The 57671-nt window shown below is 47.3% G+C and carries 57 protein-coding genes (1 of these 57 running past the window's edge); 44 read left to right on the forward strand and 13 right to left on the reverse strand.

Annotation, left to right across the window (positions count from 1 at the left end):
- Positions 1–256: 256 nt before the first annotated feature.
- From KNO75_RS10445 to dnaA, 7 genes are all read right to left on the reverse strand, one after another.
- A complete protein-coding gene (locus KNO75_RS10445; RefSeq protein ID WP_214821831.1) occupies positions 257–1246 on the reverse strand; it encodes an HD-GYP domain-containing protein in 990 nt (329 codons plus the stop codon).
- Between the two features lie 57 nt (positions 1247–1303).
- Positions 1304–3874 carry a DNA gyrase subunit A gene (gene gyrA / locus KNO75_RS10450; RefSeq protein ID WP_214795769.1) on the reverse strand — a complete coding sequence of 857 codons (2571 nt, stop codon included), beginning with the start codon at positions 3872–3874 and terminating at the stop codon, positions 1304–1306.
- Positions 3875–3896: 22 nt separating this feature from the next.
- Positions 3897–5825, reverse strand: a complete 1929-nt coding sequence (gyrB, locus tag KNO75_RS10455) for a DNA topoisomerase (ATP-hydrolyzing) subunit B (RefSeq protein ID WP_214789921.1) — start codon at positions 5823–5825, stop codon at positions 3897–3899.
- A 49-nt stretch (positions 5826–5874) separates the two neighbouring features.
- Positions 5875–6993, reverse strand: coding sequence for a DNA replication/repair protein RecF (gene recF / locus KNO75_RS10460; protein ID WP_074034078.1), 1119 nt, complete (start codon positions 6991–6993; stop codon positions 5875–5877).
- 1 nt (position 6994) lies between these two features.
- Complete coding sequence (gene yaaA, locus KNO75_RS10465; RefSeq protein ID WP_015880213.1) at positions 6995–7210, reverse strand: S4 domain-containing protein YaaA; 216 nt, start codon at positions 7208–7210, stop codon at positions 6995–6997.
- A 125-nt stretch (positions 7211–7335) separates the two neighbouring features.
- The gene (gene dnaN / locus KNO75_RS10470) at positions 7336–8475 is read right to left on the reverse strand and encodes a DNA polymerase III subunit beta (protein ID WP_026824743.1); all 1140 of its coding nucleotides are present in this window, start codon (positions 8473–8475) and stop codon (positions 7336–7338) included.
- Between the two features lie 197 nt (positions 8476–8672).
- Entirely contained in the window at positions 8673–10052 is a 1380-nt protein-coding gene (gene dnaA / locus KNO75_RS10475; RefSeq protein ID WP_214789923.1) for a chromosomal replication initiator protein DnaA, read from the reverse strand.
- A gap of 763 nt (positions 10053–10815) precedes the next feature.
- On the opposite strand from dnaA, the gene rpmH reads away from it, so the two are divergent.
- The 4 genes from rpmH to KNO75_RS10495 all read left to right on the forward strand — a co-directional run bounded on the left by rpmH (position 10816) and on the right by KNO75_RS10495 (position 13062).
- Positions 10816–10950 (forward strand): 50S ribosomal protein L34, encoded by a 135-nt coding sequence (gene rpmH / locus KNO75_RS10480; RefSeq protein ID WP_015880216.1) that lies wholly within the window; start codon positions 10816–10818, stop codon positions 10948–10950.
- Between the two features lie 154 nt (positions 10951–11104).
- The gene (rnpA, locus tag KNO75_RS10485) at positions 11105–11449 is read left to right on the forward strand and encodes a ribonuclease P protein component (protein WP_214821834.1); all 345 of its coding nucleotides are present in this window, start codon (positions 11105–11107) and stop codon (positions 11447–11449) included.
- Between the two features lie 105 nt (positions 11450–11554).
- Complete coding sequence (gene yidC, locus KNO75_RS10490; protein WP_214749506.1) at positions 11555–12415, forward strand: membrane protein insertase YidC; 861 nt, start codon at positions 11555–11557, stop codon at positions 12413–12415.
- Positions 12416–12516: 101 nt separating this feature from the next.
- On the forward strand, positions 12517–13062 hold the full coding sequence (locus tag KNO75_RS10495; protein ID WP_214821837.1) for an HdeD family acid-resistance protein: 546 nt from the start codon (positions 12517–12519) through the stop codon (positions 13060–13062).
- Between the two features lie 18 nt (positions 13063–13080).
- Here the strand turns inward: KNO75_RS10495 and KNO75_RS10500 are convergent, their stop codons facing one another.
- Positions 13081–13833 (reverse strand): nucleotidyltransferase domain-containing protein, encoded by a 753-nt coding sequence (locus tag KNO75_RS10500; protein ID WP_214821841.1) that lies wholly within the window; start codon positions 13831–13833, stop codon positions 13081–13083.
- A gap of 171 nt (positions 13834–14004) precedes the next feature.
- Between KNO75_RS10500 and mnmE the strand changes: the two genes are divergently transcribed.
- The 5 genes from mnmE to KNO75_RS10525 all read left to right on the forward strand — a co-directional run bounded on the left by mnmE (position 14005) and on the right by KNO75_RS10525 (position 19791).
- The gene (mnmE, locus tag KNO75_RS10505) at positions 14005–15384 is read left to right on the forward strand and encodes a tRNA uridine-5-carboxymethylaminomethyl(34) synthesis GTPase MnmE (protein ID WP_214789931.1); all 1380 of its coding nucleotides are present in this window, start codon (positions 14005–14007) and stop codon (positions 15382–15384) included.
- Between the two features lie 15 nt (positions 15385–15399).
- Positions 15400–17286 (forward strand): tRNA uridine-5-carboxymethylaminomethyl(34) synthesis enzyme MnmG, encoded by a 1887-nt coding sequence (gene mnmG / locus KNO75_RS10510; protein WP_214821843.1) that lies wholly within the window; start codon positions 15400–15402, stop codon positions 17284–17286.
- 4 nt (positions 17287–17290) lie between these two features.
- Positions 17291–18007, forward strand: coding sequence for a 16S rRNA (guanine(527)-N(7))-methyltransferase RsmG (gene rsmG / locus KNO75_RS10515; protein WP_214821845.1), 717 nt, complete (start codon positions 17291–17293; stop codon positions 18005–18007).
- A gap of 80 nt (positions 18008–18087) precedes the next feature.
- Complete coding sequence (noc, locus tag KNO75_RS10520) at positions 18088–18972, forward strand: nucleoid occlusion protein (protein WP_074034050.1); 885 nt, start codon at positions 18088–18090, stop codon at positions 18970–18972.
- Positions 18973–19008: 36 nt separating this feature from the next.
- Positions 19009–19791, forward strand: a complete 783-nt coding sequence (locus KNO75_RS10525) for a ParB/RepB/Spo0J family partition protein (RefSeq protein WP_074034048.1) — start codon at positions 19009–19011, stop codon at positions 19789–19791.
- Here KNO75_RS10525 and yyaC read toward each other — a convergent pair.
- Complete coding sequence (yyaC, locus tag KNO75_RS10530) at positions 19764–20390, reverse strand: spore protease YyaC (protein WP_214795779.1); 627 nt, start codon at positions 20388–20390, stop codon at positions 19764–19766. The genes KNO75_RS10525 and yyaC overlap by 28 nt on opposite strands.
- A gap of 170 nt (positions 20391–20560) precedes the next feature.
- On the opposite strand from yyaC, the gene KNO75_RS10535 reads away from it, so the two are divergent.
- From KNO75_RS10535 to KNO75_RS10665, 27 genes are all read left to right on the forward strand, one after another.
- Entirely contained in the window at positions 20561–21502 is a 942-nt protein-coding gene (locus KNO75_RS10535; RefSeq protein ID WP_214789939.1) for a mechanosensitive ion channel family protein, read from the forward strand.
- Positions 21492–21695 (forward strand): DUF951 domain-containing protein, encoded by a 204-nt coding sequence (locus tag KNO75_RS10540; RefSeq protein WP_214696523.1) that lies wholly within the window; start codon positions 21492–21494, stop codon positions 21693–21695. Before KNO75_RS10535 ends, KNO75_RS10540 begins: the two co-directional genes overlap by 11 nt.
- Before the next feature lie 153 nt (positions 21696–21848).
- A complete protein-coding gene (gene ychF, locus KNO75_RS10545; RefSeq protein WP_214821856.1) occupies positions 21849–22949 on the forward strand; it encodes a redox-regulated ATPase YchF in 1101 nt (366 codons plus the stop codon).
- Positions 22950–23080: 131 nt separating this feature from the next.
- Positions 23081–23368: a 30S ribosomal protein S6 gene (rpsF, locus tag KNO75_RS10550; RefSeq protein ID WP_074034039.1), complete on the forward strand. Its 288-nt coding sequence runs from the start codon at positions 23081–23083 to the stop codon at positions 23366–23368.
- A 37-nt stretch (positions 23369–23405) separates the two neighbouring features.
- Entirely contained in the window at positions 23406–23915 is a 510-nt protein-coding gene (ssb, locus tag KNO75_RS10555; protein ID WP_015880231.1) for a single-stranded DNA-binding protein, read from the forward strand.
- 43 nt (positions 23916–23958) lie between these two features.
- Positions 23959–24189 (forward strand): 30S ribosomal protein S18, encoded by a 231-nt coding sequence (rpsR, locus tag KNO75_RS10560; RefSeq protein WP_015880232.1) that lies wholly within the window; start codon positions 23959–23961, stop codon positions 24187–24189.
- Between the two features lie 151 nt (positions 24190–24340).
- Positions 24341–26332, forward strand: coding sequence for a DHH family phosphoesterase (locus KNO75_RS10565; RefSeq protein WP_214789944.1), 1992 nt, complete (start codon positions 24341–24343; stop codon positions 26330–26332).
- On the forward strand, positions 26329–26772 hold the full coding sequence (gene rplI / locus KNO75_RS10570) for a 50S ribosomal protein L9 (protein WP_214696532.1): 444 nt from the start codon (positions 26329–26331) through the stop codon (positions 26770–26772). Before KNO75_RS10565 ends, rplI begins: the two co-directional genes overlap by 4 nt.
- Positions 26773–26789: 17 nt before the next feature.
- On the forward strand, positions 26790–28142 hold the full coding sequence (gene dnaB, locus KNO75_RS10575) for a replicative DNA helicase (protein WP_015880235.1): 1353 nt from the start codon (positions 26790–26792) through the stop codon (positions 28140–28142).
- 158 nt (positions 28143–28300) lie between these two features.
- Complete coding sequence (locus KNO75_RS10580; RefSeq protein ID WP_214789946.1) at positions 28301–29590, forward strand: adenylosuccinate synthase; 1290 nt, start codon at positions 28301–28303, stop codon at positions 29588–29590.
- Positions 29591–29711: 121 nt separating this feature from the next.
- Positions 29712–30422 (forward strand): response regulator YycF, encoded by a 711-nt coding sequence (gene yycF / locus KNO75_RS10585; protein WP_214696534.1) that lies wholly within the window; start codon positions 29712–29714, stop codon positions 30420–30422.
- 3 nt (positions 30423–30425) lie between these two features.
- Positions 30426–32267, forward strand: coding sequence for a cell wall metabolism sensor histidine kinase WalK (gene walK / locus KNO75_RS10590; RefSeq protein WP_074034022.1), 1842 nt, complete (start codon positions 30426–30428; stop codon positions 32265–32267).
- A complete protein-coding gene (yycH, locus tag KNO75_RS10595) occupies positions 32267–33649 on the forward strand; it encodes a two-component system activity regulator YycH (RefSeq protein WP_214795791.1) in 1383 nt (460 codons plus the stop codon). Before walK ends, yycH begins: the two co-directional genes overlap by 1 nt.
- Positions 33636–34460, forward strand: a complete 825-nt coding sequence (locus tag KNO75_RS10600; RefSeq protein WP_214789956.1) for a two-component system regulatory protein YycI — start codon at positions 33636–33638, stop codon at positions 34458–34460. The genes yycH and KNO75_RS10600 overlap by 14 nt, the downstream gene beginning before the upstream one ends.
- Positions 34461–34473: 13 nt before the next feature.
- Positions 34474–35265, forward strand: a complete 792-nt coding sequence (locus tag KNO75_RS10605) for an MBL fold metallo-hydrolase (protein ID WP_214818155.1) — start codon at positions 34474–34476, stop codon at positions 35263–35265.
- Positions 35266–35316: 51 nt separating this feature from the next.
- On the forward strand, positions 35317–36576 hold the full coding sequence (locus KNO75_RS10610) for a S1C family serine protease (RefSeq protein WP_214821859.1): 1260 nt from the start codon (positions 35317–35319) through the stop codon (positions 36574–36576).
- Between the two features lie 37 nt (positions 36577–36613).
- Positions 36614–36775 (forward strand): CxxH/CxxC protein, encoded by a 162-nt coding sequence (locus KNO75_RS10615; RefSeq protein ID WP_214789962.1) that lies wholly within the window; start codon positions 36614–36616, stop codon positions 36773–36775.
- Positions 36776–36858: 83 nt separating this feature from the next.
- The gene (rlmH, locus tag KNO75_RS10620) at positions 36859–37338 is read left to right on the forward strand and encodes a 23S rRNA (pseudouridine(1915)-N(3))-methyltransferase RlmH (protein ID WP_015880244.1); all 480 of its coding nucleotides are present in this window, start codon (positions 36859–36861) and stop codon (positions 37336–37338) included.
- 72 nt (positions 37339–37410) lie between these two features.
- Positions 37411–38172, forward strand: coding sequence for a hypothetical protein (locus KNO75_RS10625; RefSeq protein WP_214821862.1), 762 nt, complete (start codon positions 37411–37413; stop codon positions 38170–38172).
- An 84-nt stretch (positions 38173–38256) separates the two neighbouring features.
- Positions 38257–38811, forward strand: coding sequence for a GNAT family N-acetyltransferase (locus tag KNO75_RS10630; protein ID WP_214821865.1), 555 nt, complete (start codon positions 38257–38259; stop codon positions 38809–38811).
- A gap of 171 nt (positions 38812–38982) precedes the next feature.
- A complete protein-coding gene (locus KNO75_RS10635; protein WP_214795803.1) occupies positions 38983–39228 on the forward strand; it encodes an acyl carrier protein in 246 nt (81 codons plus the stop codon).
- Positions 39225–40631, forward strand: coding sequence for an AMP-binding protein (locus KNO75_RS10640; RefSeq protein WP_214821868.1), 1407 nt, complete (start codon positions 39225–39227; stop codon positions 40629–40631). The genes KNO75_RS10635 and KNO75_RS10640 overlap by 4 nt, the downstream gene beginning before the upstream one ends.
- A gap of 49 nt (positions 40632–40680) precedes the next feature.
- The gene (locus KNO75_RS10645) at positions 40681–42132 is read left to right on the forward strand and encodes an MBOAT family O-acyltransferase (protein ID WP_214821871.1); all 1452 of its coding nucleotides are present in this window, start codon (positions 40681–40683) and stop codon (positions 42130–42132) included.
- Positions 42133–42153: 21 nt separating this feature from the next.
- Positions 42154–43068, forward strand: a complete 915-nt coding sequence (locus tag KNO75_RS10650; RefSeq protein ID WP_214821874.1) for a hypothetical protein — start codon at positions 42154–42156, stop codon at positions 43066–43068.
- 338 nt (positions 43069–43406) lie between these two features.
- Entirely contained in the window at positions 43407–43883 is a 477-nt protein-coding gene (locus KNO75_RS10655) for a peptide-methionine (S)-S-oxide reductase (protein ID WP_214822028.1), read from the forward strand.
- Positions 43884–44001: 118 nt separating this feature from the next.
- Complete coding sequence (locus KNO75_RS10660; protein ID WP_214821877.1) at positions 44002–44523, forward strand: sigma-70 family RNA polymerase sigma factor; 522 nt, start codon at positions 44002–44004, stop codon at positions 44521–44523.
- Positions 44513–45184 carry a DUF3600 domain-containing protein gene (locus tag KNO75_RS10665; protein ID WP_214821880.1) on the forward strand — a complete coding sequence of 224 codons (672 nt, stop codon included), beginning with the start codon at positions 44513–44515 and terminating at the stop codon, positions 45182–45184. Before KNO75_RS10660 ends, KNO75_RS10665 begins: the two co-directional genes overlap by 11 nt.
- Positions 45185–45412: 228 nt before the next feature.
- On the opposite strand, the gene KNO75_RS10670 is transcribed toward KNO75_RS10665, so the two are convergent.
- Together KNO75_RS10670 and KNO75_RS10675 are read right to left on the reverse strand one after the other, a co-directional pair.
- The gene (locus KNO75_RS10670) at positions 45413–45655 is read right to left on the reverse strand and encodes a hypothetical protein (protein ID WP_214821883.1); all 243 of its coding nucleotides are present in this window, start codon (positions 45653–45655) and stop codon (positions 45413–45415) included.
- Positions 45656–45674: 19 nt separating this feature from the next.
- Positions 45675–46307 (reverse strand): HNH endonuclease family protein, encoded by a 633-nt coding sequence (locus KNO75_RS10675; RefSeq protein WP_214821886.1) that lies wholly within the window; start codon positions 46305–46307, stop codon positions 45675–45677.
- Positions 46308–46588: 281 nt separating this feature from the next.
- Between KNO75_RS10675 and KNO75_RS10680 the strand changes: the two genes are divergently transcribed.
- The 3 genes from KNO75_RS10680 to KNO75_RS10690 all read left to right on the forward strand — a co-directional run bounded on the left by KNO75_RS10680 (position 46589) and on the right by KNO75_RS10690 (position 49489).
- Positions 46589–47782, forward strand: coding sequence for a DUF4317 domain-containing protein (locus KNO75_RS10680; protein ID WP_214795816.1), 1194 nt, complete (start codon positions 46589–46591; stop codon positions 47780–47782).
- A 14-nt stretch (positions 47783–47796) separates the two neighbouring features.
- Complete coding sequence (locus tag KNO75_RS10685) at positions 47797–48225, forward strand: hypothetical protein (protein ID WP_214821889.1); 429 nt, start codon at positions 47797–47799, stop codon at positions 48223–48225.
- A gap of 181 nt (positions 48226–48406) precedes the next feature.
- Positions 48407–49489: a prenyltransferase/squalene oxidase repeat-containing protein gene (locus KNO75_RS10690; RefSeq protein ID WP_214821894.1), complete on the forward strand. Its 1083-nt coding sequence runs from the start codon at positions 48407–48409 to the stop codon at positions 49487–49489.
- Between the two features lie 54 nt (positions 49490–49543).
- Here KNO75_RS10690 and KNO75_RS10695 read toward each other — a convergent pair whose 3' ends face one another.
- On the reverse strand, positions 49544–50989 hold the full coding sequence (locus tag KNO75_RS10695; protein ID WP_214795822.1) for a DEAD/DEAH box helicase: 1446 nt from the start codon (positions 50987–50989) through the stop codon (positions 49544–49546).
- 160 nt (positions 50990–51149) lie between these two features.
- Between KNO75_RS10695 and KNO75_RS10700 the strand changes: the two genes are divergently transcribed.
- The 3 genes from KNO75_RS10700 to KNO75_RS10710 all read left to right on the forward strand — a co-directional run bounded on the left by KNO75_RS10700 (position 51150) and on the right by KNO75_RS10710 (position 56504).
- A complete protein-coding gene (locus KNO75_RS10700) occupies positions 51150–52226 on the forward strand; it encodes an alpha/beta hydrolase (RefSeq protein ID WP_214821897.1) in 1077 nt (358 codons plus the stop codon).
- Positions 52223–54997, forward strand: coding sequence for a glycoside hydrolase family 3 protein (locus KNO75_RS10705; RefSeq protein WP_214821900.1), 2775 nt, complete (start codon positions 52223–52225; stop codon positions 54995–54997). The genes KNO75_RS10700 and KNO75_RS10705 overlap by 4 nt, the downstream gene beginning before the upstream one ends.
- Before the next feature lie 136 nt (positions 54998–55133).
- A complete protein-coding gene (locus tag KNO75_RS10710) occupies positions 55134–56504 on the forward strand; it encodes an alkaline phosphatase (protein ID WP_214821903.1) in 1371 nt (456 codons plus the stop codon).
- 63 nt (positions 56505–56567) lie between these two features.
- Here KNO75_RS10710 and KNO75_RS10715 read toward each other — a convergent pair whose 3' ends face one another.
- Positions 56568–57011 carry a hypothetical protein gene (locus KNO75_RS10715; RefSeq protein ID WP_251126167.1) on the reverse strand — a complete coding sequence of 148 codons (444 nt, stop codon included), beginning with the start codon at positions 57009–57011 and terminating at the stop codon, positions 56568–56570.
- 119 nt (positions 57012–57130) lie between these two features.
- Here KNO75_RS10715 and KNO75_RS10720 point away from each other — a divergent pair, with 119 nt between their 5' ends.
- Both KNO75_RS10720 and KNO75_RS10725 read left to right on the forward strand, forming a co-directional pair.
- Complete coding sequence (locus KNO75_RS10720) at positions 57131–57418, forward strand: HAD hydrolase-like protein (protein WP_251126168.1); 288 nt, start codon at positions 57131–57133, stop codon at positions 57416–57418.
- Positions 57419–57479: 61 nt separating this feature from the next.
- A protein-coding gene (locus tag KNO75_RS10725) for an LURP-one-related/scramblase family protein (protein WP_214790009.1) crosses the window boundary here: on the forward strand, positions 57480–57671 show its 5' end (the start). The gene runs 303 nt beyond the window's last position; only the first 192 of its 495 coding nucleotides appear in the window; its start codon is at positions 57480–57482; its stop codon lies off the right edge, out of view.

Consider the following 57671-nt stretch of genomic DNA (forward strand, 5'->3'; position numbering starts at 1 on the left):
CGTCCTGAGCCAGGATCAAACTCTCCAAAGAATTTGATATAGCTCTTAAATTGACGAAGCTTGCGCTTCATTCAAAAATTGTAAAACTTATTTTTGCCTCATCGTTCAGTTTTCAAAGTTCGTCTGCCGCTCTTAGCGACTCATTTATAATAGCACCTGACTTTATATCCGTCAACTATAAAAATAAAGTTTTTTAAAAAAGAATAAATAAAGACGATTCCTATTATTTTCGATGCAAGGAATCGCCAGTTATCTCTTATTGAAACGATATAATTTTTACTTCGGCCAACCGTGATAAATCATATTCTATCCTGTCTGTATCTTCTATAATGACAGGTCGCTCAATACGATTCGTGTAGGCGTGAATTTTCCCCCGCACTCCACTACTTAATAAAACGGGTCGACCGATTTCATAAAACCCGAGCAATGTAGCGAGAAGCGTCAAAGCTTCTTCATCATAGGCTTTGTTTTGCCACATATAGAAGTACGCCTCTTCTTGTGAAAGTGGTTTCCGAAACGTTCGGGGTGCCGTTAACTGACAAAAACGGTCCGCGACAATAAATAAAGGCGACGCGGGATTCAACTCACGCTCGGTTAGACGGTTTGGGAACCCAGACCCATCTAAACGTTCGTGATGCTCGGTGATCAATTGATAGACACGTCCCCGTAATGTTTGATTACTCGGAAGCATGGCAGCTGAGACGAGTGGATGTTGGTATAGTAGTTCGCGTTCCATTTTCGTGAAATAACGCATATGAGACCATTTTCTAATTTTAGCGTAACTCGCATCTGCAAAATAAGAAGCAATTCCATAATCAAATTGAAGTTGATGTTCATCGCCTCGGTACTTTGATAATGTGCGAGCAACGAGTGCTCGATAGATCGCATGGTAGATGACATGGTTTTTTCGCAATGGTTGATGCGTAAAAAAATGTACGACTGCCGAAAGCGGCAGTTCTTGACGAAATAGTTGATGAACGAACTCTAGACCTTCATATGGGTTCGGGGCGATTCGCTCTTCCCACTGATTATAATGTTTCTCATATTGAAGAACCTGTTCACAAAGACGCCTTTCCTCTATAGAAGTAAAGATTGTTTGTTCAACTGGTGCGACATCAATGGCTTCAATCTTTAAGAAACGGAGTAAACGCAAATGTTCATTTGTTAAATGAATTCCTGCCTCTAAGGAAGAAACGGGTGACAATAACGTCATGCCAACATGTACAGCGGATAAGTTCAAACGCACGCGAATCCCTCCTATATATGAAAAAGGTCGAACGGAAACACCGTTCGACCTTTCGTCTTACTCATTCACATCAGACGATTCGTCGGTTTCAGGTGCTTCATCCTCAAACCCATTCTCCAAATCGACTGCTGATTCCTCTTCTAACTCATCTTTTTTCAATTTTGCGATTGTCGCTAAACGATCGCCATCTTCAATGTTCATCACTTTCACACCACGTGTGCTACGGCCCATCTGAGAGATGGTTTGCGAATCGATACGAATGGCAACGCCATGTTCAGTCATCAACATGATGTCATCATCTTCATCAACGACACGCATTCCCACGACCGTTCCGCGATCTGTTTTAATTCCGATGATTCCGGAACCACCACGACCTTGTGTACGGAACTGCTCCATGGCTGTACGTTTTCCAAATCCTTTTTCCGTGATGATCAAGACGTCTTGCGTCGTACGAACGATTTCCATTGAGACGACCAAATCATCGTCTTTCTTCAAACGAATCGCGCGCACACCACGTGCCGTACGTCCCATCGATCGAACTTCTCCTTCGAGAGGGAAACGGATTGACATTCCTTGGCGTGTGACAATCAACATTTCATCATCGCTCTTCGCCAAGCGGACGGTAACGAGCTCATCTGTTTCATTCAAGCTGATGGCACGAAGACCATTTTTGTTGATTCGGGCGTATGCCGAGAGTGGCGAACGCTTAATCAAACCTTCTTTCGTAATGAAGACGAGAGACAATTGTTCGTCTGCCACTTCTTCTTCCGATTCGTTCTGCGCATCTTCTGCTACCGTTTGGTTTGCCAGGTAACTGTTGAAATCGACAGGAATCATCGTTTCGACTTTTTCACCTTTATCAATTTGAAGCAAGTTGATGATTGGCATTCCTTTTGCGGTACGACTCATCTCAGGAATTTCGTATCCTTTGAGGCGGAAGACACGTCCAAAGTTCGTAAAGAAGAGAATCGTGTCATGTGTTGACGCGGACAGCAAACGAAGTACGAAGTCTTCATCGTTCGTCCCCATCCCTTGTTTTCCACGTCCACCACGACGCTGTGCGCGATATGAATCGGATGGAATTGATTTAATGTATCCTTCACTCGTAAGCGTGATCATCATGTCGCGAACTGGGATCAAATCCTCATCCTCAAGTTCAATGATATCCGTACGAATCACGGTACGACGTGCATCACCATATCGCTCTTTGATTTCAAGCAACTCGTTACGAATGATATCAAGGAGTAATTCCTCATCACCAAGAATCGCACGGAGTTCCTCAATCAATGCTTTCACTTCGCGATACTCGCCTTCGATTTTTTCGCGTTCCAAACCAGTCAATCGTTGAAGACGCATATCTAAAATCGCTTGCGTTTGCTCAGTAGAAAGTCCGAAGCGGGCAATCAACTTCTCACGCGCCTCGTCACCAGTACGTGTACTACGGATGATAGCGATAACTTCATCCAAGTGATCGAGGGCGACACGAAGTCCCTCTAAGATGTGGGCACGTGCTTCCGCTTTATCCAAATCGAATTGCGTACGACGACGGACGACTTCTTTTTGGTGTTCGATGTAGTAATAGATTGCTTGTTTGATGTTCAACGTTTTCGGGCGACCGCCTACAAGGGCAAGCATGTTCACTCCGAACGTCGTCTGCATCGGTGTTTGCTTATACAAGTTGTTTAAAATCACACTCGCATTCGCATCTCGACGAACTTCGATAACGACACGCATTCCGTTACGATCGGATTCATCACGTAAGTCTGTGATTCCTTCGATTTTTTTATCACGTACCAAATCCGCAATTTTCTCAACGAGACGTGCCTTGTTGACTTGATATGGGATTTCATGAACGAGGATTCGTTCACGGCCGTTTTTCAACGTTTCGATTTCGGCTTTCGCACGCATCGTAATCGATCCACGTCCAGTCTCATACGCACGACGAATTCCACTACGTCCCAAAATCTCTCCCGCTGTCGGGAAGTCAGGACCTGGGATGTGCTGCATCAATTCGGCGATGGTGATGTCCGGGTTATGAGAAAGAGCCAACACTCCATCGATGACTTCATTCAAGTTATGTGGAGGCACGTTCGTTGCCATCCCGACTGCAATCCCGCTTGTCCCATTGACAAGGAAGTTCGGGAAGCGAGCCGGAAGAACGACCGGCTCTTTTTCTTCACCATCGAAGTTCGGTTGGTAATCGATTGTGTTTTTGCCGATGTCTCGTACGAGTTCCATTGCAATTTTAGACATACGTGCCTCGGTATAACGCATCGCAGCGGCCGAGTCGCCATCGACTGAACCGAAGTTCCCGTGACCGTCGACTAATTCATAACGATAACTGAAGTCTTGAGCCATACGAACCATCGTTTCGTAAACGGCTGAGTCACCGTGTGGGTGATACTTACCGATAACGTCCCCGACGACACGCGCCGACTTCTTATGTGGCTTGTCCGCGCGAATCCCGAGCTCGTTCATCGCATACAAAATACGACGGTGAACCGGCTTCAAACCATCTCGCACGTCCGGAAGGGCACGTGATACGATGACGCTCATCGCATAGTCCATGAACGACGTTCGCATCTCTTGGCTAATATTTATATCCTTGATATTTTCTTGTTCTGCCATTCGTTATTGCCTACCCTTCTTATTAAATATCGAGGTTCTTCACGTAATGGGCGTGAGATTGAATAAAGTCACGGCGTGGTTCGACGTTGTCACCCATGAGCGTTTCAAAAATCTCATCTGCCTCAATCGCATCTTGAAGATCGACGCGAAGCATCGAACGCGTTTCTGGGTTCATCGTCGTATTCCATAACTGTTCAGGATCCATCTCTCCAAGACCCTTGTAACGTTGAACGCTATAACGTGCATTTTCAGGAAGTTGTGCGAGTGTCGCTTGCAACTCTCGCTCGTTTTGAACATAGATCGTTTCTTTACCGTGCTTCACACCATAGAGCGGTGGTTGAGCGATATAGACGTATCCACTTTCCACAAGTGGACGCATATAGCGATAGAAGAACGTCAACAACAGCGTACGAATGTGCGCTCCGTCGACATCGGCATCGGTCATGATGATCAGTTTATGGTAACGCGCTTTTGATAAATCGAACTCATCTGCAATCCCTGTTCCGAGAGCCGTGATGATTGTCCGAACTTCTTGGTTGGCCAAAATCTTATCAAGACGTGCTTTCTCGACGTTGATGATTTTTCCTCGAATCGGCAAGATTGCTTGGAAGTGACGGTCACGACCAGATTTCGCCGAACCACCCGCTGAGTCACCCTCAACGATGTATAGTTCAGATTTCGAAGCGTCTTTCGATGAACAGTCGGCCAATTTCCCTGGTAATGAACTGACTTCGAGAATACCTTTACGACGTGTCATCTCACGTGCGCGTTTCGCAGCAAGGCGTGCGCGTGCTGCCATCAATCCTTTGTCGACGATAAGACGACCGACTGATGGGTTCTCGAGCAAGAATTGTTCGAACGTGTCACTGAATAACGTATCTGTCGCCGTACGAGCATCGGCATTTCCCAGTTTCGTCTTCGTCTGTCCTTCAAATTGAGGAGACGGGTGTTTGACGGAGACAATCGCCGTCAATCCTTCACGGACATCATCTCCTGAAAGACTGCCGTCGGCCTCTTTCATCAATCCGAACCGCTTCGCATAATCATTGATTGAACGTGTGAGCGCTGTTTTAAATCCAGTCTCGTGCGTTCCACCTTCATGTGTCGGGATGTTGTTCGTGAATGAGTAGATGTTACTTGCGAAACCTTCGTTGTACTGAAGGGCAATCTCTACTTCAATCCCGTCTTTTGTACCATGTACATACACAGGCTCTTCATGAATCGATGCTTTTGAACGGTTCAAATGCTCTACGTAGGACTTGATTCCACCCTCGTAGTGATAATTGCGTTCAATCGTCTCATCGCTACGATCATCTTTTGCGACAATCCGTAGCCCTTTGTTTAAGAAGGCAAGCTCACGAAGACGTGTTGCCAACAAATCGAAGTCATACTCGAGCGTTTCTTGGAAGATATCGCCGTCCGGGAAGAAGCGGACAGTCGTTCCTGTCGTATCTGTCGTCCCGACGATTTCGAGTTCGCCTTGCGGAACGCCACGTTTGAACGATTGATAGTACACGTTTCCGTCGCGACGAACGAACACTTCAAGTTTCGTCGATAGTGCGTTAACAACCGACGCCCCTACACCGTGTAGACCACCTGAAACTTTGTATCCACCGCCGCCGAATTTACCGCCAGCGTGCAATACCGTGAAAATAACTTCAACGGCAGGTCGACCTGTTTTCTTTTGGACGTCGACTGGAATCCCGCGTCCGTTATCTTCAACAACGATTGAGTTTCCTGGCTCGACCGTTACTGTGATTGTGTCACAGTAACCAGCAAGCGCCTCATCAATCGAGTTATCGACAATCTCCCATACCAAATGGTGGAGACCACGAGAGCTTGTGGAACCGATATACATACCTGGACGTTTACGGACAGCCTCTAAGCCTTCAAGAACTTGAATCTGATCGGCGCCGTACGCTTGCAATTCTTTTTCGTTTTCATTACTCATCGGTTATTTTCACCTACTATACATGATTTGGTGTTCCTTCTTACCACGATTACACGGATTCTGTTTCGACTTCGCCTTGTTTCACGTGAAACACTTTGGCCTGTTGAATGGTTTCATGTGCGATTCCATCAATATTTGTTGTCGTCAAAATCGTTTGTACTTTTCGTCCCATCGTATCGAGTAGATGGGTTTGGCGATGATCGTCAAGTTCAGATAACACATCGTCTAATAACAAAAGAGGATATTCGCCCACTTCTTCATGAATCAATTCAATTTCAGCTAGCTTCAATGACAAGGCAGCCGTTCGTTGCTGACCTTGTGAACCGAACGTTTGAACGTTTCGATCGTTTACGTACAATTCAAAATCGTCACGGTGCGGACCAAATAAGGTCACACCTCTTCGTCGTTCGTTCTCTCTTATTTTATCAAACTTTTGACGATACGTTTCAAACATCTGTTCTTTTGAGAAACGTTCTTTTTGGAACGTGTCAGAAACGTATTGAATCGTCAGTGTTTCTAACTCTCGTGTAATCCCTGAATGAATCGGATTGGCCCATTTTTCGAGTTGATCAATGAAATGATAGCGCCTCATCACAATTTTCACGGCGAGTTCAATCAATTGGTCCGTCAACACTTCAAGTAACGTCTCATCCCCACCCTTTGTGGATAACTGCTTTAATAAGGCGTTTCGTTGTTTTAACGTTTTCAAATATTGATTGAGCTCGTGTAAGTACACGGGACTGACCTGACCGATTTCCATATCTAAAAATCGCCGTCTCCCTTGTGGACTGCCTTTGACGATGGCTAAGTCTTCAGGGGCGAACAAGACGACGTTAAATGCGCCGACATAGTCACTGAGACGACGTTGTTCTAAATGATTGAGCTTTGCTTTTTTTCCTTTAGGAGAAAATGAGAGACTCTGCACCGATTCGCCGGTACGCTTATGAATCCGTCCTTCGATACTTGCGGCATCAGCTTCCCAACCGATCAATTCTCGGTCTTGTGTCGTCCGATGCGATTTTGCGAGCGCAAGTACGTAAATCGATTCGAGAAGATTCGTTTTTCCTTGGGCATTCTCACCAATTAGAACATTCGTCTGTTCTGAGAAATCTAGCTCGAGGGTTTCGTAGTTGCGATAATTTTGCAATCGGATCGACTTTAAATGCACGTCAGTTTCCCTCGATTTGATATTCACCGAAGCCTTCGACTTCGATCGTATCTCCATCTCTCAATTTACGACCACGGCGTTGGTCCTGTTCACCGTTCACTTTGATCATGACATCTTCTAAAAAGAACTTTGCTTGTCCCCCACTTGAGATGATATCTGCTAATTTTAAAAATTGTCCGAGTGTCACATACTCGGTTGTAATCGACACTTTTTCCATGTCGTCACTTCCTTTCTCACATGCTGATCTGAAAAAATCGCCATACATATTAGTTTATCGAAAATCGTCGAATAAGGCAAAAAAGGGATGACAAGGTCAGACACCTCATCATCCCTATCCGCTGCTTACGATGTGCGGACTGGCAAAATCAGTTGAAGAACGCTATCTTGTTCAACCGGTCGTAAAATGAACGGTCGCATCGAACCCGTGAATTGGATTTCGATTTCAGATGCATCGAGCGCACGAAGCGCATCCATTACAAATTTAGAGTTGAAGGAGATTTTCAATTCTTCCCCTTCAAGCGATAAAATGCTGACACGCTCAGACACTTTACCGACTTCAGGTGAATGTGAAGATACTTCTACTGCTGTTGTATCTTCCGCGACAAATTTAATGACGTTGTTTCGATCGGCACGTGCCAAGAGTGACGCACGGTCGATGGCTTGCAAGAATTCTTTTGCATTCATGCGGACCGCTGTACGATATTCTTCCGGAATGAGACGTGACGTGTCTGGGTACGCACCATCTAACAAACGAGAGAAGAACGAGATATTTTTCATTCGGAACAAAATCTGCTGATCCGTCAGTACGATTTCAATCGGCAACTCTTCACGGTCGAGTAATTTAGCCAATTCGTTGAGTGAACGACCTGGGACGACGACGTTTTGGAACGTTAAGTCGTTATCTGTCTCAAAGCGGGCACGACGAAGTGCCAAACGGTGGCTGTCTGTTGCCACACATGTGAGGAAGCCTTTCTCAGCAGAGAAGTTGACTCCCGTTAGAACAGGGCGCGTTTCTTGCGATGAAACAGCGAAGCTTGTCTGACGGATGATCGTCTTCAAGAGATCAGCTGGTAGATAGAAACGACGGTCACTCGCAAGTTCTGGGAGACGAGGATATTCGTCCGGGTCGAGACCGTTTAAGTGGAATTCTGCTTGGCCAGACTCAATTCGTGTCATAAAGTTCGGTGACACTTCGAGTGTAACTTCGTTCGTTGGCAACTTTTTCACGATTTCTCCTAAGAAGCGTGCGTTTAACACGACACTCCCAGCGCGTTGAATCTGAATGAGTTCGATTCCACCTTCTTCGATTGGGATCAAACGTTCAATCGAAATTTCGGTATCACTTCCTGTCAGTGTTAAACCATCTGCATGTGCTTCAAGTTTTAACCCTGTCAAAATTGGAATAGTCGTTCGTGAAGCCACAGCTTTTGATACGTCTTGTACGGCTTGCATGAATACATCTCGTTGAATCGTTAAATGCATGTGGATAATTCCTCCTAAGGTGAAATGAGTCATTTTACTAATGATAATAATAGTATTAATTAAGTCATAATAGTAATAAGGGCTGTGGATACTGGGGATAAGTCCCCTTAAGCATACGTACAAAGCCATTTAGCCTGTGAATAACCTGTGGATAACTAAGGTGGTTTATCCACAGGATATCCACAGAGAATCCGTTATTAGTTTGAAAGCGCCTTTTTCAACGTTTGAATCGTCTCTTGCATTTCCACATCATTTTTCAGAAGCGTACTAATTTTCTCATGCGCATGAATAACAGTCGTATGATCACGCCCTCCGAACTCTTCCCCAATTTTCGGTAATGAACTCTCTGTCATTTCTCGAGACAGGTACATTGCGATTTGGCGTGGGAATGCTAACGTTTTTGTGCGTTTCTTCGAGTTCAATTCTTCTACTTGAATGTTGAAATGTTGACCGACAACTTCTTGAATGTCACGAATGACAATCTTTTTCGCTTCTTGGACTGGCATGATATTATGAAGCGCTTCTGCTGCTACGTCTGGGTCGATTGGTCGCCCAACTAGTTTTGCGTAAGCGACAACGCGTGTCAATGCCCCTTCTAGCTCACGGATGTTCGTATCGATTTGATTTGCGATATAAAGCATGACCTCGTTTGAAATATCGAGACCTTCAGCAGTCGCCTTTTTACGGAGAATCGCAATCCGAGTTTCAAGGTCAGGTGGTGTGATGTCCGTAATGAGTCCCCACTCGAAACGTGAACGCAGACGATCTTCTAACGTCGGGATTTCTTTAGGTGGTCGATCACTTGAAATGACGATTTGTTTCTGATCATTGTGTAGCGCATTGAACGTGTGGAAAAACTCTTCCTGCGTTTGTTCTTTCCCGGCTAAGAACTGAATGTCATCAATGAGCAATACATCGATATTCCGATAGCGATTGCGGAATTCCCCAGTTTTGTTGTCTCGAATTGAGTTAATGAATTCATTCGTAAATTTTTCAGACGAGACATATGCAATGCGCGCTCCTGGTTTTTGAGCTTTTACATAATGACCGATTGCATGCATCAAATGCGTTTTGCCGAGTCCGACTCCCCCATAAATGAATAGTGGGTTATATGCACGTGCCGGCGCTTCAGCGACAGCTAGTGATGCGGCGTGGGCAAATCGGTTCCCCGATCCGATGACAAACGTCTCAAAGATATATTTGTCATTCAGCTGTCCGAGATCCCCTTCCTCTTTTGAGGGTAATGGTAAGGGCTGTTCTCTTGTTTCCGTCACGGCAATGGATTCGTGTGACGATCCATCAGCTGGAGCATACTTGTGTGCTTGAGATTCTTCAATAAAATGAATTTCGAGCTTGTTGTTCGTAATTTCTTCGACCGTATCTTGTAAAAGTGACAAGTACTGTCGCTCTAACCATGTAACGATAAAACTGGCAGGTGCCGACACAACGAGTGTCGTTCCCATCAATGATATCCCTTCGGTTGATTTCAACCACATGTCAAAACTAGCTTTTGGAGTTCGTTCCTCTTCTTCAATTACAGATAAGACGTTTCTCCAAATCTCGCGAGCATTCTTCAATGAAAGACCTCCTTTACTCACATGTTTGGTAAAACTTATTCACACGATATACACATACACTATTTTATAGTAGAAACTAGGGTTATCCCCAGAGAATAAAAACTGTGGATAAAGTTATCCACATGGTGTTCATTATGGGGATAACACTTATCCACAGCCTGTGTATATCTTGGAATCACGAATTGTTCATCCACAAGTTTGTGCACATTCAGTTTAGCAAAATAAAATAGACGTGGCAATGCTTTTTGGTATTTATCCACAGATAAAGAAAAGTATCCACACCCACTTATCCACATGCTGTGTGTTTTGTGGATAAACTGTGGATATGTTGTGGATAAAGACATTATGAGAGATAAGAGAGTGAAAAAGTTATACACAAAAGAGGAGGAAGTGAAGGGAAGAAAAGTTTTGTAAAAGAAGAAAATGAAAAAATGAAGAATTCGGATGTGAAAAAAGAAGAGTTATTCACATATAAGTGTGGATAACTTCGTGAATATGTGGATAAAATGGCTCAACATCGCTATTTATAAAGACCGTTTAAGAAATACGTAAAGGTTTCGTATCAATCTGGATTCATATAAGCTGTTCTAGACAAAATTGAACCATCCCGAATGATGCCTCCAGATCACGTAATCTATCTGATTCGAAAACCGTTCGAAAATACATTGACAATTGTTGATTCGATTTATATAATCTTAAAGACTGCCTTAAATGAAACTATAACTTGCTAATAGAGCGTTAATCTTGAGGAGGTGCTGTAACCATGAAACCAACTTTCAACCCTAACAACCGTAAGCGTAAGAAAGTCCACGGATTCCGTGCACGCATGGCGACTAAAAACGGTCGCAACATTCTTGCTGCTCGTCGTCGTAAAGGCCGTAAAGCCTTGACTGTATAATTTCGAATGAAGATTGCCCGGGGATCCTTTCCTCGGGCAATTTTTTAGTTTGTCACAGAAACGTAGCATTTCATGGATTCTCCCTCGTTCAAATGATGTGGATATGATATGATGTTAGTTGACGATTTTTGAAGCGAAGGATGGAGTGAGAATTTTGAAAAAAGAATACCGCCTGCAAAAGAATGAAGAGTTCCAAGCGGTGTTTCGCGAAGGACGCTCCGTGGCCAATCGTCAGTTTGTCGTCTACACGCTCAAAGCGGATCAAGCGCATTTCAGAGTGGGTCTTTCTGTCAGCAAAAAGCTTGGAAATGCTGTAGAACGAAACCGCATGAAACGATTGATGCGTGAGTCGCTTCGCTTGCTTGAACCGAACGTTGCGCCGAATGATTATGTGATCATCGCCCGGAAGCCTGCGACCGCATTGACGCAGTCGGAAGTGACCGAGAGTTTGAAACACGTATTCAAACGAGCGAAGGTTTGGCAAAAACAAAGCCGGTGACCATGACAATCTGAATTTGTTCTCTCATATAATTAGAGTCTTATAAGATTGCCCGATCGACGTGTGCGTTAAAAAAGAATTGATAAAGAAAGCGTAGGAGGAACTATGAGCAAAAAGCTAAAATTAGGATTACTCGCTGCCATGACTGCGGTCATTATGCTGATGGCAGGCTGTGTGGATCCGTCTACCATCCAAGCCGAACCAATTACGGCTGACACAGAAGGTTTCTGGGCGAAGTACTTTGTATGGCCGCTCGCATGGCTTTTGAAGGAAGTTGCTTATTTAGTCGGTGGCCCGTGGCAATATGGGATTTCAATCATTATCGCAACGATTATCGTTCGTTTATTGATTCTCCCGCTCATGATCAAACAGACGAAGAGTATGGGTGCCATGCAAGTCTTGCAACCGGAAATGTTGAAGCTTCGTGAGAAGTACAGCTCAAAAGACCAAGAAACACAGCGTAAACTTCAAGAAGAGATGATGAAACTTTATCAAGAATACCAAATCAACCCGCTCGCAGGGTGTTTGCCAATCTTGATTCAAATGCCGATTCTCTTCGCATTCTATGATGCGATTCGTCGTACACCTGAGATTTTCGAAGCGGACTTCTTATGGTTCGACCTTGGAGCTCCGGACCCGACGTTCATCTTGCCGATTTTGGCGGCAGTCTTGACGTTCGTTCAACAAAAAATCTCAATGGCGGGTCAAGAACAGAACCCACAATTGAAGATGATGCTTTACATCTTCCCAGTCATGATTTTCATCATGTCGATCAACCTTCCAGCCGCCCTTTCATTGTACTGGGTAGTCGGTTATATCATCTCAATCATCGTCACGATGGCAATCATGCTCCCGATGCGTGAGAAGATGAAGGTAGCAGCAGAAGCAAAAATTGCCGCGAAAGAAGCAGAGCGTGCAGCACTTGCTGAAGAAGAAAAGAAAAACAAAAAGAAAAAACGTAAATAATCGTTAAGCTGAGTGTCATCTGACACTCAGCTTTTTTTATAGGATTGTATGTCGAGAAGACGGGAATAATGAAAGAAACGGGTAAATGGAGGTGTGGAAACATGGAGGCATTTATTCATCGTGTAGAACGTTCGACGTTATGGCAAGCAATCATTTACTTTGTGCTCGGTGTTCTTATTCTACTGTACCCTCGATTTTTCTTTGACGTCATGGTGTACGTGATTGCGGGATACTTGGCGATCATGGGCGTATGGATGATGTTTCAAGGGGTTCGTAGACGACAGGGTGGGTTACCACCGGCTTTCTTTATGGGTCTCATCTATTTGATTTTGGCAGCGGTCGTCTTTTTCTTCGCTGAGACGCTAGCTAGTCTTCTCCCGATTTTAATCGGGGCGCTGTTTTTATTTGGAGGGATCATTCGCCTCATTCAGGCGTTCGGTTACCGTCAATCGATGGCAGGACGATGGCTCTGGTTTTTGATTGGCAGTCTATTGTGGATTGGTGTCGGGATTCTTATGCTGACGAATCCGTTCAGTAGTCTGCTTGTCCTATTCCAGCTTTTCGGTGGAATACTCATCGCCATTGCAATTCTAGAATTGTTCCTCTATTTCACGATTCGTTCGACGAAACGACAAGCACGTTACTAAAAAACAAACCGTCCTCTTTCAAGGGCGGTTTGTTTCTCGTTGAAGCAACTGTTCCATAAACGGTCCAAACACATTGTAGCCGGATAAGGATTGGAAGAAAGGGTGTTCTTCTTTAAGTCGCTCGATGTAGAGTCGGGCGGCTTTTTCATGATTCGTTGGAGTCAATTGTTCATAAAAGAATCCTAAATTGATGTCGTTTCGTTGCGATACATCTTTTAAACCGAGCGAGGCTCGATCGGGCGTATGATGCGCAGCCAATACGTATGCGAAATGAACCATTCCTTGACGAAGCATTTCGGTTGCCCAAATGTCGTTACCGCGATTTCTTGATTTCGTATATTGGAAAAAGAACCAAACGGTGTCGAAGGCATGATCACTTGTCGACTCTTCTTCAATCTGTAACGAACTTTCATGTGCAGTGAGGAGCTGGTGCGGATCATAGAGGATATGGATCGAGTCTTGATGATTCAACGTCTCTTTTGTGACAGTGAATAAGTCGAGGTGAAGAAAATCATCGAATACCACAATGAGTTGAGGGGCGACTATGAAGATGTCGTCTTTCAACAGAACAGGTCGATACGAACGAAGGTGATCGAGTCGTCTCGATAAAAACAATTCTTCCTGATCTGCGTGTACCATCACGTAAAGGTCGATATCTGAATGCTCATCGGCTTCTCCACGACCGAATGAGCCTTTCATAAAAATCGCTTGAACCGCTTCATCCTGTTCTAATCGTTCCGTGATGATTTGAATCGCTTCTAGTTGCTTCATGTGTATACCCTCTCTTCTCTGTAAATATATTCCTTTATTGTACGAAAATAATGATAGGAACTGCAATGACTTCATCGGCGGGTGAACTCTTTCGTTCAAGTCGAATATCGTGTATAGTAGGTTCGTTATGCATATGATAGAAGAAGATGGCTTAGGTTTGGAGGGAGAAAGATGCTAGAGTTTGACACGATTACAGCGATTTCGACGCCGATGGGTGAAGGTGCCATTGGCATCGTCCGATTATCAGGCGATTTGGCGGTCGAAACGGTGAACAATGTGTTTTCTGGAAAAGACTTAACAACGGTCGATTCACATACAATTCATTACGGTACGTTAAAGCGTCCTGACACGGGCGAAGTCGTCGATGAAGTCATGGTCAGTATCATGCGGGCGCCGAAGACGTTTACACGAGAAGATGTCGTCGAAATCAATTGTCACGGAGGCGTCGTTGCGGTCAATCGTGTCCTTGAACTCATTCTCGACCAACCCGACATCCGCTTGGCAGAACCAGGCGAGTTCACGAAACGCGCCTTTTTAAACGGTCGAATCGATTTGTCACAAGCAGAGGCGGTCATGGACTTGATTCGGGCGAAAACCGATCGGGCGATGAACGTCGCGATGTCTCAAATGGAAGGTCGGTTGTCACGACTCGTCCGCGAACTCCGTCAACAATTGCTCGAGACGATTGCGGCAGTCGAGGTCAATATTGATTATCCAGAGTATGACGCGGAAGAGATGACGCAAGCGATCGTCGAAGAGAAAGCGGGCGAAGTCAAACGTATCCTCGAGGAGTTGCTCGAAACGGCGCGACAAGGGAAAATCTTGCGTGAAGGCTTGGCTACGGCGATTATCGGACGACCGAACGTCGGGAAGTCCTCGCTCATGAATACGCTCGTGCAGGAGACGAAAGCGATTGTCACTGAAATTGCCGGAACGACACGTGACACGATTGAAGAATATGTCAACGTGAAAGGAGTCCCACTCAAATTGGTGGACACTGCCGGTATTCGTGAGACGGAAGATATCGTTGAACGCATCGGTGTAGAAAAATCAAGGAAGGCGTTGGAAGCGGCGGACTTGGTTCTTCTCGTCTTGAACGGGCATGAAGGATTGACGGTCGAAGATGAGGCGTTGTTTGAGGCGGTCAAAGGGATGAATGCGATCATCATCATCAACAAGACAGACTTGCCACAAAACATGGATTCTTCTAAGCTAGAGAAACTAGCGGCAGGACGTCCAATCGTGGCGACGTCGCTCTTACTAGATGAGGGAATCGATGCGCTTGAAGCGGCAATCGCGAACCTCTTCTTTGCAAAAGGCGTCGAGTCACAAGATATGACATATATCTCAAACGCTCGACACATTCAGTTAATCAAACGAACGATTGGTCAAATTGATGAGGCGCTCGGTAGTGCTGTCATGAATATGCCGATTGATATGGTCCAAATCGATTTACGTCGAGCGTGGGATACGCTCGGTGAAATCAACGGAGATACGGTACAAGAGAGCTTGATTGACCAGCTCTTTTCACAGTTTTGTCTTGGGAAATAATAAGGAGGAACAAATATGGCTTATACGGCAGGCGAATATGACGTAATCGTCATCGGGGCCGGACACGCAGGGATTGAAGCGGCACTCGCATCAGCTCGAATGGGTGCCAAAACAGCGATGCTGACAATGAACCCTGATATGGTCGGGTTCATGTATTGTAACCCGTCAATCGGCGGACCGGCGAAAGGAATCGTCGTACGTGAAATCGATGCGCTCGGCGGAGAGATGGGGCGTGCGATTGATGCGACGTACATCCAAATGAAGATGCTTAATACGTCGAAAGGTCCAGCGGTACGTGCGTTACGTGCACAGGCGGACAAATTCCAATACCAAAATCATATGAAGAAAGTGCTAGAAGACGAGCCGAATCTATTGCTTCGTCAAGCACTTGTCGAACGATTGCTCGTTGAAGATGGAGAAGTGCGTGGCGTGGTAACGAACACGGGTTCAGAATATCGCGCGAAAGCGGTCATCGTCACGACAGGAACGTTCATGCGAGGTCAAATCATCATCGGTGAATTGGCATACGAGAGTGGTCCAAATAACCAAATGCCGTCGGTCGAGCTGTCGAAACATTTAGAAGAACTTGGTCTCGATTTGGTTCGATTCAAAACAGGGACACCGCCGCGAATTGATGGGAAGACCATCGATTACTCGAAGACTGAGATTCAGCCGGGGGATGAGAACCCATCGTTCTTCTCGTACACGTCGACTGATTTGAATCCGATCGAACAAATCCCATGCTGGCTCACGTATACGAGTGAACGTACGCATCAATTGATTGATGAGAACTTACACCGTTCACCGATGTATTCAGGTGCGATCAAAGGTACAGGGCCGCGTTACTGTCCATCGATTGAAGATAAAGTCGTGCGTTTCAATGACAAACCGCGTCACCAAATCTTCTTAGAACCAGAAGGACGCGACACAGAAGAAGTATACGTTCAAGGTTTCTCGACGAGTATGCCGGAAGACGTTCAACACCAAATGCTTCGGACGATCCCGGGTCTTGAAAAGTCAGAGATGATGCGTCCTGGTTATGCGATTGAGTACGATGCGGTCGTACCGACGCAACTTTGGCCGACTCTCGAAACAAAAGCAGTCCCAGGACTCTTTACAGCGGGACAAATCAACGGAACGAGTGGCTACGAAGAAGCGGCAGGACAAGGAATCATGGCAGGGATCAACGCTGCATGCAAAGTGCTCGGTAAAGATCCTGTCATCCTTGACCGTTCCCAAGCATATATCGGTGTCTTAATCGATGACCTCGTGACGAAAGGAACGAACGAACCGTATCGTCTCCTCACATCACGTGCCGAGTATCGCCTCTTGTTACGTCACGACAACGCGGACTTACGCCTCAGTGACATCGGACACGAGATCGGCTTACTTTCAGAGGAACGCCATGCACATCTCAATGAGAAGCGTGAAGCGATTGAAAAAGAAGTAAAGCGACTCGCCTCACTTGTCGTCAAACCGACACCTGAAGTGAACGCGATGCTTGAATCAGTCGGTGCACATCCGCTGAAAGAAGCGACGCATGCCAACATCTTGTTGAAACGTCCAGAAGTGACGTATGAGGCGCTCATGACGGTCGTCCCATCCATGGACGAGCTGTCGTTCGAAGTAAAAGAGCAAGTCGAAATTCAAGTGAAGTACGAAGGCTATATTTCAAAACAACTCGAACAAGTCGAGAAGATGCGGCGCATGGAAGAAAAACGAATTCCAGAGAACTTGGATTACGATGCGATCGGCGGTCTTGCGACAGAAGCGAAACAAAAATTAAAACAAGTTCGTCCACTTTCGATCGGACAAGCGTCACGAATCTCGGGCGTAAACCCTGCAGACGTGTCAATCTTGCTCGTCTATATCGAACAAGGACAATATGCGACGGTGGAGTGAAACGATGAACGAATCTCAATTTATTGAAGCGTTACGGGCTAAAGGATTTGAACTGAACGAGACACAACTCGCTCAGTTCAAGCGCTACTTCGAGATGCTCGTTGAATGGAATGAAAAAATGAATTTGACGGCCATCACGGACCAGGAAGAAGTGTATTTGAAACACTTTTACGATTCGCTCAGCGTAGCGTTTCACTTCGACTTCACGCAAGTCGAAACGGTATGTGATGTAGGGGCGGGAGCTGGATTCCCGAGTCTTCCCCTTAAGATTTTATTCCCTCACTTACATGTCACAATCATTGATTCATTGAATAAGCGCATCACGTTCTTGAATGAGTTGGCTCTTGCCCTCGGACTTGAAGGTGTCGCTTTCCATCATGGTCGTGCCGAAGAGTTTGGGAAAAATAAAAAATTCCGCGAACAGTTTGATGTCGTCACAGCGCGAGCCGTTGCCCGCATGACAGTGTTGGCTGAGTATTGCCTGCCGCTCACGAAAGTGGGTGGAAGCTTTGTCGCGCTTAAGGCGGCTAAAGTTTCTGATGAGATGAAAGACGCTAAAAATGCGTTGGCTGTTCTAGGTGGGAAAGAAAAAGCGACACACCAGTTCCTATTGCCAGGAGAGATGAGTGAGCGTAATATCGTAGTTGTAGATAAACTACGAAAAACGCCCGGGAAATATCCGCGTAAAGCGGGGACGCCGGCGAAAGAGCCACTTATCTGATGATGTCGTTTCACGTGAAACAAAAGCAGATTCCAGTGGTGGAGTCTGCTTATTTTTTTACATAAAAGGGGTGCCCGACGTTGAAGAATAGATTTGCGAAATTGTTCGGTGTGAATCGAAAAGATGAAGTTGCCGTGACGCAGATTGCGGAAGTTCGAGCGGACGACACGGTGCAGGAGCTCTCGTTGTCACGATTGCGTCCGAACCGATATCAACCGCGTAAAGTATTCGAACCGGCAAAAATTGAAGAGTTAGCAACGACGATTTCGGAACATGGACTGCTTCAACCGATCGTGGTTCGAAAGGCAGACGGGGACTGCTATGAAATCATCGCAGGGGAGCGCCGTTTCCGAGCCGTGAAATCGCTTGGCTGGTCGGCGATTCCGGCAATTGTTCGCGATATGGATGATGATACGACGGCTGCGCTCGCATTGATTGAAAACTTACAACGTGAGCAGTTGAGTCCGATTGAAGAGGCGGAGGCGTATGACCGGTTGCTCGCCTTGAACGGATTGACGCAAGATGCGTTAGCGAAGAGTTTAGGGAAGAGCCAGTCTACGATTGCGAACAAGTTGCGACTGTTGAAGTTGCCTGAGGACGTGAAGCAGTCGCTTCGTGATCGTCGCATCAACGAGCGACACGCCCGTGCACTCTTGCCATTAAAAGAAGAGGGGTTACAGCTCCAAGTGCTCGTGGAAGTGTTGGAACAGGATTACAACGTCAAAGAGACTGAGGAACGAGTCGCCTTTTTGACAACACCAATCGAAGAAGAAAAACGTAAGCCGAAAAAGCAACGTCGTCGAACGAAGAGTTTTGCGCGTGATACACGAATCGCCATCAATACGATTCGTGACTCGATCGATTTGATTGGGAAAACAGGGATTGATGTCCAAACTGAAGAAGTAGACGAAGAGGAATTTGTTGAAATTCGAATTCGCATCCCGAAAGCGCGGCCTCAAAAATGAGTCCGTGCTTTTTCATACGATGAAGGAGGTTTGTAGATGGAACGATTAGCTTTAAAATTCATTCGCCCAAACCCGAACCAACCACGTAAACAATTTGAGGTGGAAAAGCTAGAAGAATTGCGTCAGTCGATTGAACGGTATGGTGTGTTGCAGCCGATCGTTGTTCGAAAAGCGACTGGGTACTATGAGATCATCGCCGGTGAAAGACGATTCCAAGCGGCAAAACTCGCCGGTAAAGAAGATATTCCCGCTTTAGTCGTCACGGCGGACTCGGATCGCGTCATGGAGTTGGCATTGATTGAAAACATTCAGCGGGCCGACTTGAACGCCATCGAAGAAGCAGTCGCCTACGAGCAATTGATGCAGACGCTCGGACTGACGCAACAGCAACTGGCAGATCGGGTCGGAAAAAGCAGAAGTCATGTGACGAACAGTTTGCGCTTGCTTCGTTTACCGAGCGCGGTCCAGCACGCGGTCATGGTCGGGGATTTGACGATGGGTCATGCACGGGCGATTACAGGCATGAAATCGGAACAGGCGATGGAACAGATTGCAAAACGGGTGATTGCTGAGCACTGGACGGTACGTCGACTCGAGCGTTACTTACAAAAAGAGCGCACAGCAAAAAAGACGCTGAAGCAATCGAACGCAGATATCGAAGCGGTCGAAGCGGTGCTTGCAGAGCGTCTTCAAATGGATGTGTCGATTCGTCCTCGCCGAAAGGGCGGGGTCTTAGAATTAAAGTACTTTTCACAAGACGATTTAGAACAACTACTTACGCTGTTGTCTCCTCAAGACTTTGACTCGTCCCGTGACTGACGAAGCCTTGTGATCGCGGCTTCTTCTTGATGAAGGCGTCCGATGCGTGAATCAAAATCGACAAAGCCTTCCGTGATGAAGCGTGCGAGTTCGTATACGAGATGGAGACGTGTGTTTTGTAGAATCATCATTTCCATGAACCCACTGACATTCACGACGGCTTTGATATTATAAGCGCCGACTGCAGGGAGTTCTTTTTGGACACCTGCACCTGGGGCGAGTGGTCCTTCGGAGAAGAAGATATAGCCAACGCTCGACAAACGTCCGAGACAGGCATCGATGGCGATGATGAGCGGTTGATGGAAGCGCGTTTGAATCTCATGTAACGTCTCCACTAAGTTGAGCGCGTGTACGGGTTTCGTCAACGTACCGTATACGTGTAAATTACGAATGCGACGCTCTTCTAAAAACGTTCCGACGAGTGGACCAAGAGAATCACCGGTCGAACGATCCGAACCGATGCAAACAAGGACAATGGGGCGATGGGTTTCATTGACCAACTGTTCATGAAGCTGGTCCGCAAGTAATCTGGATCCACTCCGTTCAGTGTGTTCAATGAAGAAAGAGTATGGTTTATGAGGTTTTAGGCGAAACGGCATGAATCTCATCCTCTCTTCTGAGCTGCCTATTCCTAGTTGCAGTTAGGGGATTGATCTCGTATTAACCCATTCCCAAAAGTGGAAAACTTCTAAACTTCCGAATGCGGCGTTTGAGAAAAGTCGTGAAATATGTTTTGATGATTTAGAATCTACGACTTTGAGGTGAAAAGATGGCTTCGCAAAATACAGAAAAAGATTTAAGCACGGTGGCAGACGAAACGATGGATAGCGTGAACCAATTCGTGGAGTACTTTAAAGATACAGACATGTGGATTGGCTTGGGGATTAAGCTCGCTGGGGTAGCGCTCATCATTCTTGGTTTATACATTGCGACAAGAATCTTGACGACGATGGTCGAACGCGTGTTTACGCTTCGGAAAATAAAAGAGCATGACATTGTCGCTCAACGTCAAAATGAAACGTTATTAAAACTCGCACAAAACACGATTCGTTACGTGATTGGGTTGATCATGGTCCTGACGGTGCTCGGACAGTTCGGCGTCAATATCGCCGGTTTGATCGCATCGGCCGGGGTCGCAGGTCTTGCGATTTCATTCGGTGCACAAAGTTTGGTGAAGGACGTCATTACGGGCGCATTCATCATTTTTGAAAACCAATATAAAAATGGGGATTATGTCAGTTTGAATCAACAGGTCGAAGGAGTCGTCATCGAGGTCGGCATTCGAACGACGAAACTAAAAGGGTTGAACGGACAAGTTTCTATCATTCCGAACGGACAAATTATGCAAGTGACGAACTATTCGCTTGAAAATAGTGTGGCGGTTGTCGATGTCGGTGTCGCCTATGAAGAGGATATGGAGCGTGTCGAGTCGGCGATTAAAGAGATCGCAAAAGAAGTTGAGGCGAAATATCACGACCTCTTCATCGAACCGATCACACTCGCCGGTGTACAATCACTTGGAGCTTCAGAAGTCGTCTATCGCTTGATGGCAGAAGTACCACCGACTCAACACTTCGCAGCTGGACGAATTTTGCATAAAGAGTTGAAGGCAGGATTCGACCAACGAGGCATTGAAATTCCGTACCCACGGACGGTCATGTTACCGCCGAACCCAGCTCCTAAAGGAGGAGAAGCAGAAAATGCACAGTAAAACTTATGCGTTGAACGATGTTGTGGAAATGAAAAAGCCACATGCCTGCAAGACGAACCGCTGGCAAATCACACGTGTAGGGATGGACATTCGCATCAAGTGTCAAGGCTGCGGAGCAAGTGTACTCATGCAACGCCGAGACTTTGATAAGCGATTCAAGAAAGTGCTTGAGCAAGGGAACGCCGCAGAATAAGCGGCGTTTTTCTTTAGGTTATGAACGTGAGTTGCGGTTTAATCGTGGACTAACTATAATTGTGAAGGATGTGACGGTGTGGTGTACTGAAGGTACCCACTCCACAGACGGCTTAACATTTCCCGGGAAACACCGGATGAGGAGGAACTACTAGTGGGATTAACAGCAGGAATTGTCGGATTACCAAACGTCGGGAAATCGACTTTGTTTAATGCGATTACACAAGCAGGAGTCGAAGCGGCTAACTATCCGTTCGCGACAATCGACCCGAACGTCGGAGTCGTAGAAGTACCAGATGCGCGCCTTGATCGTTTGACGGAACTCGTCAAACCGAAAAAGACGGTGCCGACAGCGTTCGAATTTACAGATATCGCTGGAATCGTTAAAGGAGCATCAAAAGGTGAAGGGCTCGGAAATAAATTCTTGGCGAACATTCGCGAAGTTGATGCGATTTGCCAAGTCGTTCGTTGTTTTGAAGATGAGAACATCACGCACGTTTCGGGACGCGTCTCACCGATTGACGACATCACGACGATCAACCTTGAATTGATTTTAGCTGACCTAGAGTTAGTTGAAAAACGTATCACACGTGTTCAAAAAATGGTCAAATCAAAAGATAAAGGTGCCGCGCAAGAACTTGAGGCACTCGAAATCGTGCAAGCTGTCTTAGAAGCAGAACGTCCAGCCCGTGTCGCAGAGCTCACGGATGACCAGTTAGCAATCGTGAAACACTTCCAATTGTTGACGATGAAGCCAATGCTCTATGTGGCGAACGTGAGTGAAGACGAAGTGGCAGACGCGGACTCAAATGAATACGTTCAAGCAGTTCGTGACCATGCGGCAACAGAAGGTGCGAAAGTCATCGTCATCTGTGCGCGTATCGAAGAAGAAATTTCAGAGCTCGAACCGGAAGAACGTCTCGAATTCTTACAAGATCTCGGTATTGAAGAGTCAGGGCTCGATCAATTGATTCGTGCGGCGTATTCGACACTTGGTCTTGCGACGTACTTCACGGCAGGTGAGAAAGAAGTTCGCGCTTGGACGTTCAAACAAGGAATGAAAGCACCACAATGTGCCGGTGTCATTCACTCTGACTTCGAACGTGGCTTCATTCGTGCCGAAGTCGTGGCGTATGAAGATCTTTCAGCAGCTGGCAACATGACGACAGTGAAAGAACAAGGGAAGCTTCGTTCGGAAGGTAAAGAATATGTCTTCCAAGATGGCGACGTTGTCACATTCCGATTCAACGTATAAGTTGATTTACGGAAACGTGTTGTAAAAACCAAGGAAGTTTGATAGTATATTATGACGTGAGTAAAACAATTGTTTGCTCCTTGCTCCTACAAACCGGTAGGAGCCGTTAGTCCAAGAGGAGGTGAAAGATAATGCGTAAATACGAACTTCTTTACATTATCCGTCCATCAGTTGATGAGGAAGCGAAGAAAGCTTTAATCGAGCGCTTCAACAACGTCATCACTGAAAACGGTGGTACTGTTGAAAAAACAACAGACATGGGTAAACGTCGTTTCGCTTATGAAATCAACAAGATGCGCGAAGGACACTACGTTCTTCTTAACATCGTTGCTGAACCTAAAGCGATCCAAGAAACAGAGCGTCTCATGAAGATCTCTGACGACGTTGTCCGTCAAATGACAACAAAAGACGAGCGTTAATCCTTAACGTCTCGTATCGTGAAAGGGGAGCTTGGAGATGATTAACCGAGTTGTGTTAGTTGGTCGATTGACTCGCGATCCGGAAATGCGTTATACGCAGAGCGGAATCGCCGTAACACGCCTTACTCTCGCTTGCGATCGTCCATTCGCTGGACAAGATGGGAAGCGCGAGACGGACTTTATTGATTGCGTCGTTTGGCGTAAACAAGCAGAGAACGTAGCACAATACTTGAAAAAGGGCAGCATGGCCGGCGTTGACGGTCGCCTTCAAATCAGTAGTTACGAAGGACAAGATGGCCAACGTCGTTACCGGGCAGAAGTAGTCGCCGACAGCGTACGCTTCCTTGAACCACGCGGAGCCTCAGGGCAACGTGAGCAAGCACCATCTGGAGATGTCTTCGGTGGTGGTGAATCAAGTGGATCAGGATGGGGCGCAGGAGCTGCTTCGACTTCATCTCAGTCCTCGAATTCGAATAAAGGTTTTGACGCAGATCCGTTCTCGGGTGGCGGCAAAATCGACTTGTCAGATGATGATCTGCCATTCTAATCATCATTGACAACAAAAACTAACTTATAAAGGAGGTCTTCACATGGCACGTCGTCCAGGAGGTCGTCGTCGTCGTAAAGTATGTTTCTTTACGTCGAACAACATCACTCATATCGATTATAAAGACGTAGAATTGCTCAAACGCTTCGTTTCGGAGCGTGGTAAAATTCTTCCACGTCGTGTGACTGGTACTTCAGCGAAATACCAACGTCCACTTACTGTCGCTATCAAGCGCTCACGTCAAATGGCTTTGCTTCCATACGTTGCAGAGTAATGTTTGACGAACGGCTTATCCTTTTGGATAAGTCGTTTTTTTGTATTTTACCTCGTTTGTAAGTGTGTAAGTGAAACCGACGAATATGGTATGATAGAGCAGAAACCTTTACGATTCCATGGGTGAACATTACTCATTTTAGGAGGCATACATGCACAGTGGTGAAGCAATAACATCCGTGAAGAACCAATACGCGCGGCACATGATTCCATATGTGATTGGATTTTTTGTCTCGTTTGGATTGGCGTTCTACAGCATTGTGGCAGCAATCACCCTGTTTATGGGCACGCTGATCTTTTATATCTATCAGCAAGTGACGATGCGACGGGAACGTAAAAATTGGGAACAGTATGTCCTCTCACTCTCTCATCAAATCGAGGAGGTCGGGAAAGAAGCGTTGACGACGATGCCGATCGGGATTTTAGTCTTTGATCAAGACCGACGCATCAGTTGGTTTAACGAACAATCGCGATTGATCTTCGAACTCGATATGGCGATTGGTGTACCGCTCGATGCGCTCCATTCCGCATTCGATGAATTGATTGAAGAAGAAGAGGATGAAGCCACGATTGAAGTGGGTGACCGCGTCTACCGTGTCTATTACAATCAAACACATCAAACACTCTATTTGTTTGACATGACCGAAGAAGCGGAGATTGAGCAAAAGTATGTTCAAACACAAACGGTCATTGGTATTTTGTATTTAGATAACTATGACGAGATGTCGACTGCGGTGGATGAGCAAGTGCGCAGTGACGTGAATCGTCGTGTGACGGTGCTTCTCAACCAATGGGCGCAGCGACATCATGTCTACATGCGCCGTACGGCAGCTGACCGCTTTTTCCTCGTGATGAACGAGCGGACATTGTCCGAGCTTGAAAACAATCGTTTTTCGATTTTGGATGAAGTGCGCGATGCGACGAAGGAACAAAAAATTCCGTTGACGTTATCGATTGGAATTGGATGTGGAGAGACGACATTGACGGAGCTCGGTAATTTATCGCAATCGAGCCTCGATCTCGGACTAGGTCGCGGTGGTGACCAGGCCGTCGTCAAACGTCATAACGGAAAAGTCCGCTTCTTTGGAGGAAAGACAAATCCGACGGAGAAACGGACGCGCGTCCGGGCACGTGTCATCTCGAACTCGATGCGTGATTTGATTCGGGAGTCGAGCCGCGTCCTCATCATGGGACATAAAAATCCAGATATGGACTCGCTCGGAGCTTCCATCGGGATCATGAAATTGGCTGAGTTTGTCGGACGTGAGGCGTATGTAGTGATGCCGTCAGGTGAGACGAGCATCGGTATTCAACGGCTCGTTCAAGAAGTGGAGAACGATGACTCCTTATATAGTCAGTTCTTGACCGAATATGAAGCACAGCCGCTCATCGACGAACAGACACTCCTTGTCGTCGTCGACACGCATCGTCCTTCACTCGTCATTTCAAAGGATATCTTGTATCGGGCGGAGCGCGTCGTCGTAATCGACCACCATCGTCGCGGGGAAGAATTCATCGAGGACCCGGTCCTGGTGTACATGGAGCCTTACGCCTCATCGACATGTGAGCTCGTCACGGAGTTGATTGAGTATCAGGCGGGAAGTCGCAAGCTCTCGATTCTCGAGGCGACGTCACTTCTTGCAGGAATCATGGTCGATACGAAAGGCTTTACGCTCCGCACAGGTTCACGTACGTTCGATGCGGCGTCCTACTTACGCATTCAGGGAGCTGACACGGTGCTCGTGCAGCACTTCATGCGTCAAGACCTCGATGCCTATATCGAGCAGTCACAGATTTTGAAAAACACCGAGATTTACGCAGATGGTATGGCGATTGCGGTCGCTTCTGACGACGAGGCTCATCATCAAGTATTGATTGCCCAGTCGGCAGACCAATTGCTCAATATGGAAGGTGTCAAAGCCTCGTTCGTCATCGCGATTTTACCAGATGGGCGAACGGGCATCAGCGCTAGGTCGCTTGGTGACGTCAACGTCCAAGTCATCATGGAAATGCTCGATGGGGGCGGACATTTGACGAATGCGGCGACACAACTCGAGATGAGTCGCGAACAAGCAAACGTCTTGTTAAAAGAGGCGATTGATCATTATTTGACAGATGATACTGAAGGAGAGGAATTAGAATGAAAGTCATTTTGAAAGTAGATGTAAAAGGGCAAGGGAAAGCTGGAGAAGTGAAGAACGTAGCCGATGCTTACGCGAAAAACGTCTTGTTCAAGAAAAACTTGGCGGTTGAAGCGACACCTGGAAACTTAAAAGCGTTCGCAGCGAAAGAGCGTCGTGCCGAAGAAGCGGCAGAAGAAGAGTTGAAAGAAGCGCAACAACTCAAAGCGAAACTTGAAAAAGAGACGATTGCCGTTACGACGAAAGCCGGTGAAGGTGGACGCGTGTTCGGATCGGTCACGAGCAAACAAATCGCAGATGCCCTCAAATCGATGGGTTACAAAATCGATAAGCGTAAAATCGAGCTCGAGCACCCGATCAAGGCGCTCGGTTTCACAAAAGTGCCAGTGAAGTTGCACCATGACGTCGTCGCGACGTTGAACGTACATGTACAAGAAGCCTGAAGGTGAGGTAGAGACGGATGAGTGATGCGATTCAAGTCAATACACCACCACATAGCGTGGAAGCGGAGCAAGCCGTCTTAGGGGCGATCATCCTCGATTCGGACCGGCTGATCACGGCCTCAGAGCGGGTCGACCCGGACGACTTTTATCGCGTCAGCCACCAACGCATCTTTGAAGCGATGTTAAAGATCAATGACCGGGGTGAACTTGTCGACTTGGTCACGCTCAGTTCAGAGCTTCAGGCGCAGGGCATTTTAGACGAAATCGGCGGCCTCAACTATTTGGCCGAGGTCGCGGAATCGGTCCCGGCCATCGGGAACATCGGCTATTATTTGAATGTCGTCGACCAAAAAGCAGCACTTCGTCGCCTGATTCGAACGGCGACAAATATCGTTTCAGATGGTTATGAGCGCCAAGATGAGGTCGATTCTGTCCTCTCAGATGCAGAACGGAACATTTTAAAAGTATCGCAACGTAAGGGGCAATCGAGTTTCCATCCGATTGGTTCCGTCCTATCGGATGCCTATTCGACGATTGAAAAGCTGCATCAGTCGAGCGGTGAAATCACCGGTATTGCGACAGGGTTTACCGATTTGGATAAGATGACGGCCGGTTTCCAACGAAACGATTTGATTATCGTGGCCGCTCGTCCATCTGTTGGGAAGACCGCATTCGCCTTGAACATCTCGCAAAACGTTGCCGTCCGTACGGGCGAGAACGTCGCCATCTTCAGTTTAGAGATGGGTGCGGAACAGCTCGTCATGCGTATGTTGTGTGCGGAAGGGAATATCGATGCCCAACGCCTCCGGACCGGTCGTCTTGAAGCGGAAGACTGGGGTCGCTTGTCACTTGCGATGTCATCGCTCTCCCAAGCGGGCATCTATATCGACGATACGCCAGGTCTTCGTGTCAACGAGATTCGGGCGAAATGTCGTCGCTTGAAGCAAGAACATGGTCTCGGGATGATCATGATTGACTACTTGCAGCTCATCGTCGGGAACGGGAAGCCGGGCGAGAACCGCCAACAGGAAGTTTCTGAAATCTCGCGTACGCTCAAAGCGATTGCGCGGGAACTCCAAGTACCCGTCATCGCCTTGTCGCAGCTCTCACGTGGAGTAGAGAGCCGTCAAGACAAGCGCCCGATGATGTCGGATATCCGTGAATCGGGAGCGATTGAGCAGGATGCCGATATCGTTGCCTTCCTCTATCGTGATGACTATTACGATAAAGAGAGTGAAGACGCCAATACGATTGAAATCATCATTGCGAAACAACGTAACGGTCCGACCGGTACGGTCAAGCTCTCCTTCCGGAAAGAGTACAACAAGTTCGTCAATATGGAGACACAAGCCTTCGCGCCACCGATGTAACGTCGGTGGTGTCTTTTTTTGTATAGGTCAGTCATAAAATAACGAACGAATAGTTACATGTTGTATAAAACGTTCGGTATTGGATTGACTTTCTTGCTTTTCAAGTGTACACTTACGGATGGTTTGAACAGAACGTTGATTAATAAGGAGGATTCATTATGTCATCAGTAGTCGTAGTGGGAACGCAGTGGGGCGATGAAGGGAAAGGGAAAATCACCGATTTCTTATCGAAACAAGCCGAAGTCGTCGCGCGTTATCAAGGGGGAGACAACGCTGGTCACACGATCGTCTTCAATGATACGAAATATAAACTTCACCTCATTCCGTCGGGTATCTTCTATTCGGATAAGACGTGTGTCATCGGGAACGGAATGGTCGTCAACCCGAAATCACTCGTGACGGAACTTGCTTACTTACATGAGCGCGGTGTGAGCACGGACAACCTCCGTATCTCGAACCGGGCGCATATCATCTTGCCGTATCACCAACTTCAAGACCGTTTAGAGGAAGATGCAAAAGGTGATGCGAAAGTCGGGACGACACTTAAAGGAATCGGTCCAGCATACATGGACAAAGCGGCACGCATCGGGATTCGTATCGCGGACCTTCTCGACAAAGAAGTGTTTGCGGAGAAATTAAAGACCGTTCTCGAATTGAAAAACCGCATGTTCGTGAAAATGTATGAGGTCGACCCAGTCGAATTTGATGATATCTTTGAAGAGTACTACGCGTATGGCCAACAGTTCGCGAAATACGTGTGTGATACATCTGTCGTCTTGAACGATGCGCTCGACGAAGAGAAGAAGGTTCTCTTTGAGGGAGCACAAGGTGTCCTTCTCGATATCGACCACGGAACGTACCCGTTCGTCACATCGTCGAACGCAGCATCAGGCGGTGTATCAAGTGGTGCCGGAATCGGCCCATCGAAAATTCATCACGTTGTCGGCGTCTGTAAGGCATACACGTCACGCGTCGGTGACGGTCCGTTCCCGACACAACTCGATGATGAGATTGGTCATACAATCCGTGAAGTCGGGAAAGAATACGGAACGACAACAGGCCGTCCACGTCGTGTCGGCTGGTTCGACTCGGTCGTCGTCCGTCACTCACGTCGTGTCAGCGGGATCACAGATCTTTGCCTCAACTCAATCGATGTATTGACAGGTCTTGAGACGCTCAAGATTTGTACATCGTATGAGTACGAAGGAAAGCATCTTGACGAATACCCACCGAACTTCCGTGTCCTTGAGAAGTGTGTACCAGTGTACGAAGAACTTCCTGGCTGGACAGAAGATATTACGGGCGTCCGTAACTTCGACGATCTTCCAGAGAATGCGAAGCGTTACGTGCGTCGCATCGAAGAATTGACGGGTATTGAGTTATTGACCTTCTCGGTCGGACCGGCTCGTGAGCAGACGGTCATCTTGCGTGACATTTACGAAGCATAAGAAAGGGAGCCATTGCGGCTCTCTTTTTCATTTCCACGGAAATGGACCACGCTTTCTAAGCTGTATAAAAAGAGTTACAATGTAGGCATGTACGTTTAATGATAAGAGGAGGACTCACTGAATGGATCGTACGATTTTAGTGGTAGATGACGAACAACCAATCGCAGATATATTGAAGTTTAAACTTGAAAAAGAAGGTTACCAGGTGCATGTCGCATACGACGGCGAAGAGGCGCTCGTGAAAGTAGAAGAGATTCAACCGGATCTCATCCTGCTCGATATTATGCTGCCGCTTAAAGACGGCATGGAAGTATGCCGTGAGGTACGCAAGAAGTATGACATGCCAATCATCATGTTGACGGCAAAAGACTCAGAAATCGATAAAGTGCTCGGGCTAGAGCTTGGTGCGGATGATTACGTCACGAAACCGTTCAGCTCACGTGAGTTGTTGGCTCGCGTCAAAGCGAACATGCGACGTCATGCGACAGCGCCGGCGCCTGAAGCAAAAGGTGCGAACGCGAACGATATCGTGATCGGCGACTTGACGATTCACCCGGACTCGTACATGGTGACGAAACGGGAAGAGAAGATCGAGCTGACGCATCGCGAGTTCGAATTGATTCATTACCTCGCGCAAAATATCGGCCAAGTGATGACGCGTGAGCATTTGCTCCAAACCGTATGGGGCTATGATTACTTCGGGGACGTTCGTACCGTGGATGTCACCGTACGCCGTCTTCGCGAAAAAGTAGAAGACAACCCATCGACACCGACGTATATCATCACACGTCGCGGAGTCGGGTATTATTTGAAGGCAGGAGAAGAAGATTAAACGATGAAACGGACGAACTTCTTTAAATCAATCCAGTGGAAGCTCGTCGTCATCTATGCGCTGCTCATTCTCGTTGCGATGCAAGTCATCGGCGTGTACTTTGTGCGTTCTTTGGAACGGCAATACATCAACAACTTCTCGCAGTCACTCGTCGACCGGGCGAACCTACTGAGCTATAACGTCAGTGAGGGGATCGCCGCGAACGAGAGTGACTCGACCACGGACCAGCAGTTGAACCAGTTACTGGATCAGCTGCTGTCTGACTTTACCGAGAGCACGACGCTAGCTGACGACATTCGAGAAGTCCAAATCATCGACACGAACAGTGTCGTACGGGCGACCTCGAACCAAAATAATCAAAGTCTCGTCGGACAACGGACGGCGAGTACGTTTATTCAAAAATCATTCGCGACAGGCGGCGCACAAGAGACGCTCGTCTATGAAGATTCGAATGATCGGATGCGTGTCGTCGCCGTTCCAGTCAAATCGGAAGTAGACGGAACCACAATCGGCATGATCTATATCGAGGCATCGATGCAATCCATCTATAACCAGATGGAACAAGTCATCCGCATCCTCGCAACAGGGACGGTCATCGCATTGATCATCACGTCCTTCCTCGGTATCCTGTTATCTCGAACGATCACACGACCGATTGCCGATATGCGTCGGCAAGCCGTCGAGATGCGAAAAGGGAACTTCTCGCGGAAGGTTAAAGTGTACTCGGATGACGAGGTCGGTCAACTCGCATATGCGTTCAACGAATTGACAGACGAGTTGATGGAGGCGAATGCAACGACGGAAGCCGAGCGTCGCCGATTGACGAGTGTCCTCGAGAACATGTCGGACGGTGTGGTCGCAACCGACCGTTCGTTACGGGTCATTTTAATGAACGACCAGGCACGCGATATGATCGGGGTCGACGAAGAAGAGGCGATGGGAATGAATTTACAAAGCCTCCTCGCGTTCGAAGAAGAGATTGTCATCCCGGAGGATGGGACGATGCCGGCGAAACTGATTGACCTCAGTACGGATGAGGAACTGTTCCTCGTCCGAGCCTATTTCTCACCGATTCAAAAACATAGCGGGCCGATCACAGGTCTCATCGTCGTCTTGCACGACGTCACCGAACAAGAGCAGGTCGAACAAGATCGCCGTGAGTTCGTCGCAAACGTCAGTCACGAGTTGCGGACACCGCTCACGACGATGCGCAGTTACTTGGAGGTCCTTGCAGAAGGCGCCTATCAGGACGATGAGTTGGCACCGCGTTTCCTAGAGACGACGCAAAACGAGACGGAGCGGATGATTCGCCTCGTCAACGACTTGTTGCAACTCTCGAAGATGGACAGTAAAGAATATAAGATGCAGAAAGTGAAGTTCGATTTTGTGCAGTTCTTTAATGACATCATCGACCGTCACGAGATGACGAAAGGTGACGCAATTCAATTCCGCCGGAAACTGATGAAACGCCGCGTGTATGTGCATGCCGACCAGGATAAGATGACACAAGTGATTGATAACATCATCACGAATGCCATCAAGTTCTCGCCGGAGGGCGGTACGATCACGTTCCGGACGATGCTTCGGGCGAAACGCCTCGTCATCGGCATCAAAGATGAAGGGGTCGGGATTCCGAAGTCGAACTTGAAGAAAATTTTCGAACGCTTCTATCGTGTCGATAAGGCGCGGGCGCGTAATATCGGTGGAACCGGACTCGGTCTATCGATTGCCAAAGAAGTCGTATCCGCTCACGGTGGGGACATCTGGGCAGAGAGTGAATTTGGCCGCGGCACGACGATTTACTTCACGATTCCGTTCGATACGATTGTGGAGGTGAATGATTGATGAAACGGTTTACGATTGCAAAGCCAGAACTATGGAAGTCGTTGCTTTTGCTCACGTTAATCGTCACGTCGATTGTTCAAACCATCATTTTGTGGGATTATCATCCCACCTATCAGTCAGTCCAATCGGAGACACAGCTGACGACGGTGGACGAATCATTACAACGCCGGGCGAATCAAGTCGTCATTCCGGTGCAGGCGGTCGTTCATGACAACAACGCCGTCTTCGCTTCGAAGAACACCCCGAAGCAGTTGATGCGGGTCATTCGGGATACGTTTGAAGCGAGTGAGTTCAAACCGCTCGCCGCGAAGAATATCCCGAGCTTTTACACAGATATCAACGAAGGGCTCGAGTTGATTTTACCGGAAGCTTACTATGCGGATACGCTCAGCTACATGTTGCCGGGCACGTACAGTCTGTCTGGGAAGATTCCGCAGCGTGTGCTCATCTACATGGACGACAATGCGTTTACTATCCGGACGATCATGAGTGACCAATCGATTTGGGAAGGGAAGTTGACGAAGGTTGGAAACGGCGACGTGAACAGTCTGTTTTTGAAAAACTCGGGTCGCACGATGAAACGGGTGACGTATACGGATGAACGCGTGAACTACATCCCGGTCGTCGGACCGGAGATGAATGAGTTGTTCGCGTATGACGTATCGTCGATTCAAATCGATGCGCGTCTCGACTGGATGCGGGACACGTTCTTCCCAGGCGACCCGAACGTCCAAGAAGTCGATCCGGCAAGTTCGGTCGGTGCATTGACGAACGGTGTCAGCGTAGCAGAATATGACGCGAAGCTGAACGCGAGTCGCTATCGGAACTTGTCTCGAAACAGCACTGAGCGGGAAACGGCACTCGGATTGGATTCGATTGTTGAATTCGTGAATTTCCATGGTGGATGGGTCGACGAGTCTTCGGAGAATCAAGGACTCTCGCTTCGTTTCGATGCGATCACACCGGCGAACAAAGGCTTTGAAACGACCGTATTCCGTTTTCATGTGAAAGGATTCCCGGTCTTTAGCCAACGTGAGGCGTTTATAAACAATGACGCCATCGACTTATCCACATTGCGTGTGGAAAACGACGGGGCACAAGTCCGATCGATCACACGACATCACTTAGAGATTGACCGCTTGATCACAGTCGGCACGACGCAGCTGGCTGACGCAGAAGAAGTACTCGGTACACTTATCAATTCTGGACGGTTTGAGAACGTGACCGAGATTCGAATCGGTTATGAGATTGAATATAACGAAGATACGAGCCGATATGTGACGTTCTCACCGAATTGGTTCGTACGTGAAGCCGGACGTTGGGTCCCATACAATCAGTCAGAAGATTGGACAGAAAGGATGATGTATCGTGGATTGGAGTAAAGCGAAAACGATTTTAATCTTCGCCTTCCTCGCCCTGAACATCTATCTGTTGTTCCAATTGGTGACCGAAACATGGGCGACTGAAGTCGTGACGAATGACAATACGTCGATTGCACAAATTTTAGATCAACGAAATGTCGACCCGGCAAAATTGCCACGAATGGGTCGGGATATCGGATATTTGACGGGGTCGTCTGAAGAGATGTCGGCCGCGATGATCACGAAAAATCGTGATGCCCAACTGGCGACGACGCTCGACAACATGCAACTCGAAGTCGAACTGAAGCAGCCGGTGCCGCTCGATGCAAAAGATTTGAGAACGACCGCTTCGACGTTCGTGGCAGAATATGTCCCGTTCGGAGAAGAGTATGCATACTGGCGATATGATGAAAAGACGAGACAAATCGCCTTCGTCCAAACGTTTGAAGACAATAAGATTTTCTCGGCACCCGAAGTCGAGGGAGATTCGGAGATGTATATCGGACCATCCCTCATCTTGATTCAATTGAATGAGGAATATGAAGTGACGGATTATAAACAACGTCACTTGAAAGACATCTCATCAAAACCGCAGGACGATCTCGTGTTAACGGCCAGTGAAGCCATCTCTCAACTCGCGTCACGGAAGTATTTCCAACCGAACCAAGAGATGCGGGCCATCAACACAGGGTTTTATAGCTTACCACTCGACAGCTCTGGCGGTTTGATTATCATGCCACCGCTCTGGTCGGTCGCGATCGACGATTATGTGTATTTCGTCAATGCCATCGATGGGACGGTAGAGCGCGTCGAGTTCGAAACGAAAGAATGAAAGGAGTGATGGTGTGAGTTTACAGTATAGTGTGTTAGCGAGCGGATCGACTGGGAACGCCCTCTATATCGAGACGGAACGGACGAAGCTGCTCGTCGATGCCGGATTGACCGGGAAAGCGATGCAACAACGCATCGAAGCCATCGGTCGGTCGTTTGATGGGATCGATGCACTGCTCGTCACCCATGAGCACTCCGACCATATTAAAGGTGTAGGGATATTAGCACGAAAGTATAACTTACCGATTTATGCGAATGCGAAGACGTGGGAAGCGATGGAATCACTCATCGGAAAGATTGACCCGGCTTTGAAGTTTCATATCGAGGTAGGGGACGTGAAGCAGTTCGGTGATATTGAAATCGAGACGTTCAACGTGAGTCACGATGCAGCAGACCCGATGTTTTATCAGTTTGCCCACGATGGGAAACGTTTGGCCCACATCACGGACACTGGTTACGTCTCGGACCGCATGAAAGGGGTCATCCGTGGGGCCGACGACTTCATCTTCGAGTCGAACCATGATGTCTCGATGCTCCAGATGGGGCGTTATCCGTGGAGCGTCAAACGACGGATCCTTGGAGATTATGGGCATGTCTCGAATGAGGATGCGGCGATTGCGATGAGCGAGGTCATCGGTGACCGGACGAAACGGATTTACTTGGCGCACTTAAGCAAGGACAACAACATGAAAGAGCTCGCGCAAATGAGCGTCTCGCAAACACTCGGCATGCGAGACGTCGACTTAGGTCGTATCAAATTGTGCGATACGGACCCGACAATCCCCACTTCGCTCGTTTCTTTATAAGGAAACTTGGGAAAAGACAGTTATCACACTGTCTTGAAGGGGGGACGCGTCGTGAACGAAGAGAGACACCATGAGTATGAACCTCAAGACGTCGAACCTGAAGCACACGAAGCAACAGAAGAAAAACCGACGTATCCGTCTCGGAGTGAATGGCGTCCGAAGCAAGAGGAGCACGTACGCCACAAGCCGAGACCGAATATAAAACCGTTGTTACTCGGAGGGGTTGGCGGATTCTTAGGAGCGGCTTTGTTTTTTGTCACAGTGATGCTCTGGGATTCGCCGACCTCTCGTTTTGTGACGAACGAACTGACCCGGACCGAGCAAGCCGTGACCGTCACCGAATCTGACGTCACGACCGCTGTCCTCGGGGCGAAGACGTCCGTCGTCAGCATTACGAACATCCAGCGTGCCTTCACCTCAGACTCGCAGTGGGAGGCGGGCGCAGGCTCTGGCGTCATTTATAAAGTCGAAGGGAACACGGCGTATATCGTCACGAACTTCCACGTCATCGAAGAGGCGGATGAAATCAATATCGCCTTCTCCGACGGTCAGATTGCGTCAGCGACCATTTTAGGTGAGGACCCGCTCAATGATTTGGCGGTCGCGGAAGTCGAGCTGCCGGACAATATCGATGCGAAACCGATCGTGCTTGGCGATTCCACCGTGCTACAGGCCGGTGAGACCGTCATGGCCATCGGAAATCCGCTCGGTGTCTTCTCAAACTCGGTCACCCGTGGTATCGTCAGTGGTGTCGAACGGACGGTGCCGGTCGATACGAATAGCGACGGCTTGATGGATTACAACGCAGAAGTCATCCAGACCGACGCAGCGATCAACCCAGGAAATTCGGGCGGTGCCCTTATCAATGTTCGTGGGGAGCTCGTCGGGATCAATTCGATGAAAATCGCCGAAGCGAGCGTGGAAGGGGTCGGCTTCTCGATTCCGGTGAACGTGGCGCTACCGGTCATTGACATGTTAGAGCGTGACGGCAAAGTGACACGGGCCCAGCTCGGGGTCACGATTCAAGAAGTCATTGCCGTACCCGGTAACGTCCGGGAAGAATACGGCATCTCATTCGATCAAGAAGATGGTGTCTTCGTCGAAGAGGTGACACCAGGTAGTCCGGCTGAAGATGCGGGACTCCGCGTCGGTGATATCATCACGCAAATCGGAGATCGGGAGATTAAACGATACGTCGATTTACGCGATGCGCTCTATCGAGATGCGACGGTCGGTGATACGATTACGATTGAGTATTTACGTCGCGGGGAAACGAGAGAAACCGAGGCGACTTTAACTGAAGCAACTTAAAGAAGCGGCAACGCTTCTTTTTTAAGGAGGAAAAACTGTGGAAAAAAAAGTATGCAAGGAACATGTTGAAATCGCTTTAGACATCATTGTGGATGAAACAGGGGAGTACCCGTTGTTAGAGGAATTATCCACAAGTGAACACGTGACATGTGAGTTCTGTGAAGCCGATGCAACATATGTTGTGTCAAGCAAAAACTAATTATCAACATGTGGATTTGTGGATAACTCTGTGGATAACCCTATGGATAACTCCAAAAAAACTGTGGAAAAAGGAAGAATTGGATGAATATTTCAATTATCACGGTCGGCAAACTGAAAGAAAAATATTTAAAGCAAGGAATTGCCGAGTATACAAAACGGCTCTCTGCCTACGCAAAAGTGCAGGAAATCGAGGTCTCAGACGAAAAAGCACCCGAGCATTTGAGTGAGGCAGATATGTTACTAGTAAAACAAAAGGAAGGCGAGCGAATTTTGGCGAAGATATCCCCGGACACGCACGTCATCGCCTTGGCGATCAAAGGGAAGCAGCGGACGAGTGAAGAGTTCGCTCGTGAACTCGATCAACTCGCGACGTATGGCAAGAGTAAAATCGCCTTCGTCATCGGAGGATCGCTCGGTCTGTCGGACGATGTGATGAAACGAGCGGACGATACAATTTCGTTCTCGAAGATGACGTTCCCGCATCAACTCATGAAACTCGTATTGTGTGAACAGATTTATCGGGCGTATCGGATCAATCGGAATGAACCGTATCATAAATAAATATTTTCAAAGAGTTATGTAGAACATTGTTTTATACTTGTTCTAGATGACTTTTTTTAGGAGTTGAATCATATGGGTGTTTGGGGAGTAGCGATTTTATCGAATGATCTTGCCGAAGATATTCGGTTTATATACAAAGATTTACTAGGGGACGGCTATTCGAATGAACAAGCGAGTGAAAAGGTCATTCAAGAGTACGTAGATGAATTAGATGCTGAAGAAATGACACTTTTTTGGCTTTCCTTTTCACTTATTCAATGGAAGCTAGGACGATTACAAGATCACGTAAAACAAAATGCTTTAGAGATTATTGACAGTGGAATCGAGCTAGAAAATTGGAACGATGATTTAAAGTTAAAGAAGAAAAGAGAGGCCGTTCTTCTTAAGTTAAAACATCAATTGAATCAGTCTCAGCCCCTGGCTAAAAAGATTCCTAAACGCTTTGTAGCGGATACGACGTTTAAATCAGGAGACATTGTCAGTTTCCAAATGAACTCTTCCGAATATATCCTGTTAAAAGTGATTGATATTATTGAGCAGTGGACACGTGATCGGTACCCAATTTTTGAGATATACGATTGGCAGGGAAAAGAAATTCCTTCATTAGAGGAAATCAGTACATTGAGATTAAAGACAGAACCTTATGATGACGATGAGGACATGCCTCGAAAAATTGCCGTGTATCAGTCTGGAAAAAGGGATTCATTCATCAAGCGGTCTAGTCTCATTGCTGAAGGTTTTCCTGTAACGAGTGATACGGAACCACCTTACACATTGTTATCTTGGAAGAGCCTCAATGCATTCATAGATGAGATGAATTTAAGTAAAAACTAGATTGGACAGTAGGAGTCATCAAATCGATGGACTTTGCATCGGACTGTAATATTCTCAATCAAGGAAATGGAGCTGCAGCCAAACATGAACTACACCATCAACTTCCTAACAGAACGAATCGCTCCCGATTTTCTAACAACCTTTGAACGTTTTCAGGAAACGCATCGCATCTATGCTGTAGATCCGAGCGGTCAACTTTATCAAAAAGATGAGCATTATATCGATGAATGGGATAATGCGAAAAAACAACAGGTCGTTGAGATTCTCAACTACTACATCGATCGTGGCGGAGTTGTTGTGGCAATCCAAAAGGGCGAGACGCTACTTGGATTTGCTGGACTGAACGGACAACCGCTCGGAACGGAAGCCCAGTATTTGAATTTGGGATTTATTCATGTGAGTCGTCCTAATCGTGGACAGGGGATTGGTAAAGTGTTATTTGAACAGGTCTGTCAGGCAGCGGTCGATCGAGGTGCGAAGAAACTCTACATCGGGGCGAACCCGGCCGTGGATACGTATCATTTCTATGAAGCGATGGGATGCACATTAGCCAAAGAGATCGTGCCAGAAATCTATGAAGAAGAACCACTCGATCTGCAACTTGAATATGTCTTATCGTCTCCTGAGACCACATCGTAACGATGTGGTCTTTTTCATGCATAAATCGCTCAACTCCAAGTTTTTTCTCCTATGAAGAATTGACCGATTTCGAAAAATTGTGATAGAATCACAAGGCAAATGATTATCATTATCAGTCAATAATAATAGATGAAATCGAACCGTTGGAGTGAACGTGAAAGGATGAATACAATGAGCACGCTTGAAGCATATAACATGGCATTTAAAAACGGATTGGAATTAGAGGACGATGTGGTTCTCGAGGACATGAAGCTCGGAGAGTCGACGGAATGGGATTCGATTGGACACATGACGCTCATCGCAGAAATCGAGGATGCGTTTGACGTCTATATCGACTCGGATGAAATGACGGAGTTCCATTCGTATCAGTCTGGCATCGCGTTGCTGCAGCGCCTCGGTGTGGACATTAAATCATGACACTTTTTCAAACACTCGAGCAGTACACGGATCGTGAGGCGGTCTATGCGGACCGTTCTTACACTTACGGTGAGATGTTAGAGGTTGGCGACGCGATTAGTCAGGAAGTCGGCGAACGATCGCTCGTCTTCTGTTTGTGTGCCAACCGGGTGGAGTCGCTCTTCGGGTATGTCGGTTTCCTTCGGGGACGCGTCGTACCCGTCTTGTTGGACGCGGACATCCCAGCCGAGCAATTACAGAAGTTGATGGAACGGTATCGACCGACCCACGTATGGGCACCGGAATCGAGAGACGATTTGGCGAACTCGTTGAATGCTTACTACGGTTACGGCGGCTACGCCTTGTTTGAAACAGGAGCACCAGTTCACCATGAACTTCATGATGAATTGGCCCTTCTGTTGACGACTTCAGGGAGTACCGGAAGTCCGAAATTTGTCCGCCTCACTTATAAGAATCTATCAGCGAACGCCACATCGATCATCGACTATCTCGACATCGATCAAACGGATAAACCGATCACGACCCTTCCGATGAACTATTCATATGGGCTCTCCATCATTAACAGTCATCTGTTGAAAGGGGCGACCATCATTCTGACAGATTGCTCAATCGTTCAAAAAGAGTTTTGGGAGTTATGTCGTACCGAGCAGGCGACGACGTTCGGTGGGGTCCCGTTTCATTACGAGATGTTGAAACGATTGAAATTTGAGACGTATGACCTTCCTAGTTTGAAGAAGTTGACGCAAGCTGGTGGGAAGTTAGATTCGAAGCTCGCACAGCACTTCGCGACGGTGTGTGAAGAAAAAGGGATACAATTTTTCATCATGTACGGTCAGACGGAAGCAACGGCCCGGATGTCATATTTACCGGATCGGATGCATGCGGAAAAAGCGGGGAGTATCGGAATCGCCATCCCAGGTGGAGCACTCTCACTACGAGACGAGGCCGGAAACGACATCAAAGATGCGAACGTGACGGGCGAATTGGTGTATCAAGGCGACAACGTGTCGTTCGGATACGCGACCTCGTTGACCGACCTTGCGAAAGGTGACGACCATCAAGGTGTCTTGCGCACGGGTGACATGGCGTACCGCGATGAGGATGGGTATTTCTTCATCGTCGGCCGAATCAAGCGCATGATTAAACTATATGGGAGTCGAATCAGCTTAGACGAAGTCGAGGTTCTCCTTCGAGAGCACGGACATGACTGCGTCTGTGCCGGAGAAGACGACCAACTATACGTGTATACGCTACAAGATGACGTCGCACGCATTAAAAAAATCATCAAAGAACAAATCAAGGTGAAAGGTGTTCGAGTAATGCAGATTGATGAGATTCCACGCAATTCGTTCGGAAAGATTCGTTATGCCGCATTGCCGAAGCGAGAACTTGTGACCACCTGATTGTCAGGAATCGGTACATCGTCAAGTTTCATAACATCAGGTGGTAAATATGACTTTTATTTCGATTGAATTTCTCTTATTTTTAACAATCATTGTCGGAACGTACTACGTGGTCCCACATCGTTTCCGATGGATGCTCCTCCTCTTGGCGAGCTATGTTTTTTACGCCACGTTGAGCGTCCAATTCATCCCGCTCCTGTTGGTCAGTACCACTTTCACCTATGTGATTGGGATTCTGATTGAGAAGCAGGAGAAGAAAGAGCAGAAGAAACGGCTCATGTGGGTCGGTGTCTCCGTTCTCGTCTTCTTCCTCGGATGGTTCAAATATTTTAATTTCGTCAATGATTCGCTCCGTTCGTTCGCCGCATGGAGCGGATTTGATTATGATGTCCCTTATAAAGAAATCGTGTTGCCGTTGGCCATCTCGTTCTATACGTTCCAAGCCATCAGTTACGTCGTGGACGTTTCGCGAGGGAAGCAAAAAGCAGAGCGTCATTACGGCTATTTCTCGGTCTATTTCGCCTTCTTCCCGCAACTCGTGGCGGGGCCGATTGAGCGGGCGAAAAAGCTGCTTCCGCAACTGAAGACGGAGCAACATCTCGATTACGACAATATCAGCTATGGGATTCAGCGTATCATTTGGGGATTCTTCAAGAAGACGTTGATTGCTGACCGATTGGCTCCGATTGTCGCAAGTGTGTTCAATAGCCCGGACCCGACCGGTTCAGAGATCGTCCTCGCGACGATGCTGTTCTCGATTCAATTGTTCGCTGATTTCTCGGCGTGCAGTGATATCGCGATCGGTTGTGCAAGATTGCTCGGGATTCGGCTATCGGAAAACTTCAAGCAGCCACACTTCGCCTTATCGATTGCCGACTTCTGGAATCGTTGGCACATCACACTCTCGATGTGGTTACGGGATTATATTTTCATGCCGCTCGCGAAAGGGAAGAAGAAGCGCGAACAAATTTACGGCGCTATCCTCGCAACGTTTTTAGTGAGTGGAATTTGGCACGGTGCCGCATGGAACTTTGTCTTATGGGGACTCATTCATGGAATCTATCGTGTGTTCGGAGACCATACGAAACAGCAGCGCGAAAAAATGGCATCGTTGGTCGGGTTTGACCGCGTGCCGACCCTACATCGATGGTGGAAAATCGCCATCACGTTCCAGCTCGTCTGCTTCTCGCGCGTCTTCTTTCAATCGCATTCGATGGCAGAGGCGTTCTCGCATGCCAAATTGTACGTGACGCCTTCTTCATGGGCACCGTCAGGCATGGTGCAGGCGATTCAAATGTTCTCGTTACTCGATTTGATTATCTTCCTCGTCGTCTTTGTCGTCGTTCACTTATTCCAACATATTGAACGGACGAAAGGTTCGGCTTGGGATTGGATGGCACGTCAGTCTGCCGTGACGAGCGTGGCCATCAACTTGTTCTTGATTGTCTCGGCCTTCTTGTTTGGCGTGTCGGGCCAAGGATTTGTATACGGTGGGTTTTAAGATGTACGGAAAGGAATTAGCATGAAGCGTTTAGGAATTAAAATCATCGTCGTGTTACTCGTGATTATCGCCATCTTTATTCCCGTCAACGAGTTCGTGAAAGACTCGTGGGAGTACAATAACAATCGGGCCGTCCTTGCCTTCAAGGAAGACCCCCATCCTGTCGATATCATCAATTTGGGCACGTCTCATGCGATGTATGGGTATTATTTTGAACCGACCGGATTGTCGCATCTCGACTTGGCGTTACCGAGTCAACCGATTGAATATGACTTAAAGATGTTGAGAGAATACGATGAACACCTGAAACCTGATGGGGTCGTGATTGTCTCTTTATCTCAGATCACATTCAGCAACTCAGATGTCGGTCGGAAGGCAAATTACTATCGCGTCTTGGACCGTGAAGACATCGAGCCGGTCAGCCTGTTTCAATATTATACGCATGAACAGTTCCCCGCACTGAATAGTGGCAGTGCTTACGCTGCCATTTCCCGGGAAATCCGCGATTTTCGATTTGATGCGCACAAGCCATGGGAGAATGGCGGACTGAACTATTCCGAGCGTAAGTATGAGGAAGTGGCTGCCCAATATGAGAATGCTGTGAACAATCATGAGATTGAAAAGAACATGACGCATTTAAAAGACATCATCGACTATTGTGAGCAAAAAGGATATCGCGTTGTTCTAGCGATGGAGCCGGTACATGCGTCATATCATACGTATTTTAATGAAGAAGTCATGGAACGTCTCGTGTTTCAGCATCTAGAGAAGCTTGATTTAGATGTACCTTACCTCAATTACATGGGGGATGAACGATTTATTCACAAGCAGTCGTTCTTCCATAACCCAGACCATTTGAACGGTGATGGGCGGACGCTGTTGTCTTCGCTCGTTTATGAAGATTTGAAGCGATTGGGATATGTTCAAGAAAAATGATTTCGTATTCAATCAAAAAGGATACCCGCGAACGTCCATAATATCACTAGCATCGACAGAAACGAGACGAATACCGTCTTATTCGATACCCGTTGCTCCGCAAATCGTCGAAATAGTCGTTGAGGATGGTTTGACCGAAGACGACCGCTAAAAAGATGATTGCCATTTCAGTGAATAAAGAAAAGTCGTTGCGAAAAATAAAGGTCATGGCAACAAAGAGGATGATGGAGCTGGTCAATGTGGTGAGAAAACGTTGTTTATTCAATCGAATCTCTCCCTTCTCTCATCATTACGTGTATGCTTTTAGAAAAGATTCAAATAGACGGGGAGTGATTCACATCGAAACGATCTATTTAGCCGGCGGATGCCTATGGGGTGTCCAGGAATTCGTGAAGACGTTACCTGGCGTTTTCTCAACCGAAGCGGGACGCGCGAACGGAACGACCGATATGTTAGACGGAGAGTATGACGGATACGTCGAATGTGTCAAAACAACGTTTGATCCAGAGTGTGTGAAGGTAGATGAATTGATGCAATATTTATTTGAAATCATCGACCCATATAGCGTCAATCAACAAGGAATCGATGTCGGGGAGAAGTATCGTACGGGCGTATACAGTGAGGAGTCACGGCACTTGATGGAGGCGCAAGCGTTTATCGATCGACGCTCGGATGCGGAACGGATCGCTGTTGAAGTCAAACCGCTCACCAACTATGTGCGGAGTGCGGACGAGCATCAGGACCGATTGACGCGTTGTCCGGATGATTATTGTCACATCCCGAAAGACTTGTTAATGAAATATCAGAACGTTTAATCAACAAAGGCGTCTCTTTTGAGATGCTTTTTTCATTTTTTCCCAAATGAGTAAAGCCAAATGCATGCGTTTCATGTCTAATGAGTGTAAGGGAAAAAACGAAAAGGGGGGACGTTCGATGAAACGTCTCATTCAAAAAGCGCAACGAGGCAATGATCAAGCGTTCTTAAAAATCTTTCAGCATTACGAGGCTGACCTATATCGGATGGCCTACGTATACGTCAAAAATCCGGACGATGCACTCGATGTCGTACAAGAAGTCGCCTATCAAGCATTTAAAATGATCAGGACGTTACGGGAACCACAATTTTTGAAGACGTGGCTGATGAAGATCACCATCAACTGTGCGCTCGACGTGATGAAAAAAAGACAGAACGTGATTCACTTGAATGCAGATGTGGAAGAGGCGTTCGGGAGTGAACAAGCAGATCTTGCGATGACGATGACACTCGCTGACATGATGGAGTCCTTGCATGAGGACGAACGCAGTGTGGTCGTATTGAAATATTACCAGGATTATACGTTTCAACAAATCTCAGACTTATTGGAATGGCCGATTGGTACGGTAAAGACAACCTTGTATCGGGCCGTCGATAAATTGAGACGTGAGTGGAAGGAGGCCGATTGCTATGGATCATGAGATGAAACGGATGTTAGCGGACATCGAAATCCCAAGTGAACTGCGTGAGCGGGGGCGAAAAGGTGTGAAGCGAGCGAAAGAAGAGATGCGCCGAGAACCAGGGTTTATCCGCAGGCGGTTGATAACTGCCGGAATCGCAGCGGCACTCCTTATTCCGACAGGTGCATTCGCTTATCAATCCCTCTTGGCAGATGAGTTATACGGTTCGTTTGACGAGATGAAAGTACATATCGTCAGCGCTACTTTAGAGAAATATTTGTTATTGGACGCCAAATTGAATCAAGCGAAAGGGGTATTGGGTGAGGCAGAATATGAAGAGTTCAAGCGAGGGCTGAGTGTCTTCACGGATACGAGAATCGCCTATGGAAATACGAACGGAAATGTCGATTATGAAGCAATTCCGAAGGCGGAGCGAGCTGAAGTGAAGCAAGCCCTCGCTGATCTTCAGCCATATTTCGATCAATTGAACGATCAGCCTGCTGCACGTGATGTGTTGACTGCTGACGAATATGACGCGTACATCGAAGCACTCATGCAAGAAGAGTCGATTCGGGTACGTGCTGGGGAGTACGTCGAAGACATGCCAGATGAATTGCGACAGTCTTATGAAGAGGCACTCACGATTATTCGAGAGGTCGATCGGAAGCAACAACAAAACTAGTCAAGGTTCATAAGAATGGGAAAATATGTTATCTTCATCATGTTCTAACTCAGAAAATGAAAAAGAGGTACAAACATGTTCACATTCGGAATCATTGGTGGTGCGAGTCTTCTTTTAGTGGCGTTCGTCTTCGGTGTGACATATCTTGTCGTCCGATCCATTATGAAAATGATGAAAAAGTAAAAGAAGGAGTCCATCCCTCAACTCGAGTGATGGACTCCTTCTTTTTTACGTCCGCTCGAGGATGTTCACGAGCATCTGATGGATGACGTCATGATCGTTCGGGTCATGCAGTTGATATGGACTCCCCGGGAGCGTATACACATCTCTTGCTCCGACGTACGTGATGTGGAGTGTCAAGGAACCATCTTCCTGACACGCAGTCGTCAATTCCAACTCGCCACTGATGACCCCGACTTCTTCCGTCATGACACCGTGGGTTGCCTTAAAGGTGGAAGTAAGTTTGTTCATGAATGACTCCTTTTCTAACTTAATAAATACAAGCGTTGATGGCTGTCGTGAGTGCTGACTTCTCTGAAGATTGAAGGCTCAAGCCCCAACGACTTTTCGTCTCGACCCACATCTTCGCATACGCACAGCGAGCACCGGTGCGAGGTGGTTGCCATGTCGACGGATCTTGGTCTCCTTTTGAGCGGTTCGATGAAGCGGAGACCGCAATCAACTGAGGACCGTTCAAGTCGTTCGCAAAGCTTTGACGTTTTGTCGTCGTCCAGCTACTTGCGCCAGAACGCCACGCTTCGGCGAGCGGGACGACGTGGTCGATATCAATGTCAGATGCCGACGTGAACGTCAAACCGTCATAGTAACTGTACCATGAGCCGGTCGTTACCGGACATTCGTCGACGACCGAGTCAGCGTCCCGTTTCAAGACGATGTGACGCGTGTTACAACCACTTCCTTGACTCGACCAGTGCGGGAAGAGGTCACGACTATACCCCGTCATTGACCCTTCATTTTTGACAGTAAGTGCATTCAGTTTCGTGAGCGCATCCGCTTTCGATGGAATGTTCGGCGGGAAAGCAGATACCGGTGTGGCGTCAAATGACGCGGCCACCCAAACAAGCAATGTGACGAGTGCGACAGATATGAGTTTCTTCAACATATAAAGCCTCCTACTATGTATTTGGAATGAACACTTGTCGAAGCAAGTGGGCAACCTTTCATCAACCAAAAAGTGAGACAAACATCACGCAATAAATTCAACTTGATCATACACAGGACGATTTTGAAAAAGTGTGAAAATCTGCAAAATGATTAGAAAGACTATCGCAAATCCTTCTCTAGCATTAATGGATAATTCGGTGTTATTTCTTTGGAACTAGTGAGCGATCAGGACTGGTATAATGAATGACATGGATTGAGAGAAAAGAAGAGGTGGATGGAATGAACAAGAAAGAGATTGCGGCGATTCGTCGACAGTTTAAAGTGAATGCGACCAAATTAAAGATTGCTGACTTATATACGATTTACATCCGACAGGAAACGAATGAGATTTATTATGAAGAGTTGCGTCCGTTCCCGTTCTTAGAAGAAGAGCAGCAGGAGCTGTTTTTGACGAACTTCAAAAAAGTGCTCGGTGGAAAACTCGATGAAAAACTGTTCGAAGTGAAGTTCCAATATCCCGAGGAAGGTCAGGTCGACCATACGCAAGGATTGCTATATGAAGGACTTCGTACGGAAGAGACCGACGTATGGACGGACTATATGCAGCGCATCGCGTTGAAGATGGTAAAAGACACGCCATTTGAAAAAGACATGGTCGTGACGTTCATCCGAGGGAATTACAATAAGCCGACGAACCGGTATTCGGAAGAGTCTGAGATTCACGCGAACGACGAGGTGTATACGACGAAGTTCATCCTCGGAAGCATCAGCCCGACAGAACTTCCGAAAAAATCACTCGTCTTCGACTTCGTCGAGCGTGAATTTAAAGCCAGTCTGATTGTGAATCCAATCATCAAACTCGAGGCTCCAATCGGCGGCTTCTTGTTCCCATGCTTCACGGATAACGCAGCCGATGTGAATCATGTCCTCTATTCGGCGCAAAAAGCGCATCAACCGGATATGACGTTCATCGAGAAAGTGCTGAACGGTTCGGAAATCGTTACAGCAGTGGAAGAGAAGGCGGTCTTTGAAGAAGTGGTCAAAGCGGTCATCGGGGAAGAGGTCAATTCTCGGACGCTTGCGACCGTTTACGATGAGATCAATCAAATCATTGTCGCGGAAGAAGAGAATGAACAGGAAGAAGAGAGGGTAGCGATGCTCGATTCCCGTGCCGTCGAAGTCGTCTTACGAGCGAGCGGCGTGGAAGATGTGACGACAGAGAAAGTCGAGCAGGCGTTCAAGCAAGTCGTCGATGACACGAAATATGAGATGAAAGCGACGAGCGTCGTTCCGAAATATACGTCGAAATCGATTAAAATCAATACGAAAGTCGCCAATATTTCTGTCAGTCCACAAGATTTAAAATACGTGAAGCAAGTGAACTATAAAGGGAAACCATGTTTGTTGATTGAAGTGGAAGAAGAGACGGAGATTGAAGGCTTCAAACTCATCTCTGAAGAGTCGCTAGACTGACTGGAGGAAAATTGATGCATCCGCTCGAGTTGATTGACCTGTTAGTTGTGTTCGCCATCGTGATTGTATTGGCTTTGCTGTCGTTTCAATTTCACGGGAAATGGCGCAGGCGTATACGGATTGTGACGGTATGTTGTGTATTGGCGTACGGAATATTCTATTCAGTTCGTCCTTATTGGGTGAATCAACAGGTGCAGGAAGAAAAAATAGTGCTCGAAGCGTATCTCAAGAATCGATATCCAACCGAAACCATCACCGTCCGCTCTATTCCTTATGGGGAGGACGGTTTTGAGAGTATGAATCCTCATACATTGTTCGTGAAATTTTCGACAGAACCGGATGCTGAGTACACATACCTCGTGAGTGGTGACGAATCGATTCATCAAACGAGCCACAGTTCAACCATCGACTCAAAATTTGATTTTCTCCACTTGGAAGACTGAGCCCAAACGACAGATTGGGCTCTTTTTTGACAATCGAGTGAGGAAGGTTGAAATTTATAAGTGTAATGGGTATGATGCATGTGAAAGCGTTTTCTATAAGTTAAAATATATCTTTGAAAACGTGTATTTTTTTTACGATTCAACGAAAGCGCTTTCGATAATGATATAAGGAGGCTTATCTATGTTGAAAATGAAGAATGCATTACTTGTTTTACTGAGTTTCATCGTGATTTTTTCAGCCCCGTCGTCATCGTTAGCGGTAACAGATACATCAACTGCTTCAAATAAGGCGTATAACTGGTTAAAGAGTCAACAATGTACAACTGGTTTAGTCGACAGTTTCTCAGATGCTCAACAAATCTCTTATACATATGATCAAGCGGTAGCAGCTATCGCTTTCTTAGTGAAAGGAGATGCCGCGAGCGCTAAATCGGTCTTAGATACATTGAAGAATTTACAGACTGCTCAAGGTTCATGGTATACGGCATACTACTGCAATAACTTGTCTGTCCAAGAATTCAATCAACATGTCGGTCCTGTTTTATGGGTCGTGATGGCGATTGCCAAGTATGAAGTAGATACAGGGGATACGGTGACCTATCGTAATATGGCCATTCGTGCCATTGATTGGTCACTTCAGTTCCAACAAGCAGATGGTGGAATCAATGGTGGGCTCGACACAACAGGTAGTGTATTGACATGGGCTTCAACTGAGCATAACCAAGATGCTTACGCTATGCTCAAGCACTATGGCTACACGCAAGAAGCTACAAACGTTAAATCGTTTTTAGACACGAAAGTATGGCAAGAGGCAGAAGGATTCTTCTGGGCAGGTCGAAATGATCCGAACAATCCAATGGACACGAATGCTTGGGGTGTTCAAGCGCTTGGAACAACTGGTACACATCAATACGATCGTGGGTTGGACTATGTAATGAATCAACATCGCAACACGCAAACGAAGCGTGTAAAAGGTAGCTCAATCACCATCAATGGTTTTGATTTTAACGGCGATAAAAACGATGTTTGGTTTGAAGGTCAAGGACAGATGGTCGTTTCATTTAAAATGGCAGGAAGAACTGCTGACGCTGACTATTTCCTAAATGAGATCATCAAGATTCAGGATTTCTACGGAACAGGTGGCGTTCCGTATTCGCTTCTTGGTACGAATAATGGATATTGGACAATGAAAAGTGTGGAGTCTGTATCAGGAACAGGTTGGTTAATTTATGCGATTGAAGGATTCAATCCTTTCCAACCATAAGGACATAAGAAAAGGACCTTGGAGTCATATCGACTTTAAGGTCCTTACACATGATTATTTACGAGCTTTGCTCACTTTAAGTTTTTTCCCTTTGACAGGCGTTGTCTCCATCGCTTGAAGGACGATTGAGCCTTTCCCGTTGAGGATATCGACATACGTCATCTGGTCATTGATTGTGATGATGCCGATGTCGTCAGCGGATACGCCAGGGATTTTGGCGATTGTGCCGACGAAGTCGACAGCGCGAAGTTTTTTCTTCTTCCCGCCACTGAAGTGGAGCTTCATGATGTCCTGGTTAATGCGAGCCGTCTTGTTGTTTCGAACGACGCGTCGTCCGCTCAACTTTTGCTCAAAGGCGTCTTGATTAGCCGCGACTTCTGCTTCAGTCGGAGCATCAATCATCGGAATCTCGAATTGAACGTATGATTCGATGGCTCCGATGAGGCGTTCTTCCTGACGAGTCATGAGCGTAATCGCCGTTCCTTGTTTGCCGGCCCGTCCCGTACGACCTGTACGGTGCACGTAACTTTCCTTTTCGACAGGGACGTCATAGTTGATGACGAGTTCGACATTGTCTACATCGATTCCGCGCGCTGCGACGTCTGTCGCGACGAGGTAACGGAAATTGCCCATCTTGAAGCCGTTCATGACGGCGAAACGGTCTTCTTGTTCGAGTCCACCATGGAGACGTTCAGCTGAATAGCCGGCTTTGTCGAGCTCGGCGTACACTGTATCGACGTTCTCTTTCGTCCGGCAGAAAATCATACAGCTGTCGGGGTTCTCAACGACCGTGATGTCTTGAAGCACAGCTAACTTCTCGTTCCGGTGAACCGGGAGTAGGCGGTGTTCGATTGTTGAAGCGGTCATGCCAGTCGACTCGATGGCGACACGTGCCGGAGCATTCATGTGCTTTTGGCAGAGACGTTCGATATCTTGTGGGAATGTCGCTGAGAAGACCATCGTCACGCGCTCGTTTGGCAACTGTTGAAGGATCTTCTCGACGTCAGCGAGGAATCCGCGGTTGAGCATCTCGTCCGCTTCATCGATGATCAAATATTCGATGCGGTCGAGTGAGAGGGTCTCGCGCTCGATGTGGTCCATGACGCGACCTGGTGTACCGACGACGATATGTGTCTTCTGTTTCAACTCTTCACGCTGCTTCGAGAACGGTTCTTTCCCGTAGACGGCAGTCGCTTTGATTCGCTTGAAACGTCCGATGTTCGTCATGTCTTCCCGTACTTGAACGGCGAGTTCGCGTGTCGGTGTCAAGACGAGCACTTGCGGTTTGTTTTCGGCCCAGTCGATGAGCTCGATGACCGGAATCCCGAAAGCAGCTGTCTTTCCGCTTCCTGTCTGTGCTTTGACGATCAAGTCTTCGCGCTCGAGAGCACGTGGGATGACCTGTTGTTGTACTTCGGTCGGTGATTCGTATTTCATAATGCCTAACGCACGAGTAATCTCGTCGCTCAGGCGATAATCCGTAAATTGCTGTTTGTTCATGGGTAACCTCATTCTTTCGTGAAAACTTCTGCTTCAGAAAATTTCAATGTCTATTTGCAATACAGTCCATTATAGACCGAAAGACGGTAGGAAAGCGAATGTCACATAAAAATAGACTATATCTAAGGTTGTCTAAGGTTGATTGAAAGGAGCTTACATAGTGGGACATAGCTATGAACATCTCATACATTCTCTAAGTAAATATGAACAACATACGAGTGCAAATCATCTCGAAACCATCATCAAACCGATTCCAGATTCAGATCGTACCGGTGACCTCGATCCACGCGTGTTTGCGACACTGACCTCGAATCATGCTTCAGATGACGAACCGGATGGCGAATTCAATCTCGCTGTGGCACGTGCCAGCATGGGCTGGCCGAACCGGGATCAGACGACGACTGCTATCAAAACCGAATATGTAAAGATTCCAAGTGTAGACGGAAACATCCCGGCCCGTCTGTATCGCCCGCATCATACCGAACCAGTCCCAGCGATTCTCTTTTTCCACGGGGGCGGGTTCTTCGGAGGGACGCTCGAGACGATCGAGAATCCATGTAAGTTGCTGGCGGAACGGGCAAACGCGGTTGTCATCTCTGTCGATTATCGTCTCGCCCCGGAGCATCCGTTCCCGGCCGGATTGAACGATTGTGATCGCGCCTTTGAATGGGTGTATGACAATGCGAGTGAGTTGAACATCCTGAAAAATCGAATCGGTGTCGCCGGTGACAGTGCCGGTGGCAACTTGGCGACCGCTTGCGGTCTGATGGAGCAAGAGCGCGGAACAGCGCGCATTCGTTATCAAGCGCTCATCTATCCGGTCGTCAATCTAGGGTCGATTCCGACAGATGATTTTGAATGGACGCTCGATGCATATGATATTTCACATCATCACGATCTGATTCGAGGTGTGGTGCTCGCGCTCGCCGACCCGGATTCGCTATTAAATGACCTCTATCTTCAAGGAAAGACGGATGTCACGCACCCGCTCGTCTCACCATTATTCGCAGACGATGTCTCGGGCCTACCACCGACTTTGATTGTGACGGCTGAGTACGATTACTTACGACTTGAAGGGGAAGCGTATGCGCGAAAGCTATCAGGAGCGGGTGTCCCGACACGCCTCATTCAATATCGGGGCATGGACCATGCCTTCATGGATAAATTGGGCGATTATCCACAAGCAGAAGATTGTATGAATGAAATCGCAATAGGATTAAAGGAGCTGACGAAATGAAACAGTATACATTGGATTGGAAACGTTATGAGGAATTGGCACGTCAAGCGGTCGCGGAAGGCGTCGTGTTAGTCAAAAACGAACATAAGACCCTCCCATTACAGTCTGGAACGAAGCTCGCCGTATTTGGTCGTAGCCAGTTCCATTACTATAAGAGCGGTACGGGCTCAGGTGGGATGGTAAACGTCGGTCACGTCACGACGCCGCTCGAGGCGTTACGTGAAAATACGGATATTCAAATCAATGAATCGCTCTATTCGACGTATGAGGCATGGGTGAAAGAGAATCCGTTCGACCAAGGTGTCGGTTGGGCAGGTGAACCGTGGTCGCAACAGGAGATGGACGTAACGGACGAACTCGTCGAACAGGCGGCACAAGAATCGAATGTTGCGCTTATCATGATTGGACGCACGGCAGGAGAAGATCGTGACAACACGGCTGACCCAGGCAGTTACTTATTGACGGATATCGAACATGCGATGATTGAGCGCGTCACGAAACGCTTCAACAAAACGGTCGTCGTCTTAAATGTCGGGAACATCATCGACATGAAATGGGCAAATGAGCCGAGTGCGATCCTTTATGCATGGCAAGGCGGGATGGAAGGTGGAAAAGGACTCGTCGACGTTCTCGTCGGAGATGTAAGTCCTTCCGGGAAACTGACGGATACGATTGCTCGCTCGATTGAGGATTATCCGTCGACGAAGAACTTCGGTCATGCAGACAAAGGCATTTATCAAGAAGACATCTATGTCGGTTATCGCTACTTCGAGACGTTCGCGAAGGATGATGTTTTATACCCATTCGGTTTCGGTCTGTCTTACACGACGTTCAAAACGGAGGTCAAACAGACTAAGGAAGTCGATGGCATCCTAACGGTTGATGTGGAGGTGACGAACACGGGTGACTGTGACGGGAAAGAAGTCGTTCAGCTCTATGTCGAGAAACCGCAAGGGAAGCTTGGGAACCCGCTCCGGTCATTGGTGGCGTTTGAGAAAACATTGCTCCTTGAACCAAGCGAGCGCCAAACCCTTTCTTTCAACGTTCACATGACTGACTTTGCGAGCTATGACGACTCAGGCGTGACGGGTCATGAATCGAGCTTCGTCCTAGAGGCAGGAACGTATCGGTTATACGTCGGAACGGATGTGCGTTCGGCTTCACTCGCTCTCGAAGTCGAGCAACGGGAGCAACGTGTCCTCGAGACGTTAAGTGAAAATATGGCGCCGGTCCTCCCGTTTGAACGGATGAAACCGATCCAAGGAGAACAAGGGATTGAAGTGGTCTACGAATCGACACCGCTTCGTGCCGTTGATGTTGAGACACGTTATTTGGAAGAACGTCCTGAGACGCGACCGTTCACAGATGACCAAGGCATCAAATTGAGTGATGTGTACCATGGAAAGGCGTCTCTCGACACATTCTTGGATCAATTGACGGATGAGGATTTGGCTACGATTGTCCGCGGACAAGGGATGAACTCACCACGTGTCACACCGGGGACGGCAGCTGCGTTTGGTGGCGTATCCGATCGATTGAACGAACTCGAGATTCCAGCGGCATGTTGTGCCGACGGTCCGTCAGGCATCCGTATGGATATCGGGACAAAGGCGTTCGCGCTTCCGAATGGGACGCTTTTGGCTTCCACGTTTAACGTCGACCTCGTCGAAGACTTGTTTGAGATGACTGGGCTTGAGATGCGTAAAAACCGGGTCGATACGTTGCTCGGACCAGGGATGAACATTCACCGTAACCCGTTGAATGGTCGAAACTTCGAGTATTTCTCAGAAGATCCGCATTTGACTGGAAAGATGGCGGTCGCTCAACTGAACGGCATGCATCGTGTCGGGGTGACGGGAACACTCAAGCACTTCAGTGCCAATAACCAAGAGGCGCATCGTCACGATATCGATTCGGTCGTCTCGGAGCGGGCGTTACGCGAGATTTATTTGAAAGGGTTCGAGATGGCGGTGAAAGAAGGACGCGCATCGTCCATCATGACGACATATGGTGCGGTCAACGGGATCTGGACGGCAGGATTATACGACCAAAACACGCGTATCTTACGTGACGAGTGGGGCTTTGAAGGCATCGTCATGACAGACTGGTGGGCAAAAGTGAACTTCCGTGAGGATGAGTCGGCCAACCGTCAAAATACGGCAGCGATGGTTCGCTCGCAAAACGACTTGTACATGGTCGTCGACCGTCCGGACCTCAACTCATTCGAGGACAATACCATGGCATCGCTCGAAGAGGGAATCGTCACACGGGGTGAGTTGTTGCGGAGCGCGCGGAACATTTGTTTATTCATCTTGAAATCACCGGCGATGGAGCGTCTTCTCGGAATTCATGATGGTTCGGTCGAGGTGCTCGGATTTGAAGATGAGACGAATCAACAAGACACATTCGAGTTGGACTATCAACATCTCGAGAACGGGGAGCGCGTCGATTTGTCAGGAATCGACACATCGACAGGCAGCACGCACGTCTTCGCCATCTCGGTCGACCAGACCGGAACGTATGACATCACGTTGACTGCTCGTTCGAACGCGGGAGAGTTGGCGCAGATGCCGGTGACGTTGTTTGCGAACAATATCCCGGGTGCGACGTTCACGTTTAACGGGACGGACGGAGAATGGGTGACGCAGACGAAGCAGGTCTTCTTCTTGAACCAGCATAACTATCTCCAACTCTATTTCGCATTGAGCGGACTAGAAGTAAAGGACGTGTCCTTCACCCTTGCAGATGAATTTAGTATGAAGAACGGCTGATCGATTCAAGGACGTCTCAATGAGGCGTCCTTTCTCTATTTACAAAAACCATACACACCTGTATTCGTTCTGAAAATATATCTTTACAATCGTCCGTTACGCTACAGAAGTAGCAAACATTCGGGAGGGTTTACAGATGAAAAAGACAATGAAGAAGTTCGTTCCACTCGCGGTCGTTTCGACGCTTGCACTTGGGGGAATCGTTGGCGTTCAGCAACAAAATGAAGCAGAAGCCGCAAAAGATTCAAAGAATCATAAGGCGAAAAACGTCATCTTTATGATCGGGGACGGGATGGGCGTGCCTTATACGACAGCGCTTCGTTACATGAACGACAATGAAGAGACGGTGGAGATGGAGCCGACGGCCTTCGATTCACATTTGGTGGGTATGCAATCGACATATCCTGAGGACGACGCGGAGAACGTGACAGATTCGGCAGCCGCAGCGACGGCGATGAGTTCTGGTGTCAAGACGTATAACAACGCAATTGCCGTCGATAACGACAAAACAGACGTGAAAACGGTACTCGAACAAGCGAAAGAGAACGGCATGTCGACAGGACTTGTCGCCACGTCAGAAATCACGCATGCGACACCGGCATCTTACGGGGCACACGAAGAGCAGCGTAAGAGTGAAAATGCCATCGCTAATGATTATTATGATGACTTGATTAATGGAGAGCATAAAGTAGACGTCATGCTCGGAGGCGGAACGAAATTCTTCGAACGCTCGGACCGAAATATTGCGAAACAGTTCCAAGAAGACGGCTACAGCTACGTCACGTCTGCAGAAGAAATGAAGCAAGACAATAACGAGCAAGTGCTTGGTCTCTTCGCAGAAGTTGGCATGGATAAGATGATTGATCGTGACGAGGAGCAACCGAGTCTTGCGGACATGACGACATCAGCGCTTAACCGTTTGAAAGGGAACGACGATGGTTTCTTCCTCATGGTAGAAGGAAGCCAAATCGACTGGGCTGGACATGACAACGACGTCGTCGGTGCGATGAGTGAAATGAAGGATTTTGAGCAGGCGTTCGAGGTCGTTCGTGACTTCGCCAAAGAGAACGGTGAGACGTTGGTCGTCGTGACAGCGGACCACTCGACGGGCGGTATTTCTATCGGAGCGGATGGGAACTACAACTGGGATCCGACACCGATTCAAGCAGCGAAACGTACACCAGACTTCATGGCGAAAGAAATTGAAGGTGGAGCGGATGTGGAAGCTGTCTTACGTGAGAACATTGACTTGGAATTAACATCTGAAGAGATTGCTTCTGTGAAGAAAGCGGCTGAGACGAATGATGTGACGGAAATCGACAACGCCATCGAGAAAATCTTCGATCAGCGTTCAGGCACGGGCTGGACGACGGACGGTCACACAGGTGACGACGTACCGGTATATGCGTTCGGGCCACAACAAGAGAAGTTCGTCGGTATGAGCGATAATACGGATCAGGCGAAACGGATCTTCAACTTGTTGAAGAATAAAGGGAAAATCAAATAAGTGAGGGCATACGCTAAGACTACGCGGGAATTCCTGCGTAGTCTTTTTAATTGATGTATGAATTTAATAGGCTTCTAATGACTTGATTGCGTGTCTGAGTATGTCCACTTCTTCGTTTTCCCACCCCAATCGATCTACCGCGTTGATGAACTGTCGGGTTGCTTTAATAAGAGCAATTTTCAGTTCTTCGATTGAAATGATCCCAATTTCTGTCTTCATTTGACCATCTTCCATAAACGATAGCTCAAGCTCGGACAATGTTATTTTTTTGGCCGACATCGAAAAAGGACCATCCATAAATGGAAACGAATAAATGGATGCAACTGGAGCGAATAAAAGCGCTCGACAGCTATCAATCCACCATTTTAGAAGGACAGCAACGAAATCAGACCACCCCACTCCTGGGAAATAATCGTATGTATCAACGACAAAGTTGATTTCGCCAATAATTTGATCAGAGTATGTGAAGGAATCAAGATTGACTTCAATCGAAATGTGACGACACATCATTGCTCACCTCATCTGTTTTGGAAGATTACTTACTAAGATCATCTTACTCGAGCTATAGGGAGTATGAAACAATGAGCTGAATTGACAAAATTTGTCGTATGATAGACAGACAAGCGATGATTCAATCAGATCGTTGGATCACAGAAACTTATAGCATTCAACAAATCGACACGTTGGATAAGGGCGATTTGGTGGCTGAAATTGTGAATAAGTATGAGCTACAGGATGGCTTCGTGGTAGGTGACCGATTATCGGATATCATGGCTGCACGAGTGAACGGACTGACGTCAATCGGCTGTCGTTTTGATTTTGCACAAGAAGCGGAATTAAAAGAAGCGGACTATATTGCGAATCACTTGTCGGATGTACTTAAACTTGTATCAAAGGAGACAGTTTCGCGATAAGTGAATCGATTTCGAAGTTGGACTCGTACGTAAAGGACTACAAAAAATCGGAGGGATCATCATGCATACGCTCTACATGAAACAAAAAGTGTTAAGCTTACGCGGGCGCTTTACCATCAAGGATGCGGACGGACATGACAAATATTTCATCGAAGGTAGCTTTATGAAGTTTCCAAAATCATTTGAAATCAAAGATACGAACGATCAGACGGTCACAACAATCACGAAAAAGACGTTCAGTTTCTTGCCGAAG

Origin of the sequence: Exiguobacterium sp. s35, assembly GCF_018617535.1 — a bacterium.
GTDB classification, from domain to species: Bacteria; Bacillota; Bacilli; order Exiguobacteriales; family Exiguobacteriaceae; genus Exiguobacterium; species Exiguobacterium aestuarii.

Excerpts from the sequence above, each read along its gene's own strand:
- gyrA (WP_214795769.1), bottom strand. The coding sequence starts at position 3,874 with ATGGCAGAACAAGAAAATATCAAGGATATAAATATTAGCCAAGAGATG.
- gyrB (WP_214789921.1), bottom strand. The coding sequence starts at position 5,825 with ATGAGTAATGAAAACGAAAAAGAATTGCAAGCGTACGGCGCCGATCAG.
- yaaA (WP_015880213.1), bottom strand. The coding sequence starts at position 7,210 with ATGGAAAAAGTGTCGATTACAACCGAGTATGTGACACTCGGACAATTT.
- dnaN (WP_026824743.1), bottom strand. The coding sequence starts at position 8,475 with ATGCATTTAACGATTCAACGAGATGTATTCATGCAAGCCGTACAAGAC.
- rpmH (WP_015880216.1), top strand. The coding sequence starts at position 10,816 with ATGAAACCAACTTTCAACCCTAACAACCGTAAGCGTAAGAAAGTCCAC.
- yidC (WP_214749506.1), top strand. The coding sequence starts at position 11,555 with ATGAGCAAAAAGCTAAAATTAGGATTACTCGCTGCCATGACTGCGGTC.
- KNO75_RS10495 (WP_214821837.1), top strand. The coding sequence starts at position 12,517 with ATGGAGGCATTTATTCATCGTGTAGAACGTTCGACGTTATGGCAAGCA.
- KNO75_RS10500 (WP_214821841.1), bottom strand. The coding sequence starts at position 13,833 with ATGAAGCAACTAGAAGCGATTCAAATCATCACGGAACGATTAGAACAG.
- mnmE (WP_214789931.1), top strand. The coding sequence starts at position 14,005 with ATGCTAGAGTTTGACACGATTACAGCGATTTCGACGCCGATGGGTGAA.
- mnmG (WP_214821843.1), top strand. The coding sequence starts at position 15,400 with ATGGCTTATACGGCAGGCGAATATGACGTAATCGTCATCGGGGCCGGA.
- rsmG (WP_214821845.1), top strand. The coding sequence starts at position 17,291 with ATGAACGAATCTCAATTTATTGAAGCGTTACGGGCTAAAGGATTTGAA.
- KNO75_RS10525 (WP_074034048.1), top strand. The coding sequence starts at position 19,009 with ATGGAACGATTAGCTTTAAAATTCATTCGCCCAAACCCGAACCAACCA.
- yyaC (WP_214795779.1), bottom strand. The coding sequence starts at position 20,390 with ATGCCGTTTCGCCTAAAACCTCATAAACCATACTCTTTCTTCATTGAA.
- KNO75_RS10535 (WP_214789939.1), top strand. The coding sequence starts at position 20,561 with ATGGCTTCGCAAAATACAGAAAAAGATTTAAGCACGGTGGCAGACGAA.
- KNO75_RS10540 (WP_214696523.1), top strand. The coding sequence starts at position 21,492 with ATGCACAGTAAAACTTATGCGTTGAACGATGTTGTGGAAATGAAAAAG.
- rpsF (WP_074034039.1), top strand. The coding sequence starts at position 23,081 with ATGCGTAAATACGAACTTCTTTACATTATCCGTCCATCAGTTGATGAG.
- ssb (WP_015880231.1), top strand. The coding sequence starts at position 23,406 with ATGATTAACCGAGTTGTGTTAGTTGGTCGATTGACTCGCGATCCGGAA.
- rpsR (WP_015880232.1), top strand. The coding sequence starts at position 23,959 with ATGGCACGTCGTCCAGGAGGTCGTCGTCGTCGTAAAGTATGTTTCTTT.
- KNO75_RS10565 (WP_214789944.1), top strand. The coding sequence starts at position 24,341 with ATGCACAGTGGTGAAGCAATAACATCCGTGAAGAACCAATACGCGCGG.
- rplI (WP_214696532.1), top strand. The coding sequence starts at position 26,329 with ATGAAAGTCATTTTGAAAGTAGATGTAAAAGGGCAAGGGAAAGCTGGA.
- dnaB (WP_015880235.1), top strand. The coding sequence starts at position 26,790 with ATGAGTGATGCGATTCAAGTCAATACACCACCACATAGCGTGGAAGCG.
- KNO75_RS10580 (WP_214789946.1), top strand. The coding sequence starts at position 28,301 with ATGTCATCAGTAGTCGTAGTGGGAACGCAGTGGGGCGATGAAGGGAAA.
- yycF (WP_214696534.1), top strand. The coding sequence starts at position 29,712 with ATGGATCGTACGATTTTAGTGGTAGATGACGAACAACCAATCGCAGAT.
- walK (WP_074034022.1), top strand. The coding sequence starts at position 30,426 with ATGAAACGGACGAACTTCTTTAAATCAATCCAGTGGAAGCTCGTCGTC.
- yycH (WP_214795791.1), top strand. The coding sequence starts at position 32,267 with ATGAAACGGTTTACGATTGCAAAGCCAGAACTATGGAAGTCGTTGCTT.
- rlmH (WP_015880244.1), top strand. The coding sequence starts at position 36,859 with ATGAATATTTCAATTATCACGGTCGGCAAACTGAAAGAAAAATATTTA.
- KNO75_RS10625 (WP_214821862.1), top strand. The coding sequence starts at position 37,411 with ATGGGTGTTTGGGGAGTAGCGATTTTATCGAATGATCTTGCCGAAGAT.
- KNO75_RS10630 (WP_214821865.1), top strand. The coding sequence starts at position 38,257 with ATGAACTACACCATCAACTTCCTAACAGAACGAATCGCTCCCGATTTT.
- KNO75_RS10635 (WP_214795803.1), top strand. The coding sequence starts at position 38,983 with ATGAGCACGCTTGAAGCATATAACATGGCATTTAAAAACGGATTGGAA.
- KNO75_RS10640 (WP_214821868.1), top strand. The coding sequence starts at position 39,225 with ATGACACTTTTTCAAACACTCGAGCAGTACACGGATCGTGAGGCGGTC.
- KNO75_RS10645 (WP_214821871.1), top strand. The coding sequence starts at position 40,681 with ATGACTTTTATTTCGATTGAATTTCTCTTATTTTTAACAATCATTGTC.
- KNO75_RS10650 (WP_214821874.1), top strand. The coding sequence starts at position 42,154 with ATGAAGCGTTTAGGAATTAAAATCATCGTCGTGTTACTCGTGATTATC.
- KNO75_RS10660 (WP_214821877.1), top strand. The coding sequence starts at position 44,002 with ATGAAACGTCTCATTCAAAAAGCGCAACGAGGCAATGATCAAGCGTTC.
- KNO75_RS10665 (WP_214821880.1), top strand. The coding sequence starts at position 44,513 with ATGGATCATGAGATGAAACGGATGTTAGCGGACATCGAAATCCCAAGT.
- KNO75_RS10670 (WP_214821883.1), bottom strand. The coding sequence starts at position 45,655 with ATGAACAAACTTACTTCCACCTTTAAGGCAACCCACGGTGTCATGACG.
- KNO75_RS10675 (WP_214821886.1), bottom strand. The coding sequence starts at position 46,307 with ATGTTGAAGAAACTCATATCTGTCGCACTCGTCACATTGCTTGTTTGG.
- KNO75_RS10680 (WP_214795816.1), top strand. The coding sequence starts at position 46,589 with ATGAACAAGAAAGAGATTGCGGCGATTCGTCGACAGTTTAAAGTGAAT.
- KNO75_RS10685 (WP_214821889.1), top strand. The coding sequence starts at position 47,797 with ATGCATCCGCTCGAGTTGATTGACCTGTTAGTTGTGTTCGCCATCGTG.
- KNO75_RS10690 (WP_214821894.1), top strand. The coding sequence starts at position 48,407 with ATGTTGAAAATGAAGAATGCATTACTTGTTTTACTGAGTTTCATCGTG.
- KNO75_RS10695 (WP_214795822.1), bottom strand. The coding sequence starts at position 50,989 with ATGAACAAACAGCAATTTACGGATTATCGCCTGAGCGACGAGATTACT.
- KNO75_RS10705 (WP_214821900.1), top strand. The coding sequence starts at position 52,223 with ATGAAACAGTATACATTGGATTGGAAACGTTATGAGGAATTGGCACGT.
- KNO75_RS10710 (WP_214821903.1), top strand. The coding sequence starts at position 55,134 with ATGAAAAAGACAATGAAGAAGTTCGTTCCACTCGCGGTCGTTTCGACG.
- KNO75_RS10715 (WP_251126167.1), bottom strand. The coding sequence starts at position 57,011 with ATGTGTCGTCACATTTCGATTGAAGTCAATCTTGATTCCTTCACATAC.
- KNO75_RS10720 (WP_251126168.1), top strand. The coding sequence starts at position 57,131 with ATGATTCAATCAGATCGTTGGATCACAGAAACTTATAGCATTCAACAA.